The 56186-nt window shown below is 71.7% G+C and carries 55 protein-coding genes (1 of these 55 cut by a window edge); 21 read left to right on the top strand and 34 right to left on the bottom strand.

Translation table 11 applies throughout. The annotated features are described in order from the left end of the window. Both J3P44_RS20885 and J3P44_RS20880 read right to left on the bottom strand, forming a co-directional pair. Positions 1-1600 carry the 5' portion of a glycerol-3-phosphate dehydrogenase/oxidase gene (locus tag J3P44_RS20885; RefSeq protein ID WP_255892399.1) on the bottom strand. Its footprint begins 125 nt before the window's first position, so only the first 1600 of its 1725 coding nucleotides appear in the window; its start codon is at positions 1598-1600; the stop codon falls past the left edge of the window. A 45-nt stretch (positions 1601-1645) separates the two neighbouring features. Then, positions 1646-2755 carry a GuaB3 family IMP dehydrogenase-related protein gene (locus tag J3P44_RS20880; protein WP_255892398.1) on the bottom strand — a complete coding sequence of 370 codons (1110 nt, stop codon included), beginning with the start codon at positions 2753-2755 and terminating at the stop codon, positions 1646-1648. A 228-nt stretch (positions 2756-2983) separates the two neighbouring features. Between J3P44_RS20880 and J3P44_RS20875 the strand changes: the two genes are divergently transcribed. Beyond that, positions 2984-4717: a CHAP domain-containing protein gene (locus J3P44_RS20875; RefSeq protein WP_255892397.1), complete on the top strand. Its 1734-nt coding sequence runs from the start codon at positions 2984-2986 to the stop codon at positions 4715-4717. Between the two features lie 24 nt (positions 4718-4741). On the opposite strand, the gene guaB is transcribed toward J3P44_RS20875, so the two are convergent. Then, positions 4742-6244: an IMP dehydrogenase gene (guaB, locus tag J3P44_RS20870; protein WP_255892396.1), complete on the bottom strand. Its 1503-nt coding sequence runs from the start codon at positions 6242-6244 to the stop codon at positions 4742-4744. 4 nt (positions 6245-6248) lie between these two features. Next, the gene (locus J3P44_RS20865; RefSeq protein WP_255892395.1) at positions 6249-7124 is read right to left on the bottom strand and encodes a glycosyltransferase; all 876 of its coding nucleotides are present in this window, start codon (positions 7122-7124) and stop codon (positions 6249-6251) included. A 72-nt stretch (positions 7125-7196) separates the two neighbouring features. Between J3P44_RS20865 and J3P44_RS20860 the strand changes: the two genes are divergently transcribed. The 3 genes from J3P44_RS20860 (at position 7197) to J3P44_RS20850 (ending at position 10696) form a co-directional block, all read left to right on the top strand. Continuing rightward, positions 7197-8744 (top strand): hypothetical protein, encoded by a 1548-nt coding sequence (locus J3P44_RS20860; protein ID WP_255892394.1) that lies wholly within the window; start codon positions 7197-7199, stop codon positions 8742-8744. A 72-nt stretch (positions 8745-8816) separates the two neighbouring features. Next, positions 8817-9338, top strand: coding sequence for a SigE family RNA polymerase sigma factor (locus J3P44_RS20855; RefSeq protein ID WP_255892393.1), 522 nt, complete (start codon positions 8817-8819; stop codon positions 9336-9338). Continuing rightward, the gene (locus J3P44_RS20850) at positions 9332-10696 is read left to right on the top strand and encodes a hypothetical protein (RefSeq protein ID WP_255892392.1); all 1365 of its coding nucleotides are present in this window, start codon (positions 9332-9334) and stop codon (positions 10694-10696) included. The genes J3P44_RS20855 and J3P44_RS20850 overlap by 7 nt, the downstream gene beginning before the upstream one ends. On the opposite strand, the gene J3P44_RS20845 is transcribed toward J3P44_RS20850, so the two are convergent. The 3 genes from J3P44_RS20845 to groES form a co-directional block, all read right to left on the bottom strand. Further along, positions 10686-11564 (bottom strand): GNAT family N-acetyltransferase, encoded by an 879-nt coding sequence (locus tag J3P44_RS20845; protein ID WP_255892391.1) that lies wholly within the window; start codon positions 11562-11564, stop codon positions 10686-10688. The two genes, J3P44_RS20850 and J3P44_RS20845, sit on opposite strands and share 11 nt — an antisense overlap. A 164-nt stretch (positions 11565-11728) precedes the next feature. Continuing rightward, on the bottom strand, positions 11729-13348 hold the full coding sequence (gene groL / locus J3P44_RS20840) for a chaperonin GroEL (protein ID WP_255892390.1): 1620 nt from the start codon (positions 13346-13348) through the stop codon (positions 11729-11731). 97 nt (positions 13349-13445) lie between these two features. Continuing rightward, positions 13446-13739, bottom strand: a complete 294-nt coding sequence (gene groES, locus J3P44_RS20835; RefSeq protein WP_255892389.1) for a co-chaperone GroES — start codon at positions 13737-13739, stop codon at positions 13446-13448. A gap of 218 nt (positions 13740-13957) precedes the next feature. Between groES and J3P44_RS20830 the strand changes: the two genes are divergently transcribed. Then, the gene (locus J3P44_RS20830; RefSeq protein WP_255892388.1) at positions 13958-15148 is read left to right on the top strand and encodes a class I SAM-dependent methyltransferase; all 1191 of its coding nucleotides are present in this window, start codon (positions 13958-13960) and stop codon (positions 15146-15148) included. 48 nt (positions 15149-15196) lie between these two features. Here J3P44_RS20830 and J3P44_RS20825 read toward each other — a convergent pair whose 3' ends face one another. From J3P44_RS20825 to J3P44_RS20815, 3 genes are all read right to left on the bottom strand, one after another. Next, positions 15197-15586, bottom strand: a complete 390-nt coding sequence (locus J3P44_RS20825; protein ID WP_255892387.1) for a hypothetical protein — start codon at positions 15584-15586, stop codon at positions 15197-15199. A gap of 353 nt (positions 15587-15939) precedes the next feature. Beyond that, positions 15940-17784, bottom strand: a complete 1845-nt coding sequence (locus tag J3P44_RS20820; RefSeq protein WP_255892386.1) for a glycoside hydrolase family 3 protein — start codon at positions 17782-17784, stop codon at positions 15940-15942. A gap of 102 nt (positions 17785-17886) precedes the next feature. Next, positions 17887-18345 carry a GNAT family N-acetyltransferase gene (locus J3P44_RS20815; protein WP_255892385.1) on the bottom strand — a complete coding sequence of 153 codons (459 nt, stop codon included), beginning with the start codon at positions 18343-18345 and terminating at the stop codon, positions 17887-17889. Between the two features lie 253 nt (positions 18346-18598). On the opposite strand from J3P44_RS20815, the gene J3P44_RS20810 reads away from it, so the two are divergent. Continuing rightward, positions 18599-19249 carry a helix-turn-helix domain-containing protein gene (locus tag J3P44_RS20810; protein ID WP_255892384.1) on the top strand — a complete coding sequence of 217 codons (651 nt, stop codon included), beginning with the start codon at positions 18599-18601 and terminating at the stop codon, positions 19247-19249. Here the strand turns inward: J3P44_RS20810 and J3P44_RS20805 are convergent. After that, the gene (locus J3P44_RS20805) at positions 19239-19868 is read right to left on the bottom strand and encodes an MBL fold metallo-hydrolase (RefSeq protein WP_255892383.1); all 630 of its coding nucleotides are present in this window, start codon (positions 19866-19868) and stop codon (positions 19239-19241) included. The genes J3P44_RS20810 and J3P44_RS20805 overlap by 11 nt on opposite strands. A 175-nt stretch (positions 19869-20043) precedes the next feature. Here J3P44_RS20805 and J3P44_RS20800 point away from each other — a divergent pair, with 175 nt between their 5' ends. Continuing rightward, complete coding sequence (locus tag J3P44_RS20800; RefSeq protein ID WP_255892382.1) at positions 20044-20595, top strand: SigE family RNA polymerase sigma factor; 552 nt, start codon at positions 20044-20046, stop codon at positions 20593-20595. Further along, complete coding sequence (locus tag J3P44_RS20795) at positions 20592-21818, top strand: hypothetical protein (RefSeq protein WP_255892381.1); 1227 nt, start codon at positions 20592-20594, stop codon at positions 21816-21818. Before J3P44_RS20800 ends, J3P44_RS20795 begins: the two co-directional genes overlap by 4 nt. A gap of 28 nt (positions 21819-21846) precedes the next feature. Here J3P44_RS20795 and J3P44_RS20790 read toward each other — a convergent pair whose 3' ends face one another. Further along, on the bottom strand, positions 21847-22476 hold the full coding sequence (locus tag J3P44_RS20790) for a hypothetical protein (protein ID WP_255892380.1): 630 nt from the start codon (positions 22474-22476) through the stop codon (positions 21847-21849). A gap of 75 nt (positions 22477-22551) precedes the next feature. Between J3P44_RS20790 and J3P44_RS20785 the strand changes: the two genes are divergently transcribed. Together J3P44_RS20785 and J3P44_RS20780 are read left to right on the top strand one after the other, a co-directional pair. Next, on the top strand, positions 22552-22977 hold the full coding sequence (locus tag J3P44_RS20785) for a hypothetical protein (protein WP_255892378.1): 426 nt from the start codon (positions 22552-22554) through the stop codon (positions 22975-22977). A 4-nt stretch (positions 22978-22981) separates the two neighbouring features. Next, positions 22982-24412, top strand: coding sequence for a hypothetical protein (locus J3P44_RS20780; RefSeq protein WP_255892376.1), 1431 nt, complete (start codon positions 22982-22984; stop codon positions 24410-24412). 44 nt (positions 24413-24456) lie between these two features. Here J3P44_RS20780 and tsaD read toward each other — a convergent pair whose 3' ends face one another. The 9 genes from tsaD to glmS are packed head-to-tail and all read right to left on the bottom strand — an operon-like array spanning position 24457 to position 33367. Beyond that, the gene (gene tsaD, locus J3P44_RS20775; RefSeq protein ID WP_255892375.1) at positions 24457-25503 is read right to left on the bottom strand and encodes a tRNA (adenosine(37)-N6)-threonylcarbamoyltransferase complex transferase subunit TsaD; all 1047 of its coding nucleotides are present in this window, start codon (positions 25501-25503) and stop codon (positions 24457-24459) included. Further along, a complete protein-coding gene (locus tag J3P44_RS20770; protein ID WP_255892374.1) occupies positions 25496-25951 on the bottom strand; it encodes a GNAT family N-acetyltransferase in 456 nt (151 codons plus the stop codon). The genes tsaD and J3P44_RS20770 overlap by 8 nt, the downstream gene beginning before the upstream one ends. Continuing rightward, positions 25948-26625 carry a tRNA (adenosine(37)-N6)-threonylcarbamoyltransferase complex dimerization subunit type 1 TsaB gene (tsaB, locus tag J3P44_RS20765; protein WP_255892373.1) on the bottom strand — a complete coding sequence of 226 codons (678 nt, stop codon included), beginning with the start codon at positions 26623-26625 and terminating at the stop codon, positions 25948-25950. The genes J3P44_RS20770 and tsaB overlap by 4 nt, the downstream gene beginning before the upstream one ends. Before the next feature lie 10 nt (positions 26626-26635). Beyond that, entirely contained in the window at positions 26636-27523 is an 888-nt protein-coding gene (tsaE, locus tag J3P44_RS20760; RefSeq protein ID WP_255892372.1) for a tRNA (adenosine(37)-N6)-threonylcarbamoyltransferase complex ATPase subunit type 1 TsaE, read from the bottom strand. Next, entirely contained in the window at positions 27520-28584 is a 1065-nt protein-coding gene (locus J3P44_RS20755; RefSeq protein WP_255892371.1) for an alpha/beta fold hydrolase, read from the bottom strand. Before J3P44_RS20755 ends, tsaE begins: the two co-directional genes overlap by 4 nt. Next, positions 28581-29759 (bottom strand): alanine racemase, encoded by a 1179-nt coding sequence (gene alr, locus J3P44_RS20750; protein ID WP_255892370.1) that lies wholly within the window; start codon positions 29757-29759, stop codon positions 28581-28583. Before alr ends, J3P44_RS20755 begins: the two co-directional genes overlap by 4 nt. A gap of 8 nt (positions 29760-29767) precedes the next feature. Beyond that, on the bottom strand, positions 29768-31159 hold the full coding sequence (locus J3P44_RS20745; RefSeq protein WP_255892369.1) for an NAD(P)H-hydrate dehydratase: 1392 nt from the start codon (positions 31157-31159) through the stop codon (positions 29768-29770). 6 nt (positions 31160-31165) lie between these two features. Then, positions 31166-31519 carry a holo-ACP synthase gene (locus J3P44_RS20740; RefSeq protein ID WP_255892368.1) on the bottom strand — a complete coding sequence of 118 codons (354 nt, stop codon included), beginning with the start codon at positions 31517-31519 and terminating at the stop codon, positions 31166-31168. A 3-nt stretch (positions 31520-31522) separates the two neighbouring features. Then, positions 31523-33367, bottom strand: coding sequence for a glutamine--fructose-6-phosphate transaminase (isomerizing) (gene glmS, locus J3P44_RS20735; protein WP_255892367.1), 1845 nt, complete (start codon positions 33365-33367; stop codon positions 31523-31525). A gap of 65 nt (positions 33368-33432) precedes the next feature. Between glmS and coaA the strand changes: the two genes are divergently transcribed. Further along, positions 33433-34434, top strand: coding sequence for a type I pantothenate kinase (gene coaA / locus J3P44_RS20730; RefSeq protein WP_255892366.1), 1002 nt, complete (start codon positions 33433-33435; stop codon positions 34432-34434). A gap of 18 nt (positions 34435-34452) precedes the next feature. Here coaA and J3P44_RS20725 read toward each other — a convergent pair whose 3' ends face one another. After that, entirely contained in the window at positions 34453-35037 is a 585-nt protein-coding gene (locus tag J3P44_RS20725) for an NAD(P)-dependent oxidoreductase (protein ID WP_255892365.1), read from the bottom strand. 88 nt (positions 35038-35125) lie between these two features. On the opposite strand from J3P44_RS20725, the gene J3P44_RS20720 reads away from it, so the two are divergent. Then, positions 35126-35515: a winged helix-turn-helix transcriptional regulator gene (locus J3P44_RS20720; RefSeq protein WP_255892364.1), complete on the top strand. Its 390-nt coding sequence runs from the start codon at positions 35126-35128 to the stop codon at positions 35513-35515. 4 nt (positions 35516-35519) lie between these two features. On the opposite strand, the gene J3P44_RS20715 is transcribed toward J3P44_RS20720, so the two are convergent. The 4 genes from J3P44_RS20715 to rplM form a co-directional block, all read right to left on the bottom strand. Next, positions 35520-36197 carry a GNAT family N-acetyltransferase gene (locus tag J3P44_RS20715; RefSeq protein WP_255892363.1) on the bottom strand — a complete coding sequence of 226 codons (678 nt, stop codon included), beginning with the start codon at positions 36195-36197 and terminating at the stop codon, positions 35520-35522. 366 nt (positions 36198-36563) lie between these two features. Continuing rightward, positions 36564-37910 (bottom strand): phosphoglucosamine mutase, encoded by a 1347-nt coding sequence (gene glmM / locus J3P44_RS20710; protein WP_255892362.1) that lies wholly within the window; start codon positions 37908-37910, stop codon positions 36564-36566. Between the two features lie 19 nt (positions 37911-37929). Then, complete coding sequence (gene rpsI / locus J3P44_RS20705; protein ID WP_255892361.1) at positions 37930-38448, bottom strand: 30S ribosomal protein S9; 519 nt, start codon at positions 38446-38448, stop codon at positions 37930-37932. A gap of 14 nt (positions 38449-38462) precedes the next feature. Then, positions 38463-38906, bottom strand: a complete 444-nt coding sequence (gene rplM, locus J3P44_RS20700) for a 50S ribosomal protein L13 (RefSeq protein ID WP_255892360.1) — start codon at positions 38904-38906, stop codon at positions 38463-38465. A 357-nt stretch (positions 38907-39263) separates the two neighbouring features. Here rplM and J3P44_RS20695 point away from each other — a divergent pair, with 357 nt between their 5' ends. Both J3P44_RS20695 and J3P44_RS20690 read left to right on the top strand, forming a co-directional pair. Continuing rightward, positions 39264-40568, top strand: a complete 1305-nt coding sequence (locus tag J3P44_RS20695; RefSeq protein ID WP_255892359.1) for a citrate synthase — start codon at positions 39264-39266, stop codon at positions 40566-40568. Positions 40569-40751: 183 nt separating this feature from the next. Continuing rightward, positions 40752-42014, top strand: a complete 1263-nt coding sequence (locus tag J3P44_RS20690) for a S1C family serine protease (protein WP_255892358.1) — start codon at positions 40752-40754, stop codon at positions 42012-42014. A 24-nt stretch (positions 42015-42038) separates the two neighbouring features. On the opposite strand, the gene J3P44_RS20685 is transcribed toward J3P44_RS20690, so the two are convergent. Further along, entirely contained in the window at positions 42039-42542 is a 504-nt protein-coding gene (locus J3P44_RS20685; RefSeq protein ID WP_255892357.1) for a nucleoside deaminase, read from the bottom strand. Positions 42543-42623: 81 nt separating this feature from the next. On the opposite strand from J3P44_RS20685, the gene J3P44_RS20680 reads away from it, so the two are divergent. Then, positions 42624-43532, top strand: a complete 909-nt coding sequence (locus J3P44_RS20680; protein WP_255892356.1) for a hypothetical protein — start codon at positions 42624-42626, stop codon at positions 43530-43532. Here J3P44_RS20680 and J3P44_RS20675 read toward each other — a convergent pair. Together J3P44_RS20675 and J3P44_RS20670 are read right to left on the bottom strand one after the other, a co-directional pair. Continuing rightward, positions 43529-44575 carry a GNAT family N-acetyltransferase gene (locus tag J3P44_RS20675; RefSeq protein WP_255892355.1) on the bottom strand — a complete coding sequence of 349 codons (1047 nt, stop codon included), beginning with the start codon at positions 44573-44575 and terminating at the stop codon, positions 43529-43531. The two genes, J3P44_RS20680 and J3P44_RS20675, sit on opposite strands and share 4 nt — an antisense overlap. Then, complete coding sequence (locus J3P44_RS20670) at positions 44572-46251, bottom strand: ABC-F family ATP-binding cassette domain-containing protein (protein WP_255892354.1); 1680 nt, start codon at positions 46249-46251, stop codon at positions 44572-44574. Before J3P44_RS20670 ends, J3P44_RS20675 begins: the two co-directional genes overlap by 4 nt. A 63-nt stretch (positions 46252-46314) precedes the next feature. Here J3P44_RS20670 and J3P44_RS20665 point away from each other — a divergent pair, with 63 nt between their 5' ends. Beyond that, the gene (locus J3P44_RS20665) at positions 46315-46587 is read left to right on the top strand and encodes a DapH/DapD/GlmU-related protein (protein WP_305122728.1); all 273 of its coding nucleotides are present in this window, start codon (positions 46315-46317) and stop codon (positions 46585-46587) included. A 147-nt stretch (positions 46588-46734) separates the two neighbouring features. On the opposite strand, the gene J3P44_RS20660 is transcribed toward J3P44_RS20665, so the two are convergent. Then, complete coding sequence (locus J3P44_RS20660; protein WP_255892353.1) at positions 46735-47391, bottom strand: hypothetical protein; 657 nt, start codon at positions 47389-47391, stop codon at positions 46735-46737. Between the two features lie 235 nt (positions 47392-47626). On the opposite strand from J3P44_RS20660, the gene J3P44_RS20655 reads away from it, so the two are divergent. Together J3P44_RS20655 and J3P44_RS20650 are read left to right on the top strand one after the other, a co-directional pair. Next, positions 47627-48184, top strand: coding sequence for an HNH endonuclease signature motif containing protein (locus tag J3P44_RS20655; RefSeq protein ID WP_255892352.1), 558 nt, complete (start codon positions 47627-47629; stop codon positions 48182-48184). Positions 48185-48290: 106 nt separating this feature from the next. Next, positions 48291-49550, top strand: coding sequence for an Nramp family divalent metal transporter (locus J3P44_RS20650; protein ID WP_255892351.1), 1260 nt, complete (start codon positions 48291-48293; stop codon positions 49548-49550). 32 nt (positions 49551-49582) lie between these two features. On the opposite strand, the gene J3P44_RS20645 is transcribed toward J3P44_RS20650, so the two are convergent. Both J3P44_RS20645 and mgrA read right to left on the bottom strand, forming a co-directional pair. Then, positions 49583-50962 carry an FAD-dependent oxidoreductase gene (locus J3P44_RS20645; RefSeq protein ID WP_255892350.1) on the bottom strand — a complete coding sequence of 460 codons (1380 nt, stop codon included), beginning with the start codon at positions 50960-50962 and terminating at the stop codon, positions 49583-49585. Beyond that, positions 50959-52011 carry an L-glyceraldehyde 3-phosphate reductase gene (gene mgrA, locus J3P44_RS20640; RefSeq protein ID WP_255892349.1) on the bottom strand — a complete coding sequence of 351 codons (1053 nt, stop codon included), beginning with the start codon at positions 52009-52011 and terminating at the stop codon, positions 50959-50961. The genes J3P44_RS20645 and mgrA overlap by 4 nt, the downstream gene beginning before the upstream one ends. Positions 52012-52110: 99 nt before the next feature. Here mgrA and J3P44_RS20635 point away from each other — a divergent pair, with 99 nt between their 5' ends. Together J3P44_RS20635 and J3P44_RS20630 are read left to right on the top strand one after the other, a co-directional pair. After that, positions 52111-53355 (top strand): cytochrome P450, encoded by a 1245-nt coding sequence (locus J3P44_RS20635; protein WP_255892348.1) that lies wholly within the window; start codon positions 52111-52113, stop codon positions 53353-53355. Between the two features lie 31 nt (positions 53356-53386). After that, positions 53387-54115 (top strand): sortase domain-containing protein, encoded by a 729-nt coding sequence (locus J3P44_RS20630; protein WP_255892347.1) that lies wholly within the window; start codon positions 53387-53389, stop codon positions 54113-54115. A 22-nt stretch (positions 54116-54137) separates the two neighbouring features. Here J3P44_RS20630 and J3P44_RS20625 read toward each other — a convergent pair whose 3' ends face one another. Beyond that, on the bottom strand, positions 54138-54734 hold the full coding sequence (locus tag J3P44_RS20625) for a class I SAM-dependent methyltransferase (protein WP_255892346.1): 597 nt from the start codon (positions 54732-54734) through the stop codon (positions 54138-54140). Next, positions 54727-55563: a tRNA pseudouridine(38-40) synthase TruA gene (truA, locus tag J3P44_RS20620; protein WP_255892345.1), complete on the bottom strand. Its 837-nt coding sequence runs from the start codon at positions 55561-55563 to the stop codon at positions 54727-54729. The genes J3P44_RS20625 and truA overlap by 8 nt, the downstream gene beginning before the upstream one ends. 80 nt (positions 55564-55643) lie before the next feature. On the opposite strand from truA, the gene J3P44_RS20615 reads away from it, so the two are divergent. Beyond that, entirely contained in the window at positions 55644-56126 is a 483-nt protein-coding gene (locus tag J3P44_RS20615; RefSeq protein ID WP_255892344.1) for a hypothetical protein, read from the top strand. Positions 56127-56186 lie beyond the last annotated feature (60 nt).

The following is a 56186-nucleotide window of genomic DNA, read 5'->3' as shown; positions in this document are numbered from 1 at the left end:
CGTCCCAGCCCAGCGCCTCGGCCATCAGCTCCGCGGCCGGGCGGGCGGCGACGATGCCGCGGTCGAAGGTCTCGATCGACACGCGCGTGCGCCGCGCCAGCACGTCGTCGAGGTGGCGGGCGCCCTCGTGCGTGACGGCGTAGAGCACCTCGGCGCGCAGGTAGTGCTCCGCCCCGGGAAGGGGCTCCCCCAGGTCCGGACGCCGGTGGATCAGGGCGAGGACCTCCTCGACGAGACCGCCGTAGCGCCCCAGCAGGTGGTCGATCACGCCGATGTCGAGACCGGACGACCGGCTGAGGGCGACCCGCTGGTTGGTGCGCGCCTCGAAGCCCCAGGCGCCCATCAGCGGCACCTGGTCGGTGATCGAGGCGGGGGTCGCGTCGAAGTCGCGGATGGCGTGGTCGACCGCGTCCTTCGCCATGACCCGGTACGTCGTCAGCTTGCCGCCGGCGACCAGCACGAGGCCCGGCACCGGGTTGGTGACCGTGTGCTCGCGGGAGAGCTTGGTGGTCTCCCCCATCTCGCCCTCCTTGCGCATCGGCTTGAGCAGCGGCCGGAGCCCGGCGTACACGCCGACCACGTCGCGCTGGTCGAGCGGGTCCTTGAGCAGCCTGTTGACGTGGCCGAGGACGTACTCGATGTCGGTCCGGCTGGCCGCGGGGTGGGCCAGGTCGAGGTCCCAGGCAGTGTCGGTGGTCCCGATGATCCAGAAGTGGCCCCACGGGATGACGAACAACACCGACTTCTCGGTCTTGGTGATGAAGCCGCACGCGGACCGGATGCGGTCCCTCGGCACCACGAGGTGGATGCCCTTGCTGGCGTCGACGTCGAGCTGCGCCTCGCCGCCGATCAGGTCCTGGACCTGGTCGGTCCACACGCCGGCGGCGTTGATCACCACCCGGGCGCGGATCTCGAGGTCACGCTGGCCCTCGAGGTCGCGAGCGCTGACGCCCACGACCCTCCCGCCCTCGGCGTCCCCCTCCCGCAGGAAGCCGGTGACCTTCGTCCGGGTGGCGATGTGAGCACCGTTGTTGGCGGCGGTGCGGGCGATGGTCATCACCAGCCGCGCGTCGTCGACCTGGCAGTCGTAGTAGCGGATGGCGCCGTGCAGCTTGTCGGTCCTGATGTCGGGGGCCATGCGGGCCAGCTGCTTGCGGAAGACGTGCTTGTGCCGGGGCACGCCCATGTCGTACTTCCCGGCCATCGCCATGGCGTCGTAGAGCGCGACGCCGGCCCCGACGTAGGGCCTCTCCCACGCGTGCTCGAGCGGGTAGAGGAACGGCACCGGGCGCACGAGGTGCGGCGCCAGCCGGGTCAGCAGCAGGCCACGCTCCTCCAGCGCCTCCTTGACGAGGGCGAAGTCGAACATCTCCAGGTAGCGGAGGCCGCCGTGGACGAGCTTGGACGAGCGCGAGGACGTACCCGAGGCGATGTCACGCTGCTCGACCAGGCCGACCTTCAGCCCGCGCGTCACGGCATCGAGCGCCGCGCCCACCCCGACGATCCCGCCGCCGACGACCAGGACGTCGAGCTCTCCGGACCCGAGGTGCTGGAGCGCGTCGGCGCGCTGGTCGGCATCGAGGGCCTTGGCGAGCGTCATGCCGACAGTCTCTCAGCCCCGCCCAGTCCGGCGCCGGGTCCGGCGTCAGTGCTGGACGACGACCTCGATGCGCTGGAACTCCTTGAGCTCGGTGTAGCCCGTGGTCGCCATGGCCCGGCGCAGGGCGCCGAGCAGGTTCATCGTGCCGTCGGCGACGCGGGAGGGGCCGAACATGATCTCCTCCAGCGACCCCACCGGCTCGAACTCCACGCGCTCGCCGCGCGGCAGCTCGGCGTGGGTCGCCTCGCTCCCCCAGTGGAAGCCGCGCCCGGGAGCCTCGCTCGCCCGCGCGAGGGGGGAGCCGATCATCACCGCGTCGGCTCCGCAGGCGATCGCCTTGGCGATGTCGCCCGAGCTGCCGATGGACCCGTCGGCGATGACGTGGACGTAGCGACCGCCGGACTCGTCCAGGTAGTCGCGGCGTGCCGCCGCCACGTCTGCCACGGCACTGGCCATCGGGACGGCGACACCGAGGACGGTGCGGGTGGTGTGCGCGGCGCCCCCGCCGAAGCCGACCAGGACGCCGGCCGCGCCGGTCCGCATCAGGTGCAGCGCGGCCTGGTAGGTCGCGCAGCCGCCGACGATGACCGGGACGTCGAGCTCGTAGATGAACTCCTTGAGGTTCAGCGGCTCCGACTGGCTGCTGACGTGCTCGGCACTGACTGTGGTGCCGCGGATGACGAACATGTCGACGCCGGCGTCGACGACCGCCTTGACGTGCTCCTTGGTGCGCTGCGGCGAGAGCGATCCGGCGACCGTGACGCCGGCGGCGCGCACCTCCTTGAGGCGGGCCGTGATCAGCTCGGGCTTGATCGGCTCGGCGTAGATCTCCTGCATCCGCCGGGTCGCGTCGGCGCCCTGGAGGCCCGCGACCTCCTCGAGCAGGCCGGAGGGGTCGTCGTACCGGGTCCAGAGGCCCTCGAGGTTGAGCACCCCGAGCCCGCCCATCTGGCCGAGCGCGATCGCCGTCGAGGGCGACATGACCGAGTCCATCGGCGCGGCGAGGACGGGGATCTCGAAGCGGTAGGCGTCGATCTGCCAGGCCGTGCTGACCTCCTCGGGGTCGCGGGTGCGCCGCGAGGGCACGATCGCGATGTCGTCGAAGGAGTAGGCGCGGCGACCGCGCTTGGCACGGCCGATCTCGATCTCGGTCATGCAGGGGAGCCTATCCGCCGGGCTGGACCACTCCTGCGGGCCGTTCCACGGAACGTGGCTACGGCGTTGCCTCCACGACCGAGAGACGTTGACCCGGATCCTCGCACCGTGGCAGTGACTGACCCCATACACCCCTGAGGGGGTCAGGCGCGACGACTGGTCCACATGTTTCCCACAGTTTCCGGCATTCCGCCACGAGCCCTGCTGTCGATTCCTACCGTGGTCAGCGTGGGGAACAAGCAAGGGCGGCGCGCGGTCGCCGCGGGTCTGGCGAGCGCCTGTGTGGCGGCCGCCCTGCTCGTCGCGTCCGGACCGGCTGCGCATGCCTCGGACGACTACCCGTGGGCGTGGCAGGGCCAGTGCCCGATCATCCCGCAGGCGCCGATCGAGCCGCCGCCCCCGCCCCCGCTCCCGACACCCACGCCGACTCCCACCCCGACCCCCGACAAGCCCGGCGAGACCCCCGACCCGGTGGTGCCGACCCCGCCACCTCCCCCGCCGCCTCCCCCGCCAGTCCTCGACCCGGTCACCGGCCACATGTACGACCCGCGCGGCCCGAAGCCGACGTGCGAGCGACGCGTGTGGTCGATCAACGGGTCCATCGGCGATGCCTGGGGCTTCGTCCTCCGCAACTGCACGAGCTTCGTGGCCTGGCGGATGCAGGAGCGCAACCGGCTGGCGGGCTTCTCCAACCACTTCCGAGGACACCACTGGGGTGACGCGCGGAACTGGGACGACGTGGCTCGGACCCTGGGCTACCGCGTGGACACGATCCCCGCGATCGGCGCCGTGGCCCAGTCGGACGCGGGCCGCGTCGGCCATGTCGCCTGGGTGACCGACGTCGGCCCGGGCACCGTGACGATCGAGGAGTACAACCATGCCACCCCCGGTGGCTACGGGATCCGCACCGTCCCCGTGGGCGAGTTCCGCTACCTCCACCTCGATGACGTCGCCCCCTCCCCCTTGATCGGCTCGAGCCGCCCGGTCGTCTCCGTCTCCGACGGGCTCGGCGAGTCGTGGACCGCCCGGGTCGACGCAGCAGGCACCCTGCGCGTGGCTCGTCCGGGACGACCAGCCCGCCTCGTGGGCGTGCCCGGTGCCTTCTCCCCGCTCGCAGCCCCCGCGATCGTCCTCGACCCGCGCGGCGAGGCGTGGGTGGCAGCGACCACGACCGACGGTCGCGTGCTCGCCGGCACCACGCGCCGAGCCGGGTTCGCGCTCCACGCCGTCGGCACTGCGGCACCGACCTCCAGTCCTGCCCTGGCGCTCACCCGCACCCGGCGTCCGCTGCTGGCCACCATCTCCCCCGCCGGCGACCTGTCCACCCGCCGACTCACCCGGGAGCGCCGCTGGAGCCGTCCTCTGCGCGTCGGCCGGCCAGGGTCGTGGGCCACGCACACCGCCCCGGTCCTCGGCCACGACGGCGCAGGACGCACCTGGCTGGTGGCCGTCACGTCCGGCGGCGCCACGTACGCCCAGAGCGTGGAGCGCGGGCGACTCGTCCGGCTGCCCGGCCCGGCCGGCTCGATCACCTCCACCCCCGCGCTGACGCGCGCCGGCGACGGCACCACCTACCTCCACCAGGTCGCCGCCACCGGGCAGCTGACCGTCCGCGGGCTCGCGGGACCGGACTGGAGGCGGATCGGCACCGTCGCGGGCAGCTGGTCGCCCTACGCCTCGCCCGCGGTCGCGGAGATCGCCGGTGAGCTGCACGTGGCGGGAGCCCTGTCGAACGGCGCGGTGCTCGTCCGGTCAGCCGTGCCGGGCAGGCGCTCCCGGCTGCCCGTCCGCGTCCTGTCCAGCGGCGATCCCACCCGGTCTCCCGGGTTGGTGACGCGGAGCAACGCGGGGATCTTCGTCGTGGCGGACAGCCGGCAGGCGGCGCGCGCCCGGCTGCTCACCCGGCCGGCCTCGGCCCTGGTCGGCGACTCCGCTCCCACCCGCGCCGGCTTCACGCCCTGACGCGTCGAGCAGCACCCGGGCCGGTCAGGCTCCGGAGTAGTTGGGCGCCTCGACGGTCATCTGCACGCCGTGCGGGTGGCTCTCCTTGAGCGAGGCTGAGGTGATCCGGACGAACCGGCCCTTGTCCTGCAGCTCGGGGATGGTGCGCGCGCCGACGTAGAACATCGACTGGTTGAGCCCGCCGACGAGCTGGTGGGCGACCGCGGACAGCGGCCCGCGGTAGGCGACCTGGCCCTCGATGCCCTCGGGCACGATCTTGTCGTCGCTGGCGACCTCGGCCTGGAAGTAGCGGTCCTTGGAGTAGGACTTCTTGCCGCGGCTGCTCATCGCCGCGAGCGAGCCCATGCCGCGGTAGGACTTGAACTGCTTGCCGTTGACGAAGACGACCTCGCCCGGAGACTCCTCGCAGCCGGCCAGCATCGAGCCCACCATCACCGAGTCCGCGCCGGCGACGAGCGCCTTGGCGATCTCGCCGGAGTGCTTCATGCCCCCGTCGGCGATCAGCGGGACGCCCGCCGGCTTGGTGGCCAGCGACGCCTCGTGGACCGCGGTCACCTGCGGCACGCCCACACCGGTGACGACGCGGGTGGTGCAGATCGAACCCGGTCCGACCCCGACCTTGACGGCGTCGGCACCGGCGTCCACGAAGGCCTGGGCGCCATCGCGCGTGGCGACGTTGCCGCCGATGACCTGCACGTGCCGGGTCGCGGGGTCGGTCTTGAGCCGGCGCACCATGTCGAGCAGCAGGTGGACGTGTCCGTGGGCGGTGTCGGCGACCAGCACGTCGACCCCGGCCTCGACGAGCGTGGTCGCGCGCTCCCAGGCGTCGCCGAAGTAGCCGATCGCCGCGCCCACGAGCAGGCGCCCGTCGGCGTCGTACGACGCGTGGGGGAACTGCTCGCCCTTGACGAAGTCCTTGACCGTGATCAGTCCACCGAGGCGACCGTCCGCGTCGACGAGCGGCAGCCGCTCGCGCTTGTGGGCGCGCAGGAGGGAGGTGGCCTCCTCGCGGGAGATGCCGATCGGACCGGTGATCAGGCCCTCGCTGGTCATCACCTCCGTGACCTTGGTGGTCGCCCACTCCGCCACCGGGGTGAAGCGCAGGTCGCGGTTGGTGATGATGCCGAGGAGCCGGTCGTCGAGGTCGACGACGGGCAGGCCCGAGACGCGGTACTCGCCGCAGATCCGGTCGAGCTCCTCCAGCGTCGCGTCGGGACCGATGGTGACGGGGTTGGAGATGATCCCGGTCTGGGTCCGCTTCACCAGGTCGACCTGGCGCGCCTGGTCCTCGATCGAGAGGTTGCGGTGCAGGACGCCCATGCCGCCCTCGCGGGCCATCGCGATCGCCATGCGCGACTCGGTGACGGTGTCCATCGCGGCGCTGATCAGCGGCACCCTGACGGAGATCTCGCGCGTCAGGCGCGTGGTGGTGTCGATGTCGCTCGGCGCGAGGTCGGACTCGCCCGGCAGCAGCAGCACGTCGTCGTAGGTGAGGCCCAGGGCAGCGAACTTCTCGGGGATCTCCACGGACTCATTCTACGGCCGGGTCGCGGCCGCCCTCGGCCGAGGTACCCGACCACTTCCTGCCCAGGTAGGCCAGGTCGCCCGCGACGTCGTTTCGGAACGAGGTGTACCTCTTGTTGAACGGCGTGCGCGCGTGCAGGACGACGAACGCCGGATCCTGCACGAAGACCAGCGTGCCGCTCGCCATCGAGAAGAAGTCCCGGTGCTCGACCATCCTGATCCGCTCGTCGTAGGGGACCTTGAGCAGTGACTCGGTGCGGCCGACGTAGACGGGCGGCCCCATGAGAACCACCGGGAGCCCGTCGATCTCGGAACCGAACGGACGCAGGGGCGGCCGGTGCTGCAGGAACAGCGAATCGGGTCCGTATCCGATGATGTACAAGCGGGGCAGCTCGATCTGGGTCGCGCACACGGCGTCGACCTCCGGGTGCGCCTCGAGGAACTCGACCGCGGACCTCACCCTCGAGTCCCTGGTGAAGACGACGTCGTCGTCGCTCACCCAGGCGTACGGCGTCCGGACGCGAGCGAGTGCCGCGTTCCTCCCGTGCGGCACGCCCGAGTTGAAGGGCAGGTCGATGACCTCGGTACGCCCGTCGGGCGCCTGCATGGGACGTGCGGAGTCGTCCGCAAGGATGACGTGACCGGCGAAGACGCGTCGCGCCGACCTGACGAGTCGACGGGCGGTCGCCGGGCGCTCGAAGGTCTTGGCGCAGAGCGTCAGCCGCTCCGCCAGCCATTCCGGGTCGTCCGGCGCCTCGACCCGCGCCCGGGCCAGGGCGGCACTGCCGGAGTGCAGGGACCACACCGATGCCCGGTGGGCGAGGCGGAGGGGTGCCCCCAGCGGGTGGTCGAGGGCCCGCTTCACGTTCGCCGCGGTGATCACCCGCCCAGTGTGCACGCAACCGGTCCAGCCTGACTCACAAAGTCGTTGCGGGTGCTCTGGGACAGTGTCGCCATGGGGGGAGACTCGACACGGCTGGGACGCATGGTGTGGATCGCCGCTGCGGCCGCCTTCGTGGCCCGGTTCCCCGGCCTGTTGTGGCCACTGCGACCCGACGAGGCGGGCTTCCTGCTGGTCGCCCGCGAGTGGCATCCCGAGCCCGACTCGGTCTACGGCCACTACTGGGTGGACCGTCCCCCGCCGATCATCGGGCTGCTGCGGGCCACCGACGCGATCGGTGGTCCGTACGCCCACCGCCTCGTGGGTGCACTTGCCTGCGCCGTGCTCGTGCTGGCGGCGGCCGGGGCGACCCGCGAGCTGTCTCGACGGGCCGGGATCCTGGACCCGCTGGCCGTCCGGCGGCTGGCCGGCTGGGTCGCGGTGGGGACCGCCGCGCTGGTGACCAACGCCCAGATCGAGCCGGTGGCAGCCAAGGCCGAGCTGTTCGGCATCCCGCTCGTGCTCGGCTCCTGCTGGCTCTCGCTGCGGGCGGTACGCCGGGTGTCGGCGCCCGACGCGTTCGTGGCCGGCCTGCTGGCGATGCTCGCGGTGGGCCTCAAGCAGAGCATCGTCGGCGGCCTGGTGTTCGGCGGGGTCCTGCTCGTGGGCTCCGTTGTCGCCCGCCAGCTGCCCGCCCGTGCGGCGCTGCGCTGCGCGGCCGCGGCCGTGGCGGGCGCCGCCGTGCCGGTGCTCGTCGTGGTCGGCTGGGCGCTCGCGGTCGGCGTACGGCTGCAGACGCTGTGGTACACCTCCGTCTCCTTCCGCTTCGACGCCGGCCGCGTCATCGCGGCGCAGAGCGGCGAGGGGGTGAACAACCGGATCTGGGTGCTCCTCCTCGTCTTCATAGGCGTCGGGATGCTGGTCCTGCTCGGCTGCTTCCTGGTCCGGCTGCCGGCCCTGGTGCGTCACGACGCGGTGCCGGCGATCGCGATCCTGGCCGTGCTGGTCGTCGACCTGGTCGGGGTCGCGGTCAGCGGCAGCTACTGGCGGCCCTACCTCTTCGTGCCCATCCCTGGCCTCGTCCTCGCCCTGGCCGCCCTCCTCGCGCACGACCACCTACGCCTCTCCCGGCGCCGGTGGACCCCGGCCGCGATGGCATTCGTGGTGGGCTCGAGCGTCCTCTCACTCGTCGCCTGGACCGTCGGCTGGAGCGTCGGCCTGGTGCCGGTGGAGGTGCGCACCGGGGCGGCCATCGCGGCTGCCGCGCGGCCCGGCGACAAGGTGCTCGTCTACGGCGGCCGGGCCGACGTCCAGTGGGCCAGTCAGGCGGAGTCCCCCTACCCCCACCTCTGGTCGCTGCCCATGCGCACCCTCGACCCGGGCCTGAGCGACCTGCGCTCGGTCCTCACCGGCAGCAACCCGCCGCAGTGGTTCGTCGAGGCGACCCAGCTCGACGCCTGGAGCGAGCTCGGGACACGGCCGATCGAACGCTCCCTGATCCACAAGTACCAGTTCGTGCGCACGGCGTGCGACCGCTACCGGATCTACCACCTCAACACGGTCGAGCGCATCGACGTCGAGGTCGACTGCTCCACCCCGTGGCGATTCATCTGGGGCGACTGATGCGAAGAAGTGCTCGGCACCAGGCAACCTCGAGGGCGTCTCACCCCGTTTGGCCACACATGGAGCAGAACAATGCGTGACGAGGCGGCGTACGTCGAGTTCGCGCAGTCGTCGCGAGACCGCCTGCGACGTACGGCGTACCTGCTGTGCGGCGACTGGGACCAGGCCTCGGACTTCGTGCAGGAGGGCTTGATCCGGGTGTACGTCCGGTGGCCCCGGCTGGTGCGCAACGGTGGTGAGCTCGCCTACGCCCGCAAGGCCGTGGTGAGTGCCTACCTCGACCACGCCCGTCGCCGGTCCAGCACCGAACGTCCCGCGGAGGCCGACCCCACGCTGGCCTCGAGCGAGGACGTGGCGGTGACCGTGGCCACCCGCGAGGCGCTGATGGCCGCACTCGCCGGGCTGGCGCCCCGGCAACGGGCCTGCGTGGTGCTGCGGTACTTCGAGGACCTCTCGGTCGCCGACACCGCGGCGCTGCTGCGCTGCACGGAGGGCACCGTGAAGAGCCAGACGTCGCGCGCCCTGTTCTCGCTCCGGTCCACGCTGGAGGAATCGCCGTCCGGCGAGCCGGCCGAAGGAGCTGTCTCATGGTGAACGAGCTGCGCGAGCTGATGCGCGAGGCGAGCGGGCACCCGCCGCAGGACAGGAGCGACATACGCGCCCTCGTGGGGTCGGGACGCCGCCGGCTGCGGGTGCGCCGCGCCACCCAGGTGGGTGCGAGTGCCCTGGCCGCCGGAGCCATCGGCCTCGGGTCGATGTGGTGGCTGAACCCGACCCCACCCGACCTCACCGCAGCGGGGGTGCCCCGCGCCGAGGGCCCGGTGATCGACCTCGGAGACGCCCGGCCCGCGGTCGAGGGGCAGCACTATCGCGAGCTGACGTCGTACACCAACGAGGACCTCAACGCCGACAACGGCCAGTACTTCGACGGCGTCACCGACGACGGCCTCATCCTCTTCCGCGACGGTCCGCGGTCGAACCAGCTCTACCCCCGCTTCGCCCTCTTGGACCCGGCCACGGGCGAGAAGGAGTGGCTGCCGCGGCTGGACACGGAGCAGAGCCAGATGTGGGCGGCGGAGCTGAGCCGCGAGCGCCTGGTGCTGCTGAGCCCGGACGCGACCGGGGCGGGAGGTGGGCCGGAGTCGGCCCTCGCGGCCCACGTGTTCGACCGCTCGACGGACTCCTGGAGCACCCTGCAGTGGCCGGGTCTCCCCGACACCGACGGCCCGTGGGGCGCCCGTGTCGGACCGGACGGGCGCCTCTACACCAAGGTGCCTGCGACCAGGACCCAGGTGCCGGAAGGGGGTTGGCCGATGGGACCTGACGGTGAGGCCGACGACTCGGGAGCCAGCGGCGAGAGCTTCGACCTGTGGTCGGTGTCCCTGAACGACCCGTCGGACGTGCGCGACGAAGGGCTACGGGTCGGGTCGTTCGGATTCGACGGCGACCGGCTCGTCTGGACCGACAGCTCCAACGGCGCGGCCGGCATGGTGCACGTGCGCGACCTGGACGACGGCGAGGAGACCTCGTTCGACCCCCGGCTCGGAGACCGGTGCAACCTGCTCGGCTTCGACGTCGCGGGCGGAAGGATCGCGATGACCCAGTACTGCGGCACCTACGAGGGCGGGGTGCGCGACGACCGGATCCAGGTGATGACCACCGAGGGCGAGGAGGTCATCACGGTCCAGGACAGCGGCGTGGACGCGGGAGACCTGGTCGCCGGGGGCGACTTCCTGACGATGACGGCGTACGACCGCGCGACGGGCGGCTCCTACGTCTACGACTTCGACGAGGGCCGGTTGCTGCGGCTCAGCGACGGGCACTCTCCGTGGGCGGTGGGACAGGGCCCCACGCCCGGCGACCAGTTCCTGTGGAACGAGCCGTCCGGCACGAAGGTCCCCATGTTCGGCCGCAGCGGGGCGACGGTGCACTTGGGTGAGCTCATCCGCTGACCCTGGCAAGGCGGCGCACGGGAATCCTCACAGTGAGGTCGTCTGCGCCCATCCGGATCCTCCCGCGCAGTCCGGTGCCGAGCACCAGCGGCAGCACCGCCTGGTTGTCCGCCGCGGTGCGCACGACGATCTCGTCCGCGTCGCTGGTCCGGGCGACCCGGGCCGCCTCGAGGAGCAGGCGGGACCCGATGCCGCGCCGGCGCCACACGGGATCCACTGCAAGGTCGAGGTCCCAGGCGCCGTCGACGCCGACCGACCAGGTCACCGAGCCGACCCGGGTCCCGGCGACGAACGCCGTGACGGCCGTGTCGGTCACCTCGAAGGCGGGCGAGGTGCCGGTCCCCAGGCGACCACCGGGCTCGGGCACAGGGCTGTGCGTGGCCGCGGCGAGGACGTCGCCCACCAGCTCGGCGAGAGCCGCACCCCGAGCGTGCTCGGCCGCAGTGAACGGCGCCTGACGGCGCAGCTGCACCGATACGTCACCGATCTCGAGGTCCATGCCGTTCAGCACGGGCTCCAGCGCAGACCCCGCCGGATCGGCCTCGGCGTCGAAGAGCCGCGCGACCACCTCCGGGAACCCCGCCGGCTGGGCGAGGATGCTGCGCGCCGCCAGGACGTAGCGGGTGGGCTGGTCACCCAGGGCAGCCTCGGTGCAGGGCAGCACGCTCACCCGGGTGCCGCCCGAGCGCTCGACGAGATCGGCGAGATCAGCGAGCTTCCAGTCCTCCGGGGTGCGCAGCACGAGCTCGTCGGTCACTCGGTCGACGCCGGGGAAGACCTGCAGGCCCAGGATGTTCACTCCCGCCGCGCCGCAGCTCCCCGCCAGCTCGGCCAGGGCACCGGGCCGGTCCGCCAGGGTGGTCCGCACTCTCCACAACATTCGCATCCCCCTCCACGTGGATCCCGGATCGTTGGTCACAGGGTGCCGTGGCGATGTTTCGTGGGTGCTGTGTACGGGGTTTCGTGCGCGTCACGAAATGCCGCACGGCCCGCCCCGCCGTGAGGCGGAGCGGGCCGTGCGAGACGGGTCGATCAGTGGCCGTGGCCGTGCCCGTGGCCGGCCGCGGCCGGCTCCTCGTCCTCGGGCTTCTCGACGATCAGGGTCTCGGTGGTGAGCAGCATCGCGGCGATGGAGGTCGCGTTGACGAGCGCCGAGCGGGTGACCTTGACCGGGTCGAGGACACCCTGGGCGACCAGGTCGCCGTACTCCTCGGTCGCGGCGTTGTAGCCGTTGCCGACGCCGAGCTCGCGGACCTTGGCGGTCACGACGTAGCCGTTCTGGCCACCGTTCTCAGCGATCCAGCGCAGCGGCTCGTCGGCGGCCTTGCGGACCACGCGCACGCCGGCAGCCTCGTCGCCGGTGAGGCCGAGGTTGTCGTCGAGCACCGAGACGGCGTGGATGAGCGCGGAGCCACCGCCGGGGACGATGCCCTCCTCGATCGCGGCGCGCGTCGCGGAGACGGCGTCCTCGATGCGGTGCTTCTTCTCCTTCAGCTCCACCTCGGTGGCGGCGCCGACCTTGATCACGCAGACACCGCCGGCGAGCTTGGCGAGGCGCTCCTGGAGCTTCTCGCGGTCCCAGTCGGAGTCGGTGTTCTCGATCTCGGCCTTGATCTGGTTGACGCGGCCCTCGACAGCGGTGCTGTCGCCGCCACCGTCGACGATCGTGGTGTTGTCCTTGGTGATCACCACGCGACGCGCCTGGCCGAGCACCTCGAGGCCCACCTGGTCGAGCTTGAGGCCGACCTCGGGGGCGACGACCTGGGCACCGGTCAGGGTCGCGATGTCCTGCATCATCGCCTTGCGGCGGTCACCGAACGCGGGGCTCTTGACGGCCGCGACGTTGAAGGTGCCGCGGATCTTGTTGACGACCAGCGTCGAGAGCGCCTCGCCGTCGACGTCCTCGGCGAGGATGAAGAGCGGCTTGCCGGTCCCGATCACCTTCTCCAGCACCGGGAGCAGGTCCTGGATCGAGGAGATCTTGCCCTGGTGGAGCAGGATGTAGGGGTCGTCCAGGACGGCCTCCATCGACTCCGGGTCGGTGACGAAGTAGGCCGAGATGTAGCCCTTGTCGAACTGCATGCCCTCGGTGAACTCGAGCTCGGTGCCCATGGTGTTGGACTCCTCGACCGTGATCACGCCGTCCTTGCCGACCTTGTCGAAGGCCTCGGCGAGCAGGTCGCCGATGTGGCTGTCACGGCTGGAGATCGTGGCGACCGAGGCCATGTCCTCGCGCGTCTCGACCTCACGGGCGGCCTCGCGCAGCGCGTCGCCGACGGCCTCGGCCGCGGCGTCCATGCCGCGCTTGAGGCCCATCGGGTTGGCGCCGGCCGCGACGGCACGCAGGCCCTCGTGGACCATCGCCTGGGCGAGCACGGTGGCGGTGGTGGTGCCGTCACCGGCGATGTCGTTGGTCTTGGTGGCCACCTCCTTCGTGAGCTGGGCACCGAGGTTCTCGAACGGGTCGTCGAGCTCGATCTCACGCGCGACGGTCACCCCGTCGTTGGTGATCGTGGGCGCGCCCCACTTCTTGTCGAGGACGACGTAGCGGCCCTTGGGGCCGAGCGTCACCTTGACGGCGTTGGCGAGGGCGTCGACGCCGCGCTCGAGTGCGCGGCGGGCGTTCTCGTCGAACTCCAGGATCTTGGGCATCTGTGTGCTCCTAGGAACGGGTGAAAGGGGTTCGCCCGGACGTCATGGCGAGCGGTCGCAGCAGCGACCGGGCTCCCAGGACGTCCGGGCGAAGGGATCAGGAAACTACGGCGAGGATGTCGCGCGCCGAGAGGATGAGGTACTCCTCGCCGGCGTACTTGACCTCGGTGCCGCCGTACTTGCTGTAGATGACCTTGTCACCCACCGCGACGTCGAGCGGAACACGGTTGCCGTTGTCGTCGACACGACCGGGACCGATCGCCACGACCTCGCCCTCCTGGGGCTTCTCCTTGGCCGTGTCCGGGATGACCAGCCCGGAGGCGGTGGTCTGCTCGGCTTCGAGCGTCTGGACGACGATGCGGTCCTCGAGGGGCTTGATGTTGACCGACACTTCGGATCAACCTCCACTTTCTCTAACGCGTGACTTTGCGGAGCAGGTCGCTCCCAGGACGTGGGCCCACGATCCGGGCCGGCACGCCGTCGCGGGGGTCGTGCCGAGGCTCGTGAGCATTGGCATTCTCAGGGTGAGAGTGCCAGAACAGACGCTAGCACTCTCCCCAATCGAGTGCTAGCCGGGTGGTCTCCCGGCGGGCCTGACAGGATGCCCACGTGGAGATCGAGACGCTGGACTGGCTGCAGACCCCCGAGGGCGAGCACCTGCTGGTCCACGCGTCCCAGGCCTGGACCGACCACCCGGGCGACCCGGTGCGCGTGGCGAGCGTCGTACGCCGCCTCGAGCCCGACCCCGAGAAGTCCGCGGCCGCGACCACGCAGGCGCTCCTGCGGGCGAAGGCCGTCGCCAAGTTCGGCGATGCGGCGCCGCGGATGTTCTTCACCCCCGATGCGCTGGAGCAGGCCACCCGCAGCCGCGTGGCCGACCATCGTGCCGCGCGACTGGCAGCGGCGATCCCCGGCGGCAGCGTCGTCGACCTCGGCTGCGGCATCGGCGGGGACCTCCTCGCCTTCGCCCGAGCCGGACTCGTGGCAGCAGGGATCGACCAGGACCCGGTGCGAGTGGCGATGGCGGAGGCCAACCTGGCAGCGCTGGGCCTCGCCGGCGCGGTGATGGCGGGAGATGCGACCACCCTCGACCCGAGCGGCTTCGACGCCGCCTTCGCCGACCCCGCCCGCCGCGGCGGCCGGGGGCGGGTCTTCGACGTGGAGGGATGGACCCCGCCATGGACGTGGGTGCTCGACCTGCTGACGCGGCGGTCACTGGTCAAGGTCGCTCCGGGCATCGGTCACGACCTGGTGCCCGCGGGGGTCGAGGCGGAGTGGGTCAGCGACGGCGGCGAGGTGAAGGAGGCCGTGCTGTGGTCACCACGCCTCGCGACCACCTCCCGCCGCGCGACCGTCATCGGCGAGCGCGGCCTCGCGACGCTGACCGACGACGATGCTCCGTCGCTCGGCGAGGGTGGCGTGGACGTGCGAGACGTCGGGGCATACCTCTACGAGCCCGACGGCGCGGTCATCCGCGCCGGCCTGGTGACCGCCGTGGCCGCCGGCGTGCAGGGCGGACTCGTGGATCCGCACATCGCGTACGTCACCAGCGACGCGTCCTTCCGTACGCCATTCGCCCGCGGCTACCGGGTGCTCGAGCACCTCCCCTACCGGGAGAAGCAGCTCAAGGCCGCCCTGCACGAGCGCGGGATCGGCCGGCTGACGATCAAGAAGCGGGGCGTGCAGGTGGTGCCCGAGGAGCTGCGCAAGCGGCTCGCGCTGCGCGGCACCGAGGAGGCGACCCTCGTGCTGACGCGCGTCGCCGGGCAGGGTGCGGCCCTGCTGGTCGAGCCCTTCTAGCGCTTCTTGCAACCCTCGCGTGAACGAGCTGCTATCCGCATCCTGCTCCTAGCACTTCGGGCAGTTCGCCTCGACTGCGCAGTCACGCGGCGGCGTGGGAACCTCGACCACGACCGTCCTCGTGCCGGCGGCGGACGTGATCTCGACGGTGACGTCCAGCTTGTTGCTCGAGTTGGTGCCGGTGAACCGCAAGACCTGGGTCGAGCACCCGCCCAGCGGCGTCGGCAAGGTGGGCGTCGTGGCGGGGTAGCACGCGTTGGGTCCCGGAGTGAGGGCCGTTGAGTTCGCCTTCGCGACACCCAGGATTCGGAACGTCCCGGAGTCGCTGCCCGAACAGTTGCTGTCGCTCACGCAGAACTGCAGGTAGTAGGTGAAGTCGTTGCCCTTGCCAGGGCACTTGCAGGCGTCGTCGCCGAACGTCACCACTGGCTCGCACACCGGGCTGACGGCAAATGCTGGTGCCGTGGTAGCGATTGCCACCACGGGCGTGGACCAGGCGATGCCCCGAGTCACGGTTCGACGTGTGATGCGAGTCCCCACGGACTCCTGGCTGCGCGGACGCGCACCTTGCTTGACCATGTTTGGTACCCCGGTTTCGAATGGTTGCGCCTGATTGCTGTTCCCACGACCAGCGGCGTGCGTGATGGCACAAGGGTGGCCCCTCTATAAGGCCATTCGGGCGGGTGAGCCAAGGAGCAGGGATACGTGTGGGAAGCCTTGACAGAACCTTCGTGTATCACGACGGATAAGGCGTCAACCTGTCCAGACGAGCTGCGCAAGCGGCTCGCGCTCTAGCCGTGAGCGCAGCCGGCGCGTGCCACGCCGGCGACCTTGACCGGCAGCCGACCGGGGGCGGTGGTCTCGCCGAGGAGCACCTCGACCAGCACGTCCATCGCTGCCGGGGTGTCGCCGTAGGTCGCGATGCGGGTGGGCGCGCTCACCCGGCCGAGCACCCACGGACTGTCGGTGGCAACGGCGACGGCCCCGTCGACGGATGCGTCATGGAAGCCGCTGAAGCCGACGGGCGTGCCGACGGCGACCCGCGCGTCCTCTCGTGCGGTCCAGGCGGCGAGCCGGCGTACGCGTCCCGCCTCGGCCTTCTTCCACGCGCGGAGGCGCTTCCTGAAGGCCCGCTTGCGCTCCTTCGGCCGGCGCTCGGGCTCGGACACCGCGTCGGACAGTCTGGCCGGGGGCGAACGGCGCAGGAGGACCGTGAGCCCCGCCCGTCCCGCAGCCGCGACGAAACCGTTGACCGCGGCCGAGTCGCCGTAGGCGTGCACGGCGTCCCCCACCAGTCGACCCGAGCACGCGCCGTCGGTGACGGTGACGGCGGCCGCCGAGAGCCGTCGAGAGGCGCCGCGGGCGGATCCGACCGGTGCTCCCCTTCCGCCGGACAGGTGGGCCAAGAGGGCGATCTGCCGGGCGGCGGCCTGTTCGAGGCGCCGACGGGAGAGCACGCCCGTCCTCACCGCGCGGACGAGTGCTGTGCGGGCCACGGCGGGCGTCGGCGGCATCAGCAGGACGTCGGAGCCGGCGCGGAGCGCCTGGACGGCCGTGCGCCCGGGGTCGCGGCCGCGGGTGACCCCCGTCATCGCGAGCGAGTCGGTCACTACCAGCCCTCCGAAGCCGAGCTCGCCACGGAGCAGGTCGGTCACGACCGCTCGAGAGAGGGACGACGGCACGCGGGGGTCGACGGCCCGCACGTCGAGATGGCCGACCATCACCGATGGCAGGCCGGCCTCGACTGCGCTGCGGAACGGGACCAGGTCGGACGCGTCGAGCTCGTCGCGGGACTTGGTCTGCACCGGCAGGGTCAGGTGGCTGTCCGCGGGCACCGACCCGTGGCCCGGGAAGTGCTTGATCACCGGTAGCACCCCGGACTCGGCGAACCCGGTGGCGGCGGCGATGACCTGTTCGGCCACGACCTGGGGGGACGACGACGCGGACCGCGACCCGATCGTGGGGTCCCCCGGCCCGGAGGTGACGTCTGCGTCGGGGGCGAAGTCGACGTTGAAGCCGAGCCCCCGCAGCTCGGCACCGCTGGCCGCGTACGCCTGCTGGGTGAGTGCGACGTCGTCGGCCGCCCCGGCGCTCATGAAGGTCGGGAAACGCGTCGCGGCGCTGCGCATCCGTTCGACGACGCCGCCCTCTTGATCCACCCCCAGGAAGAGCGGCCACGCCCGGCGCACCCTCCGGGTCAGCGCGGTGTTGACGGCCTTGATCTGGGCGGCAGAGACGACGTTGGACTCGAACGCGATGACACCGCCGAGATGGAGGTCACGCACCAGCTCGACCGGCGCCGACGTACCCCGCCACTCGGCGACGATGACCTGCCCGGCCAGGTCGGGCAGACGCATCCGGCGGACGATCTTCGCGGCCCGGTCCAGCGCGGCTCGATCCGGCCCCCATCCTTCGACGAGCCCGAGCTTCTCCGACGGCGTGGGCGGCACGGTGGGGGCACCGCTGGTCGCGGCTCCGCGCTCCGCCGGCTTCTCGGCCCTCGGTTGGTCACCTGTCTCGCATGCGCTGAGCGAGGCGATCAGCGCAAGGGTCGCCGCCAGGGCCACACCGCGGGCACGGCGGCCGGGCGGCGGGCCCGACTCCGTGCGGTTCCGCGTCGTCAGCCTCGCGAGCATCCCGACATCGTGACACGGCCGGCCGCTGTCGACCCACCTCGGCCGGGTGCCAGGCGACCGCGCCTGCTGTCACTCATCCCCGTCACCCCATCCTCTGTCACCTCATCGGCCATGACGGTCCGGGCTGTGCCACGGCCAGTCAGCGGACAGCCAGTCGGCGACGGCCTGCGCGAGCGGCCGGTCGAGCTCCGCCACGTCCGCGCGTACCCACGACTGCACCTGGACGTCGTGGTCGGGCGACTTCGTCGGGTAGACGTACACGCACCCGATCACCTCCCCGCCCGCCGGGTCGAGCACGGTGAACGTGAATCCCGTGCGTGCCTCGAAGTCAGCGGCGTGGCGCGTCAGGTCAGCCAGGTTCTCCTCGAGCGACATCCCCTCCGGCGGAGGCCAGCTCCCGTCCGGGAATCCGGGGGTCGACCGGATGTGGTCGATGCTCGAGGTCCACGCCCCGAGGTCGGACTCGTTGTGCTGCGGGCCGAGCGGCTCGAGCCGGAATCGCTCCGCCTCCAGGGTCCGGGGCGGAACGAAGTCATCGGGCACGAAGGGGTCTGTGCTCATCCACGGACAGTACCCGCGTCCTTCCTCCCACCCACCGCCCTTGGTGCTGAGTCCCTGAGGGACTCAGCGCGAAGATCCGCACGCGGAAGCCCACCTTCCTGGGGCCTTGCCCTTGAGTCTCTGAGCGACTCAAGGGCAAGGGGGCGGAGCGGGCGGTCCGTCGCCGCAACCCCGTGCCTGTGGACAACTCCGGCCGATTGTCGGTGCGCCCCACTGAGATCGAGGGACGACACCGACGACGCAGAGGGACGCGATGGATACCGAGCTGGACTGGGCGCAGATGAGTGAGTGGACCGACGCGGAGGTGCAGTGCTACCTCATGGGTCCGTTCGACGGGGAGGTGCCCGGACTCGTACGCCGAGTCAGACGGATCCTCGACGTCTCGCAGCGGGGCCTGGCAGCGCTCCTCGAGGTGTCGCAGTCGGTCGTCGCCCGGTGGGAGACCGGGCGGACCAGCCCCCGCGTCTCAGTGCTCCAGCAGATGCTGCGGCTCGCTGGTCTGCACGTCAGCGTCCATGACGGCGAGACGGGCGAGGAGGTGGCGCCGATGCGGGACGACGGCGCGCGGGACCGCGGCGGTCGCCGATGCCCCGCGCACGTCGATCTCACCGTCACGGGCTGGTGGTACCCGCGCGGCGCGGAGTCGACGGCCGCCTTCCTGATGTGGCGACAACGATCGAGGGAGCGACGGGACCCGGCGATCCACTTCCACACCTCCCCCTTCCTCCGCAGGCTCCATCGCCTGCTCAGCGGCACCCCCGACGACCACCCGTCGATCATCCAGCTCACGGCCGAGGCCGTGCACCTCGACGAGGTCAGGGAGGAGAGGCGCGAGCGGATCTGGGCGGCCTCACCATGGCTACGCCCCCCGCAGCCGCGCACGCACTGTCCACTCAGCGCGTGAGCGCCGCGCGCTCCGCCCCGATCGTCGTGTCGGGGCCGTGCCCGGTGTGCACGACCGTCTCGTCCGGCAGCTCGAGGAGACGAGTGCGGATCGACCGGGCGATCACGTCGGCGTCGCTGTACGACCGACCCGTCGCCCCGGGACCGCCCTCGAAAAGGGTGTCGCCGGTGAAGACGCACCCCAGGTCGTGGACGTAGAGGCACACCGCCCCGGGCGCGTGGCCTGGGGTGTGGATCACCGTGACCGCGGCGCCGCCGATCGTGAGCACCTGACCGTCAGAGAGGTCGACGTCCCAGAGCTCGGCCCCCTCCTCGTCGCCACCGTGGGTCAGCTCCCACAACGGACGGTCGTCGGGGTGCAGCAGGATCGGGGCGCCCACCCGGCGGCGGAGCTCCGGTGCCACACGTACGTGGTCGTCGTGGGCGTGCGTGCAGACGATCGCCTTCACCGCCCGGCCGGCGACGACCTCGAGGATCGCGTCGACGTCGTGGGGCGCGTCGACGACCAGGCACTGCTCGTCGTCGCCGATCACCCAGACGTTGTTGTCGACCTCGAACGTCTCCCCGTCGAGGGTGAACGTCCCTCGGACCACGGCATGGTCGACCCGGACCTGCTGCATCGAGAACTCCTGACCTCGGTTGCGCCGAGCCTGACAACGCCGACCACATGGATGCAACCCCGGGCGACCTGTTCGCGTCCTCACCAACGAGGAGCCGACACACCGCAGACAAGACGAACGGGGGTGGAGAGTGATCACGACACTCGTCGAGGAACCAGGACCGAGAAGGCACGAGATGGGTACGACGCGTGACCGCGGCAGCGGCCGGGGCAGCGACAAGGACGCCGACTTCTCGGCGTACATGGCGGCGCGCCAGCCTGCTCTCTACCGGACCGCCTACCTCCTCGCCGGCGACCACGCGGGCGCGGAGGACCTCCTCCAGAACGCCTTCGCCAAGCTCTACCTCTCCTGGGACAGGATCCGCGACCGCCAGGCCCTCGACGGCTACGTCCGCCGGATCATGGTCAACGAGCACAACTCGCTGTGGCGCCGTGCGTGGAAGCGCCGCGAGCACCCCACCGACTCGATGCCCGAGACCGGCTCTCCCGACACGTACGACGACGGGATGGGCGGCGTGCTCTGGTCCTTCGTCCAGACGCTTCCGCCCAAGCAGCGCTCGGTGGTCGTGCTGCGCTACTACGAACAGCTGAGCGAGGCCGAGACCGCTGATGTGCTCGGGATCTCCGTCGGGACGGTCAAGTCGCAGACCAGCCGTGCCCTCGCAGGGCTGCGCGCCCGCGCCCCGCAGTCACTCAACCCCCACGAGTCCGGAGACGACGCACGATGAACAGCACTCCCCTCGAGGACCAGGTGCACGACGCCCTGCACCGCCAGGTCGACCCCATGCAGCACTCGCCCCTCACCGTCACCGACGTCCGGCAGCGGGCTCGGCTGATCCAGCGCCGCCGCACGATCGCGGCCGGTGCCGCGGTCGCTGCCGCCCTCGCCGTCGCGGTCCCCGTGGGACTGGCCATGGACGGGCCCGCCCGGCGCAGCGACGTCCCACCCGCCACGCAGACACCGACCATCACCGGCCCCGTGCGGATCGACCCGCGCAGCGCCTCGGTCGGCGACCCGCCACACGTGACGCTCGTCGACGCGACCACGCGGACGCTCGTGGCGGGAGGCGAGGAGTACGTCCTCCCCGAGTCCTACGACCAGATCACGCGCTACCGCGACGGCTGGATCGCCGTGTTCGACGACCAGCGTGCGCCGACCCTCCACATCCTCGACAGTCGTTTCGACGTGGTCGAATATGTCCTCAACGCGAGCGCCCTGACCGTCACCGACGACGGCTCCCGGGTGGCGTACACCAACCACGACGGCTACCGCTGGGTCGTCGTCGACAACGAGGTCACGGGCGAGCAGGCGGAGCGGACGACCGCACTGCCGAACGGCTCGGTCGAGGCTCGGGTGCGGACGGTCGGCTTCCTGCCGGACGACGGACTGGTCGCCGCCCAGACCGACCCGGCCGACGGGACAGAGACGACCTTCATCGTCACTCCGGAGGGCACTACGAAGCCGCTGCCAGGCCTGATCGAGGCGGTCAGCGCATCACCCGCGACAGGGATGGTCGCCGGCCTGACCAGCGTCGACATGGAGAGCGCCCAGTCCTGCTCGGCGTTGGTCGACGGCCGGGACAGCAATGGCGATGCGGCCTGGGAGACCTGCGACCACCAGCTGGGTGCCTTCAGCCCCGACGGCCAGCACCTGGTCGGCCTGGCCGAGTACTTCGACGGCCCCGGTTCCCCCAGCCTGTCGATCCTCGACGCCACGACCGGCGAGCCGGTCATCGACTTCGAGCTCACCGCGGCTCCCCAGCGTGTGGTGGCGATCGCCCCCGAGGTGGTGTGGGAGGACGACCAGACCCTCCTCGCGACCTACATCGACGGCACCGAGCAGTACGTCGTGCGCCTCGGGCTCGACGGGACCGTGGAGCGGGTGGCCGGGCCGGTCACGAACGACGACTCCACGCTGTCCCTGCGCCTGACGCCCGGCCGGATCGACTGACCGGCAGTCGACTGCCGTCTGTGGAGCGCTAGTTGAAGGTCGGCTTGAAGGAGGCCAGGATCGAGGCCGTGACCTCCTCGCGCTCCTCCGCCGTGAGGGGCGGTACGTCGACCCCCACCTCTTCGTTGTAGAAGCCGATGTGGATGGTCCACGAGCCGTCGAGGAAGAGCAGGCCGTAGGTGTGGTTCTCCTCGAGCGGCTCGCTGGTGTCGAGGAAGTGGAAGGCGTTGTACTTCCCTCCCACCACGACGTCGTCCACCCGCTCGAGGACGTTGCCGTCGCGTTCCTCCACGATCTTCTCCTGCTGCTTGGCGAAGGCGTCGAGGGACGGCTTGTCGGTGTAGCCGGGGAGGAAGCTCAGGTGGACCTGGTCGTTGCGATAGCCCTGGAGCACGCCGTAGTCGGAGACGAGGCGCATCCCCTTCAGCCCACGGATCGTGGCGCCCTCGGTCCTGATCAGGGGCCCGTCCGCGGGCTCGACGACCGGCGCGGCGGGCGGCAGCCGTACGGACGGGGACGGCGTGGTGGGAGAGGACGTCTCGCCACCGGAGTCCCCGGCACCAGAGTCGTCCGGGCCCGACCCGCACCCGGAGACGAGCAGGAGAAGGGCCGCACCGGCGACGGCGCATCGCCGACGGCATGACACCCGAGAAGTCATGGTCCGAGCCTAGCCACACGCATCGATGCCACGTGATGCAGATCCCGTGCCCGGAGTGGTTTTGAGTCTGCGTCCATGGGTAAGGGACTGACCATGCTGCCGTTGGAAGACCGCGAACTGCTCAACCAGACCATGGTGGGCCTCAACATCGACCCGGAGACGATCGCGTCGTTGATGGCCTCCTTCGACCACGTCGCCGAGGGCCTGGAGTCCGACCCGATCACTCCCGTGAGCCCCACGCAGTTCGGCGAGTCCTACACCGGTGGCTACCGCCTCGGCACCAACGCGGAGATGGCCCACAGGGCCGTGGGTGACGAGCTGAAGAAGATGGTGGCCGGCCTGCGCGGGATGGGCACCTCGGTCGAGGCCTTCAGCAAGGACATGGAGACCACCACGGAGCAGACCCGCGCCACGATGAACCTCATCCAGGCGTCCACCGACTGTGTGGCAGCGCCCGACTTCAACTCCAACCAGTGCACCCTGCCGACCGAGGAGGACTGAGACCGTGACCAAGGGACCCAACCGACTCGTGCTGGACCAGTACCTCGACACCGCCAGCGAGGGGGCGCTCAAGGGCGCCGGCTTCGACTGGAAGCGGAAGGCGAAGGACCTGGAGCGGCTGAGCACCGCGCTCAAGTCGGCCGCCCAGCAGGCCGAGCTGCGCATCGGCGAGCAGACGCTCACCGGCCCGGCGCTCCGGGCCGGCATGGAGGAGTCCGCCGAGTCGCTCGCGCTCAAGTCGGAGCAGCTGCGCGCCGCCGGCGAGGCCCTCACCCAGGTCGGCCGGCAGCTGTCCGACGCGCGCGACCAGCGCGACGCCCTGGCCGACCTCGGCGAGAAGCCTGCGGTCTACCAGGCTCCTGCCGGCACGCCGGGTGTCGAGCTGACGCCGGAGGAGATCCAGGCCCAGGCCGACGCCTCGCAGGCCCGCGCGAACGAGCGCAGCGCCTGGCAGAGCGAGTACGACCAGCAGGAGGCGAAGTCCCGAGCCCTGACCAGGGAGATGGACGCGGCCTTCCTGGGAGCGATTCCGCCGATGAAGGAGATCCATGGCGAGAAGGACCCGACCGAGCCTCCGCCAAACGTGCCCTCCGGTCCCAACGGCCCCTACCTCCCCGGCACCCAGGCGCCGCCGGTCACCGGCGGCGGCGGCGGTGGCGGCAACACCGGGGGCGGCCTCATCGGTGGCGGCCTCGTCGACGACGGAAACGACGGCGACGGCGGCGGCAAGCACAAGCCCCCTCCGCCCGTCATCACGCCGATCGTCATCGAGTGCAACCTGACGCCGACGCCCACCACCACGACGCCCACCACCACGACGCCCACCACCACGACGCACGTCCAGACCGTGGGCCCGACGTCCACGGTGACCGGTTCGTCGCAGGACGGCATCACCTACCAGCCCAGCGGTGCGCAGGTGCCTGCTCCGACCGGCGCCTCTGCCGGCTCCCCCGGCGCCACGGCTGCCGCGTTCGGCGCGGCCGGTGGCGCGGCCGGCATGGCCGCTGGTGCCGTACGCCCGGGCGCGGCCCCGAGCGCCGCCGGCTCGGCCCCGGTGCGGGCCATCGGCTCGACGGGACGTGCCGGAAGCCCCGGAGCACTGTCGCGGTCAGCGGCCGCCGGTTCCTCGGCTGGGCGCGGCGCCGCGACGACCGGCAGCGCGGCGTCCCGGGCCGCGGGATCGGCAGCACGCGGCACAGCCGCCGGCAGCACCGCGGGTCGTGGCGCGGCCGGCAGCCGGGGCGCGGGAGGCTCCACCTCCGGCTCCCGGGCGGGCGGTCGCGGTGCGAGCGGCGCCCGGAGCGCTGCTGTCGGTTCCGCCGGCGGTCGGTCCGGGCGCAAGGGCGAGCGCGAGCGGACCAGTGATCGTGACAGCCTGGTCTACGACCAGGACTGGCTCGGCGACGACGACGTCGCGCCCAGCGTCCTCGACTGAAGCCAGCGTCCTCGACTGAGGCCAGCCTGCTCGAGGCCGAGGTCTCAGGCCACGACGGTGGTGATCGGCTGCGAGGAGTCGGCCGGCAGGTCCAGGAGCGAGGGCGTACGTCCGCGCGCGACCAGCTCCGCACCCAGTGCGGCGACCATGGCGCCGTTGTCGGTGCACAGGCCCGGACGCGGGACCCGTACCCGGATGTTCCTCGCCGCTGCACGCTCCTCGGCCATCGCCCGCAGCCGGCTGTTGGCGGCCACGCCTCCCCCGATCAGGATGTCCTCGATGCCGCGGCTGGTGGCGGCGTCGATGGCCTTGCGGGTCAGCACGTCGCACACGGCCTCCTGGAAGGAGGCGGCCACGTCGGCGACGTCGATGGTGATGCCGTCGCGCTGCTGGGTCTCCACCCACCGCGCCACCGCGGTCTTGAGCCCGGAGAAGGAGAAGTCGAAGCGGTGCCGTTCGAGGTCGCGGCGGCTGGTGAGCCCACGCGGGAAGTCGATGGCGACGCTGTTGCCGCTGCGTGCGGCCCTGTCGATGTGGGGACCACCCGGGAAGGGCAGCCCGAGGAGCCGGGCGACCTTGTCGAAGGCCTCCCCCGCGGCGTCGTCGATGGTGGCGCCCATCGGCTCGACGCCGACCGTCACGTCGGTGACCTCGAGCAGGCTCGAGTGGCCACCGGACACCAGCATGGCCAGGCACGGCTCCGGCAACGGCCCGTGCTCGAGCTGGTCGACGGCGACGTGCGCGGCCAGGTGGTTGACGCCGTAGATCGGCTTGCCGAGCCCGAGAGCGAGGGCCTTGGCGCTGGCGACGCCCACCAGCAGGGCGCCGGCGAGCCCGGGACCGCTGGTGACGGCGACGGCATCGATGTCGCTCAGCGCGATCCCCGCCGTCTCTGCGGCCCGCTCGATCGTCGGGACCATCGCCTCCAGGTGCGCACGGCTGGCCACCTCGGGCACCACACCGCCGAACCGGGCGTGCTCCTCGACGCTGCTCGCGACGGTGTCGGCCAGCAGCGTGTGGCCGCGCACGATGCCGACGCCGGTCTCGTCGCACGAGGTCTCGATGCCCAGGACCAGGGGCTCGTCAGTCATGCGACGTCGCCGTCTCCGTCCGGGCGGCACCGGGCAGCCAGCGACACATCACCAGCGCCTCGGAGCCGTCGCGGTAGTAGTGGGGGCGGACGTCGATCACGCTGAACTGGCGGGCGACGTAGAAGCCGAGGGCGGCGGAGTTGGAGACACTCACCTCGAGCAGCATCCGCGAGGCGTCGTCGGTGTCGACGAGGAGCTCGTCGAGCAGCCGTGAGGCGAGGCCGGCACGGCGGGCCTCGGGGCGTACGGCGATGCGCAGCAGGTCGACGATGTCGCCGGCCGTCATCGTCACGGCGTAGCCGGTGAGGTCGTCGGCGACCACGAAGCGGCGTCCGGGACCCTCGATCTCCTGCCGGAGCTGCGCCTCGCTCCACGCGTCGAGGCCGAAGAGCTCCTGCTCGAGCGCGGTGAGGGCCGGAAGGTCGGCCAGGACAGCGGGACGGATCACGGCAAGGTTCCTGAGGAGTCGAGGGACGAGACGTCGCGAAGGGCAGGCTTCCTGGGCGCACCGGCGACCGCGTCGGGACGCCGGAGGTAGAGGGGTTCGGGGTCGAGCAAGTCTATGAGCTCGTCGGCGACACCGGTGGCCAGCCAGGCGGCGCTCGGGCGGGCCGGGGCGATCGCGTGGGGGAAGTGGTCGGGGTAGAGCGACGGGCCGGCTCCGGCGACAGGCGCGGCGGTGGCGACCTCCGCCGGCCGGGTCACGACCGGTCCCTCCAGGCGCCGCGCGTCCGGGTCGTAGGAGGCGAGGTAGACCTCCTTGCGCCGAGCGTCCGTGGCCACCAGGAAGCTGCCCGAGGCGGCGCCCGTGCCGACCACCTCCAGGGCGATCGCGTCGAGGGAGCACACGCCGTACACCGGGATCTCCAGCACGAAGCCCAGGGTCCGCGCGGTGACGATCCCCACGCGCAGGCCGGTGAACGGACCCGGGCCCACGCCGACCGCGATCGCGGTGAGGTCCTGCCGGACGATGCCCGCGTCGTCCATGGCCCGCGCGATCAGCGGCGCGAGGTGCTCGCCGTGCTTCATCGGCTGCTCCGAGGAGAGCTCCACCACCACCCGCTCGCCGTCGTGGAGCGCGACGGTGACCAGCGGGGTCGCGGTGTCGAAGGCAAGCAGCACGCCGACGAGGTTACTGTCCGACGACCCAGCGAAGGCAAACGCGGCGAGGATCGAGCTCCTCCTCGGGACTCTGGCCCACGACGCGCTCGATGACCACCTCGAGACGGGAGTCGGCCAGGCCCTCCGCGAGCCCGGCGCCCCACTCCACGACGGTGATGGCGGAGTCCAGGGAGGTGTCCAGGTCGAGGTCGTCGAGCTCGTCGAGGCCACCCAGCCGGTAGGCGTCCACGTGCACCAGGTCGGGCCCGCCGACCAGGGAGGGGTGTACGCGGGCGATCACGAACGTCGGCGACGTGACGTCGCCGCGCACCTGGAGGCCGAGCCCCAGACCCTGGGTGAAGGTGGTCTTGCCGGCACCGAGCTCGCCCGTGAGCACGACGAGGTCGCCGGCCACCAGGCTCCGGCCGACGCGCTCGCCCAGCTCTCGCATCCTCTCGGCCTCCGGCACGTCGAAGCTGGTGCCGAGCCACAGTGCCATCTCGACGTAGGGGCTGCGACGACCGGTCACCACGAAGTCGTGCCGCTCCCAGAAGGCCACCGTCCCGGGCAGCTCCTCACGCGCGACGACCCGCACGGCCTGGCGGCCCGCAGCCAGGTCGACGGCCGCCTCGACCAGGGCGGTCGCCACGCCGTTGCCCTGGGCGGCGGGCACCACGCCGAACCGCCGGAGCACCAACCCGTCCGGGGCAACGTCGAGGATGACGCACCCGACGGGTACGCCGTCCAGGGTCGCGAGCAGGCCGCCGCGGACACCGAGCAGCCGGGCCACCGAGTCGAGGTCCTCGTTGAGAGCGTCGGCGGGCGGGTCCAGGACGGGGCGGGCACCGAACGCCTCCTGCACCACGGCCAGCACGTCGGCGGCCGCCTCCGGTCCGACCCGGCGTACGACGACGCTCACCGCGGGACCTGCCCTTGAGCCAGCGAGAGCAGGTCGTCGAGCTCTGCGGTGACGTCCTTGTGCCGTTCGAGCAGCACCATGTGGCCGGCGCCCTCGCACTCCAGCAGGCTGGAGCCGGGGATCCGGCTGTGCAGCTTGCGGCTGTGCGCGACCGAGGTGATCTTGTCCTCGGTGCCGCAGATGATCGCGGTGGGGACGCGTCCCAGCGGCTCGAGGTGGTCGAAGTGGTCGAGCGTCGCGAACGCCGGGTAGAAGTCGGCCACCACGGCGAAGGGGGTGGAGTTGAGCATCGAGTAGACGAACTCGACATGGTCGGCGGGCACGTCGTCGCCGAAGGCGTAGCGGTCGGTCATCACGTCGGCCGCCGCGTGTCCCCACACCCGTGCGCGGTCCACCACCCGGTGGCCCAGGTTGAGGGTGCGCACGGCCCGGCCGACGAACCGGCCGCTGATGCCGAGCGGCACCATCGGGAACAGGATCCGGCCCGGGTCGAGGCCGCCGGCCGTGGTCGAGATGAGGGCGGCGCCCACCACCTTGTCGCCGAACAGCTCCGGGTAGTGCTCCGCGAGGGAGACGACGCTCATGCCCCCCATCGAGTGGCCCACGACCACGCACGGGCCGGGCGAGGTGTCCTCGATGACGCGACGCAGGTCGTGGCCGAGCTGCTCGATGGTGCAGTGGTCCTCGTCGGAGCGCGCCGAGCGGCCGTGGCTGCGCTGGTCGTAGAAGACCGTACGCACCTGCCCGCGGTAGGCGGCGCGCTGGTAGTGCCAGCAGTCGAGGTTGAGCGAGTAGCCGTGCACGAAGACGACGGTGAGGTCGTCGTCGGTGGCCGGGGCACCCCCGAAGTCGGTGGGCTCGTCGATCTCGACGTGCAGGTCCACCGCGTCGTCGGCCACCACGACCAGCGGTGTGCTGTGCAGCTCGCCGAACGCGACGCGCTCCCCCGCCGCCCGGTTGCCGATGACGCGGTTCTGGCGCGCGATGCCGACCGCGCCGGCCGCGGCTGCCAGTCCGGCTGCGCCGACGACGGTGCCGAAGATCCGGCCCTTGATGCTCAAGTGGGGGTTCCTTCCAGGTCTGCCCCGTTGATGTCCGCGTCCACTCGCTCGGAGTCGACGTGGCGTCGCGCCAGCCGGCCCCCCAGCCGGGTCACGATCTCGTAGCTGATGGTGCCGACCGCCTCTGCCCAGTCCTGCGCGGTGGGCTCGCCGAGGTCGCCGGGACCGAAGAGGACCACGTCGGTGCCCGGCCGCGGGAGCTCACCGTGGAGGCCGACCACGAACTGGTCCATGCACACCCGCCCGAGGATCGGTCGCAGCGAGTCCTCGACCCAGACCGACGCGGTGTTGCCGGCAGCGCGCAGGATGCCCTCGGCGTATCCCACGGGTACGACGCCCACCGTGGTGTCGCGGTCGGCGAGCCAGGTGTGGCCGTAGGAGACGCCGTCGCCGGCCGAGATCGCCTTGCTCATGAGCAGGCGAGCGCGCACCGTCATCGCCGGGCGCAGTCCCAGCCGCGGGCTGACCCCGGGTGCCGGGTCCAGCCCGTAGGACGCGATGCCGCAACGGACGAGGTCGAAGTGGGACGACGGGCGCAGGATCGCCGCCGCGGAGTTGGCGAGGTGGGTGACGTCGGGGTCGAGCCCCGCCGCCTCGGCCAGGCGCAGGGCCTCCCGGAAGTCCGCCTCCTGGGCGTCGTTGGCCGGGTGGGTGGGCTCGTCGCTGGCCGCGAAGTGCGACCATATGCCGGTCACCCGCACCCGGCCCGCCGCCTCGTGGGCCGCAGCCGCCGCGAACAGCTCCTGCCACTCGGCGCGCGGGGCTCCGCCCCGCGAGAGCCCGGTGTCGAGCTTGAGCTGGACCCGGGCGTCGCCCACTGCCGCGACCTCGTCGAGCTCCGCCACCGTGTAGGCCGTCAGCTCGACACCCGCTGCCACGGCGGCGGCGAAGTCGTCACCCGGCGCGCTGAGCCAGCACAGCAGCGGACCCTGGTCCCCCGCCGCCCGCAGGGCCAGCGCCTCGTCGATCGTGGCCACGCCCAGCCAGTCGGCGCCCCCCTCGCGGGCCGCCTCGGCGGCCTCCACCATGCCGTGGCCGTAGCCGTCGGCCTTGACCACCGTCATCATCTGCACCGGGCCGTCCACCGACACGAGGTCCTTGAGGATCCGCACGTTGTGCCGGATGGCAGCGACGTCGACCACGATCTCGGCGCGATGCGGCACGGGATCGGTCATGGAATGGATCATCCCAAACCTGTGAGGGTCTCGCGCACCAGCCGCGGGATCTGGACCGCGACCCGGCTCGCGGTCAGCGGGCCGCCGCCCGCGGCCTCGGTGGCAGCGGCGCCGTGGATCCAGGACCCGACCGACGCGGCGTCGTACGGCTCCAGGCCGGCCGCGAGGAGCGCGCCGACCAGTCCGGCGAGGACGTCCCCGGCGCCGGCGGTCGCCAGCCACGGGACGCCGGTGGTCGTCACCCGCACCCGGCCGTGCGGGTCGGCGACGAGCGTGTGGTGGCCCTTGAGCAGGACCACGCAGTTCCAGCGGCGGGCGGCGTCGCGGGCGAAGGCCAGTGGGCCGGCCTCCACCTCGGCGCGCTCGACCCCGAGCATCGCGGCGAGCTCGCCCGCGTGCGGCGTGAGGACGCAGCCCGGCACCGGTCCGGTCACGTGGCGCAGGGCGTCGGCGTCCACGACGACGGGTACGTCGTCCGCGCGGGCGGCCGTGAGCATCCCGCCCGCGTCGTCGCCGCCACCCGGCCCGACCACCCACGCCTGCACCCGTCCAGCACCCACGACCTCGGGGTGCGCGGCCCGGACCCGGTCCGCGATGGCCTCGGGACCGACGTAGCGGACCATGCCGGCCAGGCCGCACGCCGCTCCCGCGACAGCCAGCAGCGCGGCGCCGGGATAGGTGCCCGAGCCGGCGCGGACGCCCACCACTCCACGGGTGTACTTGTGCGCGACGTGCCCGGGCCGCGGCAGCAGCGCTCGTACGTCGTCGGGCTGGAGCGCCTCGACCGCGGGTGCCCCGAGGTCCAGTCCGAGGTCGACGAGGTGGAGCGCGCCACTGGCGGTCGAGGCCGGGTCGACGAGGTGGGCGACCTTGTGGGTGCCGAACGTGACGGTGAGGTCCGCGACCACGTGGGGTCCGTCGACGCGACCGGTGTCCACGTCGACCCCCGACGGGACGTCGACCGCGACCACCGGGACGCCCGGGAAGTGCTCCAGCGCCGCGACGGCGTCGGGACGAAGCCCGGGACGGCCGCCGATGCCCACGATGCCGTCCACCACCAGGTCGGGGGCCGGGTCGACGTCGCCGACGTCACGGCTGGCTCGCCCGCCCGCGGCGCGGAGCGCAGACAGCCCCGCCTCGTGGACACGGTCCGCGAGCAGCACGGCCTCGACCCGCGCTCCCCGACCGGCCAGCCGCGCGCCGGCCCAGAGCGCGTCGCCTCCGTTGTCGCCCGGGCCCACGAGCAGCACCACGCGCCGGCCGTAGGCCCCGCCGAGGAGGTCGACCACGGCAGCGGCCAGGCCGGCCGCGGCCTGCTGCATCAGCGCACCGTCGGGCAGGGCCGACATCGCGGCCTGCTCCGCACGGCGTACGTCGTCGACGGTGTGGGCGCGCAGCACGTCAGCTCAGCTCTCCAGCACCACGACCGCCGACGCGATACCGGCGTCGTGCGACAGCGAGACGTGGACGTGGGCGACGCCGATGGCCTCGGCCTGGGCGGCGACGGTGCCGCGGATCTCGAAACGGGGCCGTCCGGTCTCCTCCGAGACGATCTCGGCGTCGTGCCAGGCCATCCCGACCGGGGCGCCCAGCGCCTTGGCGATGGCCTCCTTGGCCGCGAACCGTGCGGCCAGCGACGCAGGGGGCCGGCTCGCCTCGGCGTCGGTGAACAACCGCCCGCGCAGCCCGGGCGTACGTTCGAGGGACTGCACGAAGCGATCGATGTCGACCACGTCGATGCCGACGCCGATGATCGGCACTGTCTATTCCACCGTGACGGACTTGGCGAGGTTGCGCGGCTGGTCCACGTCGTGGCCCAGCTGGGTGGCGAGCTCGCACGCGAAGAGCTGCAGCGGCACCACCGCGACGAGCGGCTGGAGCAGCACCGGCACCTGCGGCAGTGTGAACAGCACGTCGGCGTAGGGCTCGATCGCGGTGTCGCCCTCCTCGGCCAGGCACAGGGTGCGGGCGCCGCGGGCGCGCACCTCCTGGATGCCGCTGATCATCTTGTCGTGCAGCTGGTCGCGGCCGCGGGGAGGCACGACACACAGGATCGGCAGGCCCTCCTCGACCAGTGCGATGGGGCCGTGCTTGAGCTCGCCGGCGGCGAAGCCCTCGGCGTGGAGGTACGCGATCTCCTTGAGCTTGAGCGCGCCCTCGAGGGCGACGGGGTAGCCCGCGTGCCGCCCCAGGAACAGGACCGAGCGGCTGCCGACGTGGTCCCGCGCGAGGGCGTACACCTCCTCGGACTTGGAGAGCACGGTCTCGATGTGGGCCGGCATCTGCTCGAGCTGGTCCATGACCTGGGAGATCTCGTCGCCGTAGCGGGTGCCCTTGATCTGGGCGAGGTAGAGGGCCAGGAGGTAGCAGGCGACGAGCTGCGTCAGGAAGCCCTTCGTCGAGGCGACACCGATCTCCGGCCCGGCGTGGGTGTAGATGACGCCGTCGGACTCGCGCGGGATGGTCGAGCCGTTGGTGTTGCAGATCGCCAGCACCTTGGACCGCTGCACGCGGGCGTGGCGGATCGCCTGCAGGGTGTCGGCGGTCTCGCCCGACTGGCTGATCGCGACGACAAGGGTGTCGCTGGTGAGGATCGGGTCGCGGTAGCGGAACTCGCTGGCGAGCTCGACCTCGACCGGGATCCGGCACCAGTGCTCGATGGCGTACTTGGCGACCATGCCGGCGTAGAACGACGTGCCCGCCGCGATGATGATGATCTTGTCGACATCGCGCAGGTCCTGGTCGGACAGGCGCATCTCGTCGAGCTGCAGCTGGCCGTCGGCGCCGCGGCGCCCGAGCAGCGAGTCGGCGACGGCGCGCGGCTGCTCGAAGATCTCCTTGCGCATGAACCAGTCGTGCCCGTCCTTCTCCGCCGCGGAGAGGTCCCAGTCGACGTGGTAGCGGCGACCCTCGGCGGGCGTGCCGTCGAAGCCGGAGACGCTGACGCCCTCGCGTGTGATGGTGACGACCTGGTCCTGGTCGAGCTCCAGCGCCTCGCGGGTGTGCTCGATGAAGGCGGCGACGTCCGAGCCCAGGAAGTTCTCGCCCTCGCCGATGCCGACCACGAGCGGGCTGTTGCGGCGGGCCGCGACCACGCGGTCGGGGTCCTGCGCGTCGACCGCGACGAGCGTGAAGGCGCCCCGCAGCTCGCGACAGACGTTCTGCATCGCGACGGTCAGGTCGATGCCGGTCTCGAGCTGCTCCTCGAGCAGGTGCGCCGCGACCTCGGTGTCGGTGTCGGAGGCCATCTCGACGCCCTCGGACTCCAGGCGCGAGCGGAGCTCGGCGAAGTTCTCGATGATGCCGTTGTGCACCAGGGCCACCCGGCTCGCGCGGCCGAGGTGGGGGTGGGCGTTGCGGTCGCTCGGCGCCCCGTGGGTCGCCCACCGGGTGTGGCCGATCCCGGTCGTCACCTGCGGCAACGGGGACTCGGCGATCGCCTTCTCGAGGTTGGCGAGCTTGCCGGCGCGCTTGTCGGAGACGATCGTCCCGGCGTCGATCAGCGCGATGCCGGCGGAGTCGTAGCCCCTGTACTCCAGTCGCCGGAGGCCCTCGATGACCACGCCCTCGGCCGGCCTGGATCCCACATATCCGACGATTCCGCACATGGCCCGGGAGTCTATCGGCAGGCCGCTGCACCCCCGCCCCCCGCCGCGGTGCCACAATCGCACCCATGTCCGAGGTCCCGGCGTCGCCGAGCGGCACCACCGGGAGCCCCAACGGGAGCGCCTCCGGCGGGGAGGTCTCCCCCTACGTCGAGCTCGAGCGTGCTGCGTGGGCGGAGCTGGCCGGCACGGCGGAGACCGTCCTCACGCCCGACGAGGTGGTGCGGTTGCGCGGCCTGGGCGATGCACTCGACCTGCGCGAGATCGAGCAGGTCTACCTGCCGCTCTCGCGCCTGCTCAGCCTCTACGTCGCGGCGAACTCCCGCCTCCACCGCGAGCAGGAGGAGTTCCTGCACCGCGTCACCCCGCCGCGTACGCCGTTCGTGATCGGCCTTGCCGGCTCGGTCGCTGTCGGCAAGTCGACCACCGCCCGGGTCCTCCAGCAGATGCTCGCGCACTGGCCCGAGCACCCGCACGTGGAGCTCGTGACCACCGACGGCTTCCTGCTGCCCAACGCGGAGCTGGAGCGCCGCGGGATCCTGCACCGCAAGGGGTTCCCGGAGTCCTACGACCGCAAGGCGCTGCTGAAGTTCGTCATCGACATCAAGTCCGGCCGCGACGAGGTCGAGGCGCCGATCTACTCCCACCTCGTCTACGACGTCCTTCCGGACGAGAAGGTGGTCGTCAAGCGCCCCGACATCGTCATCATCGAGGGCCTCAACGTGCTCCAGCCGGCGCGGGTGCGCGACGACGGCCGCACCGGACTGGCGGTCAGCGACTTCTTCGACTTCTCCGTCTACGTCGACGCCGCGCTGACGGACATCAAGCGCTGGTACGTCGACCGGTTCCTGCGCCTGCGCGAGACCGCCTTCCGCGACCCGGCGTCCTACTTCCGCAAGTACGCCGCGCTGTCCCACGACGAGGCGGTCGACCAGGCCACCCGGATCTGGGACTCGATCAACGAGCCCAACCTGGTGCAGAACGTCGCACCGACCCGGTCGCGGGCCAACCTCGTGCTGCGCAAGGACGCGGACCACTCGGTCCGCTACGTCCGGCTGCGCAAGCTCTGAGGCCGGCCCGCGGGCGCCTCAGACCGAGGCGGCGGTGAACCGCTGGCGGCGGTGCTCGGGCTGCTCGATCTCGTCGACCAGCGCGACGGCGTAGTCCTCGGCACTGATGAAGTCGCCGGCCGGGGTGTCGAGGGCCTTGGCGTATGAGCCGGTGCGCTCACCCGGTGCGATGACGGGCGAGGGGCTGAGGAACGTCCAGTCCACGCTGTCCGGGGCACCGCGGAACAGGTCGAGGGCGGCTGCGCCGGACGATGCCTCGGGGTGGTACTCCGGCGGGAAGCCGTCGGTGTCGAGCAGGCGGGTGCCGTCGGGCGTGAGCAGCGAGCCGGCGCCGCCGACGAACAGGACGCGGGCGTCCCCGGCGTTGTCGATCAGGGTCGACACGGCGTCGAGCCACGGCTCGTGCGGGTCGCCGGTGCGGCTCGGGCCGGTGGCCGAGACCAGCACGTCGTGGTTGGCCGCGGCGTCACGTACGACAGCCGCGTCGGCCAGGTCGCCGCCGGTGGACCGGCTGAAGGTGGTGACCTCGTGGCCGCGAGCAGTGGCTTCGGAGGCGATGCGGGAGCCGACCATGCCAGTGGCGCCGAACAGGGCGATCTTCATGTGGAGTGCCTTTCGAGTGGGGAGTGGGGCGTGCGGCGCCGACAGTAACCACTGGTAACTGATGACTTCAACGTGCTATAAGTACCCTGTGGTAACCATCAACTCCGCTCCCGGCCGCGGCGACGCCTTCGACCCCGAGTGCCCGACCCGGGTCGTGCTCGACCGCATCGGCGACAAGTGGACCGTGCTGGTCATCGGCTCCCTGGTCGACGGCCCACTCCGGTTCAGCGCGTTGCGCGCGCGGATCGGCGGCGTGGCACCCAAGGTCCTGACCCAGACGTTGCGCGCGATGGAGCGCGACGGCCTGCTCACCCGCACCGTGCACGCCCAGGTGCCGCCGCGTGTCGACTACGAGCTCACGCCGCTCGGCACGTCGCTCACGGGGCCGATCGCCACGCTGACCGAGTGGGCCGAGACCCACCTCGTTCGGATCCTCACCGCCCGCGACGACTACGACACGCAAGCAGAGGCGCGCTGACCGCTCACAGGCTCTTCTGCAGCTCCAGCAGCGTCTCGATCGTGCGGTAGCCCAGGGCCTCGTTGACGGCGTTCATGTGCGTGTTCACCTCGGCGTTCGACGTGTCGAGGGAGACCAGGTCTGGGTACGTCCGGATGGCGAGGTCGTGGGTGGCGAGCTTGAGCGCGAGACCCAGGCGGTGGCCGCGGTGCGCCGGGTCCACGATCGTGATGCCGACCTGGCCGTACGTCTGGTCGGTGTCGTCCACCCGGACGTCCGACACACCCGCGACCTCCCCGTCTGGGGCGATCGCCATCGCGGTGTGGACATGCCGGCCGATGGCGACCAGGCGCTGCTCCGCGGCCCGGATGCGCTCGGCGGGCCACTCCGACGTCTCCAGGTCGAGCTCACCGAGCGGCACCTCCGACATCAGCATCCCCAGCAGCCGGCCGAAGGAGTCCAGGTGCTCCTCGGGGCAGACCGTGTCGAAGGTGATGATCCGGTAGCCGTCGGCCGCGTCGGCTTCGGCGGCGAGCGCCTCGCGACGTGCGACGTAGTCGGTGAGGGTCAGCTCCTTGATGGCCTCCCGGCTGGCGACGCCGTAGCCCATCGCGGTCGCGAACGCCTCGGCACCCCCGGATCCACCCGGTGGGAGGTAGGCCTCGCTCTGGATCGTCGTACGGCCGTCACCGGCGGCGACCACTCCAGCTCGTTGACGAGCGCCCTGCCGATCCCCTCCCGCGTACGTCCGGGTCGCGTGTACGCGAAGGCCATCGCCGTGTGGAGGTTCTCCTTGAGCGGGCGCGTCAGGAGCCCCGCGCCGACCATCTCGCGGCCGTCGATGGCACCGAGCAGGGTGACGGCGCGCTCGGAGTTGTCGGCAGGCAGCGCGACGCGGCTCTGCTCCCACATCGGCCAGGGCTTGCCCGGACGCTCGGCGGTCGCGGCGTTGCCGACCTCCCACCAGGCGCGCAGGGCAGCCTCGTTGCGCGGGTCGATCTGCTCGATGTCCACGGCCACGGCGTGACCGTAGCCTCACGGTCTCCCGCGCGCCATCGAGATAACCGGGCTAGAGCGCCAGCTGTCGCTCGACCACGTCGGCGAGGCGGGAGGCGACGCCCTGGGCCTCGTCCTGCGTCGGCGCCTCGACCATCACCCGCACGATCGGCTCGGTGCCGGAGGGGCGCAGCAGGATCCGGCCGCGCTCGCCGAGCGCGGCCTCCTCCTCGGCCACTGCCGCCGCGAGCACGGCGTCCTCGTCCGTGCGCGACTTGTCGACGCCCGAGACGTTGATCAGGACCTGCGGCAGCCGGGTCATCACTGACGCGAGCTCGGCCAGGGACTTGCCGGTGGTCGCCATCCGCTCCATCACGTGCAGCGTGGTGAGGATGCCGTCGCCCGTCGTGGCGTGGTCGCTGAGGATGACGTGGCCGGACTGCTCACCGCCGAGGGAGTAGCCGGAGACCTTCATCGCCTCCAGGACGTAGCGGTCGCCGACCTTCGTCTGGCGTACGCCGACGTCGTGGGCGCGCATGGCCTGGACGAAGCCGAGGTTGCTCATCACCGTCGCCACCACGGTGTCCTTGGCCAGGCGTCCCTGCTCGAGCAGCGAGAGGGAGAGGATGGCCAGGATCTGGTCGCCGTCCACGATGTTGCCGTCGGCGTCGACGGCCAGGCAGCGGTCGGCGTCGCCGTCGAGGGCGAAGCCGGCGTGGGCGCCGTGCTCGACCACCGCGGCCTGGAGGGACCCCATGTGGGTCGACCCGCAGTCGTCGTTGATGTTGAGGCCGTCGGGGTCGGCGTGGATCGCGATGACCGTCGCGCCCGCGTCCTCGAGGGCTCGCGGACCAGCGGCGTGGGCGGCGCCCTCGGCACAGTCGAGGACGACCTTGAGCCCCACCAACGGGTGCGTGATCGTGCTCTCGAGGTGGGCGGCGTACTCCTGCACGGCGGAGTCGTAGACGCGCACCCGGCCGACGTCACCACCCGTCGGGCGGTCCCACGGCTCGCCCATGCGGCGCTCGATGGCGATCTCGATCGCATCGTCGAGCTTGTGGCCGCCCCGGGCGAGGAACTTGATGCCGTTGTCGGGCATCGGGTTGTGCGAGGCGGAGAGCATCACGCCGAGGTCGGCGTCGAGCCGCTCGGTCATGTAGGCCACACCGGGGGTGGGCAGGACGCCCAGCAGCAGCACGTCGACGCCTGCAGACGCGAGGCCGGCGACGACGGCGGCCTCGAGGAACTGGCCGGAGATGCGGGTGTCCCGGCCCACCACGGCGAGGGGACGGTGCCCCTCGAACTCGCCGCGGTCGGCCAGGACGTGTGCGGCACAGACGGAGAGGTCCAGGGCCAGCTCCGCCGTCAACGAGGCGTTCGCCAGGCCCCGGACCCCGTCCGTGCCGAAGAGTCGCGTCATGGGACGAGACCCTGGGAGATCAGCGCTTCGAGAACTGCGAAGCCTTGCGGGCCTTCTTGAGGCCCGCCTTCTTGCGCTCGACGACGCGGGCGTCGCGGGTCAGCAGACCGGCCTTCTTGAGGGCCGGGCGGTTGGCCTCGACGTCGACAGCGTTGAGCGAGCGGGCCACGCCGAGGCGCAGGGCGCCGGCCTGACCGGCGGTGCCGCCACCGTGGACGCGGGCGATCACGTCGAAGCGGCCCATGAGCTGCAGCTCGGCGAACGGCTCGTTGGCGATCTGCTGGTGCAGCTTGTTGGGGAAGTAGTTCTCCAGCGTGCGGCCGTTGATCCTCCACTCGCCGGTGCCCGGGACGATGCGGACGCGGGCGACGGCCTCCTTGCGGCGGCCGGTGGCGGCGGCGGGCGCGATGGTCGCCGGACGGGCCGGGGTGTCGGCCGAGGCGTCGCTCTCGGAGGTGTAGGTGACGCCGTCGGCGCCGGCCTCGAAGGTCTCCTCGACGTCGACGTCGACCTCGGGCGTGGCAGTGTTCTCAGTCATCTGTGAGTCCTCAGTCACTGGGAGATCTGCGTGATCTCGAACGGGGTGGCCTGCTGGGCCACGTGCGGGTGGTCGGGGCCGGCGTAGACCTTGAGCTTCTTCAGCATCTGGCGACCGAGCTTGTTCTTGGGGAGCATGCCCCACACGGCCTTCTCGATGGCCTTGCGAGCGTCCTTCTCGAGGAGCTCACCGAACGGGGTCGCCGAGAGGCCGCCCGGGTAGCCGGAGTGGCGGTAGGCCATCTTGGTGGTCTTCTTGGTCCCCGACAGCGACACCTGGGAGGCGTTGACGATGATCACGAAGTCGCCCATGTCCATGTGAGGAGCGAAGGTCGGCTTGTGCTTGCCGCGGAGGAGGTTGGCGGTCTGGACGGCGAGCCGGCCCAGGACCACGTCGGTGGCGTCGATGACGAGCCACTCGCGCTGGATGTCAGCGGGCTTGGGGCTGTACGTGCGCACGGCGGTATCCCGTTCGTTCGTTGGTCCCAACCCTCGGTCGAGGGATGGTGAGGTGGAGCCACGACTTCTGACGAACACGGCCCGGATCGCTCCCTCCTCAGGAGGGATGACGTCCGGATCTGCACCCACCCTGGTTCTCCGTGGGGAGAGGGCGGACGCGGCAGGAGTCGCGACCAGCAAGAGTACGGCGCTGCGAGCGTGGGGGTCAAAACGACGCCGCGCGCGCTCGGCGACCGGGCCGCCGGACGCTGACCCGGGCGCCGACCCGGGTCGTGGACACCGGTTCGCGCTCACATGACACCCGCGGCTAAGTTGGGGCGACAACAGACGTACAAAGACGTATGAACAGGAGCCGACGTGACCGACGTAGCGGCCAAGGATTCCCTCACCGTCCGTGACAACCGGACCGGCGAGGAGTACGACATCGCGATCACCGACAACACGATCGCGGCCAAGGACCTGGGACAGATCCGCCTCACCGACGACGATCCCGGTCTGGCCACCTACGACCCCGGCTTCGTCAACACCGCCTCGTGCCGATCGGCGGTCACGTTCATCGACGGCGACAAGGGCATCCTCGAATACCGGGGCTACCCGATCGAGCAGCTGGCCGAGAAGTCCAACTTCCTCGAGGTGGCCTACCTCCTCATCCACGGCTCGCTGCCCACGAAGGAGCAGTACGACACCTGGGTGCACGAGATCACCTACCACACGTTCGTGCACGAGAACGTCAAGGGATTCATGCACGGGTTCCGCTACGACGCCCACCCGATGGGCATGCTGATGGCCTCCGTCGGCGCGCTGTCGACGTTCTACCCCGACGCCCGCAACATCAGCGACGCCGACAACCGCCACATGCAGATCGTGCGGATGATCGCGAAGATGCCGACCCTCGGCGCGTGGTCGTTCCGCCACGCCCAGGGCAAGCCGTTCGTCTATCCCGACAACGACCTCGGCTACACCGCCAACTTCCTCTCCATGCTCTTCAAGATGAGCGAGCAGAAGTTCGAGGCCGACGAGCGCCTGGTCAAGGCCCTCGACGTGCTCTTCATCCTGCACGCCGACCACGAGCAGAACTGCTCCACCAACGCCGTGCGCTCCGTCGGCTCCTCACAGGTCGACCCCTACTCGGCCGTCGCGGCCGGCGTCGGCGCCCTCTACGGCCCGCTGCACGGCGGCGCCAACGAGGCGGTGCTGCGGATGCTCAAGCGCATCGGCAGCAAGGACAACATCCCCGCCTTCATCGAGGGCGTGAAGGACGGCAACGAGCGCCTGATGGGCTTCGGCCACCGGGTCTACAAGAACTTCGACCCGCGCGCCACGATCATCAAGAAGGCCTGCGACGACGTCTTCGAGGTCACCGGGGTCAACCCGCTCCTCGAGATCGCCAAGGAGCTGGAGAAGATCGCGCTCGAGGACGAGTACTTCGTCAAGCGCAAGCTCTACCCCAACGTCGACTTCTACTCCGGCCTCATCTACGAGGCCTTCCAGTTCCCGCCGGAGATGTTCACCGTGCTGTTCGCCATCGGTCGCACCCCCGGCTGGCTCGCGCAGTGGTCCGAGCTGGTGCAGGACAAGGACCAGAAGATCGCCCGTCCCAAGCAGATCTACACCGGCGACCGCGAGCTGACGTTCACGGCGGCCTCCGAGCGCTGGGCCTGAACGCCGCAAGGGGCACGCGGCGAAGCCGCGTGCCCCTCGGCGGTGTGAGCGGCGCAGCACGGCGCAGCCGGGCCAGCCGGGCCCGAACCCCGGCCGGGGGCGTTCTCGCTCTCCCGAGAAGGTCTCGGGACCTTCCCAGCCGGTTCTCAGCATGACCACAGATGCCGTGGGCACTGTGGAGGCATGAGCTCCACGACCCCCACCGGCTTCCCGGACGACCCCTCGCGCCACCCCGACGACCACGGTCACAGCGGCCCGCTGGGCGGCGGCACGTACGGCGGGGCGTACGGCCCCCGACAGCCTGCGCCAGGGCAGGGTCCGGGACCGGACGCCGGCCCCCGTCGCCGTCGTACGGGCCTGGCCGCGGCCGTCGTGGCCACGTCCCTGCTGGTCGGTGGCGGCGCCGGGCTCGGGGGCGCCGCCGTGTGGGACGCCACCCACGACGAGCCCGTGAGCTCGGCGCGCGCCGGCAGCCCCAGCACCGCGACGGTGTCCGACGAGACCCAGGCGCCCGCCGCCGAGGGCTCCGTGGAGTCCGTGGCGCAGAAGGTGCTCCCGAGCGTGGTGAAGATCGACGTCGCCGGGCAGGGAGGCTCGGCGTCGGGCTCCGGGATCATCCTGACCGCCGACGGCACCATCTTGACCAACAACCACGTCGTCGAGATGGCCGAGAACGGTGGCACGCTGACAGTCTCCTTCGACGACGGCTCGACCGCGGACGCCGAGATCCTGGGCACCGACCCGCTCACCGACACCGCGGTCATCAAGGCCTCCGGGGGCTCCGACCTCACGCCCGCCACGATCGGCAAGTCGGCCAACCTGGGGGTCGGGGAGGGCGTCGTCGCGATCGGCTCGCCGTACGGCCTGGACGCCACCGTCACCAGCGGCATCGTCAGCGCGCTCGACCGACCCGTCAACGTGGGCTCCGACGACGAGGGCAACTCCACGACGTACCCCGCGATCCAGACCGACGCTGCGATCAACCCCGGCAACTCCGGTGGCCCACTGGTCGACATGACCGGGGCGGTCGTCGGCATCAACTCCTCGATCCGCACCGCAGCCTCCGAGTCACCGTTCGGCCAGTCGGGCCCGTCGGGGTCGATCGGCCTCGGCTTCGCCATCCCCATCGACGAGGTCATGCCGATCGTGGACCAGATGGCCGCGGGCGAGACCCCGACCCACGCCCGCCTCGGGATCCGCGTCTCCGACGACGAGGCCGGCGCGAGGATCGTCCAGGTGACGGAGGGCTCGACCGCCGCCGAGGCGGGCATCGAGCCCGGGGACGTGATCACCGAGGTCGACGGCCACCGCATCACCGGTGGGGACTCCCTCGTCGCGACCATCCGGTCCTACCGGCCCGGCGACGAGGTGACGGTCACCTGGCAGCGCGGCGGGGAGTCGCAGGAGGCCGAGGTCACCCTCGACAGCGACGCCACGAGCGGCTGATCCGCCGAGACCGGTCGGGGCGGGTCACGTCACGGCATCGCGCTCGGCGCACTGCCGGTGAAGCTCACGCAGCGCGTTGGCCAGCTCCGGAGCCGGTCCCCCCACCGGCACCCCAGGCGCGACGGCGTTGATGGGCAACGGCACGACCGGTCCGAGTGCCATGCCCCAGCCCCGCCGCCACTCGACGAGCTGGGCGGTCGAGGCGGCGTACACGATGCGACCGAGCCCCACCCACGCGTGCCCGGCCGAGCACATCGGACAGTGCTCCCCCGAGGTGTAGACGGTGCACTCGGGCCGCACCTCTGGCGCCACGTGCGCCGCCGCCCAGCGGGCCAACTCGAGCTCTGGGTGCCTTGTCTGGTCCCCGCCCGCAGTGCGGTTGCGGTCCTCGTGGAGCACGACACCGTCGGGATCGACCAGCACCGACCCGAAGGGCTCGTCGCCGTCGGCCAGGGCCTCGCGCGCGAGCTCGACACAGCGGCGGAGGTGGGTGAGGTCGTGGGCGGTCAGGTCCGTCGTCTCGTCCATCCGCCAACCCTAGGGCGACCGGACCCGGAGCCCTGTGGATGACGGCAGCGGGAAGGCCGTCGATCCTGCTTGGCTCCCTCCATGACCCACACCGACGACCCGAGGCTCCCCGGCCTCACCAGTGCCGACACCCGGTGGCTCGTGGCCGAGGCCCAGCGCGTCCTGACCGACCTCGGCCACTCATCGAGCCTCGTGGACGGCATCGCCCTCACCCTCGACGACGGACGGACGATGGGGTTGGACAACCTCGCTCGCACCGTGAGCCGAATGCCGCGCAGGCGATGGACGCGCGCCGTACGCGACCAGCTCGCCACCCTCGTCGCCGTGCGGGCCGACCGACCACCGGCGACCGCCGACCTGCGGGTGAAGCTGTGGCCCAGCGAGCGCGCCCACGAGCTCCTCACCTACGACGCGCTCGAGCCGCTGCCCGGAGTCGTCGCCGTCCTCGCGGCTCAGGGGGAGGGCGTCAGCCACGAGTTCGGCAACCTCGACCTCGTCGGCGATCGGGACGAGGCCTACGAGGCCGCGCTCACGAATGTCGCAGCTCTCCCTCGTCCGAGGCACACGCGGCGCCGCATCGACCCGCACACGCGAAACTCGTGGGTCGAGTTCCTCGACAGCAGCGACGCCTATGGTGCCGCCCGCGTGGTGGTGCTTCCAGAGGTGCTGCGCACGGTCCTGAGGACAGGCTTCCCGAGCCACGGCGTGCTCGTCTCCGTGCCGACCAAGTTCGAGCTCTGGGTGCATGTCCCGGTCGACGAGGACGTCGTCATGACCGCGCTCAGGATGTCGTGGCTGGCCTTCCGGACCTGGGCCGAGGAGCCCTATCCCGTCTGCCCCGACGTCTTCCTCGTCTCACCCGACATGCACGCGGTGCGACTGGTGAGGCCCGATCCCGAGGGTTGCGACCTGGACGAGGGTGCCATGCTCAGGCTCCTGCGTTCCCTGAAGGACGGCCCGGCGGAAGATCGGGCGCGCAAGGCGAGCTAGACGAGCTTCTTCTGGAAGTCCCCGAGCCGCGCGATCGGCACGAAGCCCATCGCCTCGTTGACGCCGATCATGTGGGCGTTGACCTCGGCGTTGTAGGTCGTCAGCCGGACGATGTCGGGGCGTTCGCGCTGGAGCAGCCGCAGGTTGGCCACCTTCACCGCGATCCCCAGCCGGTGGCCGCGGTGGGCGCGGTCGACGAGCGTGCCCCACTGGTAGGCGCGCCCGGGCTCGTGGATCGTGGTCGCCAGGTCGGAGTAGGCGACGACCGTGCCCTCACCGTCGAGTGCGACGGTGTTGTACTTGGTGCGGCCCTGCCGCTCGACCGTCGCCTCGCTGTCCCGGACGGCCTCGACGCTGACCGCCCCCGGCTCGAGCTCGAGCTCGCCGGTCGGCGCCTCGGTGGCCAGGCTGGACGTGATCTCGGCCCAGCCGTGCACCAGCTCGTCCGGCACCGGCCCCGCCCACGAGCGCATCGTGTACGCCGGATGGGCTCGCGCCGCGTCGTCGGCGAGCCGCTGCAGCAGCGCCTCGTCGACGGGGAGCCGCAGCTCGCGCTGCACCTCCGAGAGGGCGAGCTCGAAGCCCGACGCCCGGGCGAAGCCGGGGCCGGATCCCCAGTCGCCGCTCGACCCGGCGTCGTAGGCCCAGGGCGTGAGCGCTGTGAGGATCCGCCTGCCGCGCTCGCGGGCGACCGCCTCGAGTCGATCGAGGATGGCGGAGCCGATCCCGCGCCGGCGGCGGTCCGGCAGCACGTGGACGGAGATCTCGGCCAGCTCGGTGTTGTCGAGCAGGGGCGCGCGCATCCAGCCGGCGCCGACGACCTCACCGTCGACCAGGGCGCACCACCCGCCCAGCCAGGCCTGCGAGCCGCCGGTCTGCATGATCGCGCGCACCTCCTCGAGCTGCCAGGCCGTCGCGGCACCGCCCAGCTCGAAGGTCTCGGCCACCAGGTAGACGTGGTGCCACGCGTCCAGCGCGGCGTCGTCATAGGGGTCGAGCTCGAGGATCTCGAGATCCATGTCCACGTCACGTGTGGTGCTCATCGCGCGCGGGTCACCCGGCCCTCGTCCCAGACCGGCCCGGGAGACTCGTACACCTCACCGTCGGCGCCGTAGACCAGGTACCGGTCGAAGCCACGGGCGAACCACCGGTCGTGGGTCACGGCGAGCACCGTGCCCTCGAAGGCCTCCAGCCCGGCCTCCAGCGCCTCGGCAGACTGCACGTCGAGGTTGTCGGTGGGCTCGTCGAGGAGGAGGAGCGTCGCGCCGGAGAGCTCGAGCAGCAGGATCTGGAAGCGCGCCTGCTGCCCGCCACTGAGTGACTCGAACCTCTGCTCCCCCGCGTGCGCGAGCTCGTAGCGGTCGAGCACGCGGCTCGCCGCCTCGCGTCCCATCCCGTCGCGGTGGTCGTCGCCCCGGTGCAGGACCTCCAGCAGCGTGCGGCCGACCAGCTCGGGGTGCTCGTGCGTCTGCACGAACCATCCCGGTCGCACGCGCGCGCCGAGCTTGGCGCTTCCGGTGTGCGGGACCGGGGCAGGAGGTACGCCGACCGGCTGGTGCTCGATGTCGGGGTCGCTGCCGCCCCCGGCGAGGAGCCGCAGGAAGTGCGACTTGCCGGAGCCGTTGGAGCCGAGCACGGCCACCCGTTCGCCGTACCAGACCTCGAGGTCGAAGGGACGCATGAGGTTGGTCAGCTCGAGGTCGGTGCAGACCACGGCGCGCTTGCCGGTGCGACCGCCCGTGAGGCGCATCTTGACCTGCTGCTCCCGCGGCTGCTCGGTCGGCGGCCCCGCGTCCTCGAACTTCTTCAGCCGGGTCTGGGCGGCCTGGTAGCGGCTGGCCATGTCGGAGTTGTAGGCCGCCTTCTGCTTGTACATCAGCATCTGGGCGCGCAGCTTGGCGTGCTCCTCGTCCCACCGGCGCCGCAGCTCCTCGAACCGTTCGAACCGCTGCGTACGGGCCTCGTGGTAGGACGCGAAGTCGCCCGGATGCGTCCACACGCGGTTGCCGGCGCTGCCGAGCTCGACCGTCACGATGCGGGTGGCGGTGTTGTTGAGCAGCTCGCGGTCGTGGCTGATGAACAGGATCGTCTTGGCCGACTCGCGGATCCGTTGCTCGAGCCAGATCTTGCCGGGCACGTCGAGGTAGTTGTCCGGCTCGTCGAGCAGCAGCACCTGCTCGGGGCCCTGCAGCAGGTACTCCAGCACCAGCCGCTTCTGCTCACCGCCCGAGAGGGTGGTGAGCGCGCGGTACTTGGCCCGGTCGTAGGGCAGCCCCATGGCGGCGGTGGTGACCTTGTCCCAGACGACCTCCAGGTCGTAGCCGCCCGCGTCGCCGTAGTGGGACAGCGCCTCGGCGTACGCCATCTGCACGGGCTCGCTGTCGTCGTCCATGAGGCGCACCTCCTGCGCGGCGACCTCGTGCGCCCACGTCCGGACCCCCTCCGGGGCGACCGACAGCAGGAGGTCCGCGACAGTCTCGTCGGCACCCCCGTGGCCGACGAACTGTCGCATCACCCCCAGCCCACCGGAGCGGGTCACCACCCCGGCGTGGGGCTTGAGGTCACCGGTGACGATGCGCAGGAGCGTCGTCTTGCCCGCCCCGTTGGCACCGACGAGCGCGACCTTCTGTCCGTCGCCGACCCGGAAGCTGACGTCGTCGAGCAGCACCCGCCCGTCCGGCAGCTCGTAGCGCACTCCTGCGACGTCGACGTGTCCCACAAGGAAGCAGTCTCCCCTGCCCGGCGAGCCCCGTCACCCGATTTCGTCCCACCTAGGCTGGCGATGACCGACGACAGGACCATGCGGGAGCGGATGCTCGCCGGCTACCAGACGTCGTTCGGTGCCCGCTCCTTCGCCAACTTCGGCCTCGTGGTCCTCGACGTCGCGACGGTGATCATCGGCGACAACGTGTGGCTCGGCGGCGGCGTCATCGTCTGCCCTGGCGTCACGATCGGCGCCGACACGGTGGTCGGGGCCGGCTCGGTCGTCACGAAGGACCTGCCGTCCGGAGTCGTGGCCGTCGGCTCCCCGGCGCGGGTGCTGCGCGAGCTCTGAGGCGTACGCCTGGGCTGGCCGCTGTTCGCTGGTCGAGGTGCGAGCGCCCGCTGTCGGTGGTTGAGGTGCGAGCGGAGCGAGCCCTCGAAACCACGCGCGGAGCGCGGGAATCTTGATGTTTCCTGGACTCACGGGCGGGGTCGAGTGTCAGTGGGTTTCTCTACACTCGAACACATGATCGAGACGCTGGCGGGGTCCGGGATCGAGGTCGATGACGACCTCAGCCCCGCCGGTCTGCTCGCCTCGATCCGCTCGGCCCGCGCGACCGAGGACGCCGCTGCCGCCCGCCAGCTCGACCTCGTCGCCAGGTGGGCGGACCTGCACCCGCCCGAGTCGATCCACCACGTGGCGTCCTTCACCGTGCCGGGTTGCGAGCACGAGGAACCCATCGCCGGTGAGGGCTGCCCGGCGGTGGCGGAGTTCTGCGTCGCCGAGCTCGGCACCGTCCTGGGGATGTCCTCGGTGTCGGCGAAGCGGCTGATCGGGCACGCCCTCGAGCTGCGGCACCGCCTGCCCCGGTTGTGGACCCTGGTGCAGTCGGGTCGGGTCGCGCCGTGGCGGGCCCGGATGGTGGCCGAGGCCACGATCCACGCCACCCCGTCCCTGACTCCTGAGGCGGCCGGGTGGGTCGACGCTCAGGTCGCGGCCGTGGCCGGGCGCATCGGGCCCGCCCAGCTGGACCGGCTCGTCGCGGAGGCCATCAAGCAGTACGAGCTGCAGTCGCTCGACCCCACCGCTGATCCCGAGGACGGCTACCTGTCGGTGGATCCGCGCCACGTCACCGTGCACGACGAGGACGTCCACTTCGCCGGCACTGTAAGGATCGAGGCGGAGGTCGACCTGGCCGACGGCCCTCGATGTCGGACGGGCCGTCGCCTACGGGGCCGAGCTGCGCAAGGCCCTCGGCTCGACGGAGTCCCTCGACGTACGCCGCGCCCAAGCCCTCGGCGACCTCGCCCGGACGCAGACCGCGCTCGACCTCCACATCCAAGGCCACACGCAAGGCCACGCCTCGACCGCCCGCGAGGACGGTCTGCCCGTGGCGCGGGAGGTGGTGCTGCACGCCCACTTCACCGCCACGTCGGTGGAGGGCGGACAGACGGTGTTCGGTCCGACCGGTCGGCTCGAGGAAGGCCAACGCCTCCTGCTGCTCGAGCAGGTCCGGGCCTGGTGCGGCGAGTCCCGCACGAAGGTCACCGTCAAGCCCGTCATCGACCTCAACGCTCACCTCGAAGCGTCCGGCTACGAGGTCCCGGACCGGATCCGCGAGCAGGTCATTCTCCGCGACACGACCTGCGTGTTCCCCTTCTGCACCCGCCCCGCCCGTGGCTGCGACGTCGACCACGTCATCGAGTACGACCACGACGCCGAGGCCGAGGGCCGACCCCAGCCCGGTCCCACCCTGACTCCCAACCTCGGTGCGTTGTGCCGGTTCCACCACCGCCTCAAGACCCACACCGCCTGGCACTACGACGTCATCGGGCCGGGTGAGTTCGTGTGGACCAGCCCCCACGGCCACCGCTACCGCCGCGACCCTTCCGGGACCACCCCGCTCGACCCGCCACCAGAACCAAGCCGGCGACCACGTCGACCATGACCCCGCCCCACACCCCGCCACCCCACGGATGGCGGGGGCAGCGGCATGCCTGGCCCCTCCACACCGGGGAGGACAACTGGTCTGGACCAGTTCTAGGGTGATGGTCATGGCATCCACCACCTCGACCGAGCTGTCATCCGTCCCCCGCTGGAAGGTCATCGGCCCCGGCCTCGTCGTGGCTGCGACCGGAGTCGGCGCGGCCGACCTGGTCGCGACCTTGATCGCCGGCCAGAAGTTCGGATACACGCTCCTGTGGTGCGTCGTCGTCGGCTGCCTCATGAAGATCGTCCTGGTCGAGGGTGCCGGGCGCTACTCGCTGGCCACCGGACGCACCATCTTCGAGGGCTGGCGCAGCCTCGGCGCCTGGACGACGTGGTACTTCGGGCCCTACATCGTCCTCTGGGGGTTCGTCTACGGCGCCGCCGCGATGGCCGGCACCGGACTCGCGCTCGACGGGCTGCTCGGCGGGCTCTCGGTCACCTGGTGGGGCATCCTCTCCGGCCTGATCGGCCTGGCGCTGGTCTGGACGGGCCGCTACAGCGTCTTCGAGAAGGTCCTCGCCGCTCTCGTCGGGATCATGTTCGTCACGATGGTCGGCGCCGCCGCGCTCACCCTGCCCAACCTCGGTGAGCTGGTCACGGGCCTGGCCCCGCGGATCCCGGACGGCGGCTTGGTCAACACCCTCGCCCTGGCGGGTGGCGTCGGCGGCACGATCACGCTGGCGGCGTACGGCTACTGGTTGCGCGAGAAGGGCTGGTCGTCGCCCACCTACATGCGGGTCATGCGCATCGACAACACCGTCGCCTACGTCGTCACCGGCCTCTTCGTGCTCGCCACCCTCATCGTCGGCGCGGAGCTGCTCTACTCCACCAGTGTCGCCATCGAGGAGGGCGACGCCGGTCTGCTCGACCTCTCGGTGGTGCTCCAGGACCGCTACGGCGAGTGGGCGGGCAAGCTGTTCCTGCTGGGCTTCTGGGCCGCGGCGATGTCCTCGCTCGTCGGCGTCTGGAACGGCGTCAGCCTGATGTTCGCCGACTTCATGACCATCATCCGTGGCGGCGACAGCTCGGACCCCGATGCCCGCGCGGGCGGCAAGTGGTACCGCCTCTACATCCTGTGGCTGACCTTCCCGCCCATGGTGATGATGTTCCTCGGCAAGCCGGTGTGGCTGATCCTCGCCTACGGCGTGCTGGGCGCGTTCTTCATGCCGTTCCTCGCCGTCACGCTGCTCTGGCTGCTCAACACCGACCGCACGCCCGTGGAGTGGCGCAACAAGCTGCACTCCAACGTGTTGATGGCGATCATCGCCCTGGCCTTCGTGGCGCTCTGTGTCAACGAGGTGCGCAAGGTGATCGACGGCGCCTGAGTGGGAGGGCCGGACAGTCGACTTCGCCTGCGTCAGAGCCGCTCGGCCACCCGGCGCGCAGCCACCTGCAGGACCTCCCACGCGGTGGCGAAGGGAGGGGCGTAGGCCAGGTCCATCCAGGCCAGGTCGTCCACGGTGCTGCCGGCCCACAGCACGGCCGCGGCCGCATCGATCCGCTTGCCTGCGCCGTGGCCCCCGACGACCTGCACGCCGAGCAGCCGACGCGTCGTCCGGTCGGCCATCACCCACAGCGCGATCGGCTCGGCCTCCGGCATGTAGCCGCTGGCGGTCGTGCCCTCCGTGACGAGCGCGACGGGGTCGTGGCCGGCCGCCGCGGCGTCCGTGCGCGACAGTCCGGTCCGGGCGATCTCGAGGTGGACCTCCCCGAACGAGAAGCGCGTGATCGCGGTGTCGACCATGCCGTCGAAGGCCAGCGTGCCTCCGGCGAGGTTGTCGCCGAGCGCACGGCCGTGCTTGGTGGCGTGCGTCCCGAGGGGGCGGAAGACCCACTGGTCGTCGATCCGCCGACGCACCTCGCAGCAGTCGCCGGCGGCCCACACGTGCTGCGCCACGCGTCCGTGCGGGTCGGGCCGCAGGGCGCCGTCCTCGGTCAGCTCCAGCCCGGAGCCCTTCAGGAAGTCGGTCGCGGGGCGTACGCCGATCGCGACCACGACGAGGTCGGCCTCTCGGCTGCCGCCGTCCCAGTGCACCCCGGTCACGCGGTCGCCGTCGAGGTCCAGCCCGGTCACCTCCGCGCCCAGCACCAGCTCGACGCCGGCATCGGCGAGCGCTGCGTTGACGCGCTCGGACATCTCGTCCTCGAGCATCGACATGCCCCGCCCGCGGGTCAGCACGGTGACCCGGAGGCCCCGGCGCAGCACCGCCTCCGCGACCTCGACGCCGACGTAGCCCGCGCCGACCACGACCACGCGCGCATCGGCGTCGGCCGCCGCCAAGCGGTCGAGCCACGCCGCGCCGTCGTCCAGCGTCTTGACCGCGCCGACGCCGTCGTACGTCGTCCCGTCGGGTCGGCGCGCCCAGTCCGGGACGATCGCCGGCGAGCCGGTGGCCACGACCAGCTCGTCGAAGCCGACCACCTCGCCCGAGCCGGTGGTGACCGTGTGTGCGACGAGGTCGGCCGCCACCACTTCCGTGCCCAGCCGCAGGTCGATGCCCGCCTGGCGGTGCTCCTCGGCCGTCCGCGCGACGAGGTCGTCGCCGCTGTCCACGTCGCCGGCCATCCAGTAGGGGACCCCGCACGAGGAGTACGACGTGTGGCTGCCCTGGTCGAGCACCGTCACCTCGAGCTCGCGCCCGGTGCGGCGCGCGGTGCGCAGCGCCTGGTGCGCGGCCGACATCCCTGCGGCGTCGGCGCCGACCACGACGACCCGGGTGGGGTTGCCCTCGCTCACTCCTCGGTCTGCTTCGCCCAGAGGTTGACGCGGGAGTCGGTCGCGTACCTGTCGATCTCGGCGAGCTCGTCATCGGTCAGCGGCGGCCCGGACAGGGCGTCGAGGTTGGTGTCGAGCTGCTCGACGCTGGACGCCCCGATGACGGCGCTGGTGACGCGGGGGTCGCGCAGCACCCACTGCAGGGCGAGCTGGGCGAGCTTCTGTCCGCGCTGCTCGGCGATGCCGTTGAGCGCGCGCACCCGGTCGAGGACGTCGCCGTCGAGCCCGGTCATCGTCGAGTCCTCGCGGGCTGCGCGGGAGTCGGCGGGCACGCCGTCGAGGTAGCGGTCGGTCAGCAGCCCCTGTGCGAGGGCCGAGAACACGATGCAGCCCATCCCCTGCTCCTCGAGCTCGTCGAGCAGGCTCTGCCCACCGTCACGGGGCGCCTCGATCCAGCGGTTGAGCATCGAGTAGGACGGCTGGTGGATGAGCAGGGGTGTGCCCAGGTCGCGTGCGATCGTCGCCGCCTCGTGGGTCTTCGCCGGCGAGTACGACGAGATGCCGGCGTAGAGCGCGCGCCCCGACCGCACGGCGGTGTCGAGCGCCATCATCGTCTCCTCGACGGGAGTCTCCGGGTCGAAGCGGTGGCTGTAGAAGATGTCGACGTAGTCGAGCCCCATCCGGGTCAGCGACTGATCGAGCGAGGCGAGGACGTACTTGCGGGAGCCGCCGCCCTGGCCATAGGGACCGGGCCACATGTCCCAGCCGGCCTTCGTCGAGATGACCAGCTCGTCGCGGTAGGGCGAGAAGTCCTCCGCGAGGTAGCGACCCATGTTCTCCTCCGCGCGGCCGTAGGGCGGGCCGTAGTTGTTGGCGAGGTCGAAGTGGGTGACGCCGCGGTCGAAGGCGCGGTGCAGGATCGCCCGCTGGGTCTCCTCGGGACGATCGGTGCCGAAGTTCTGCCAGAGGCCGAGCGAGAGGGCCGGGAGCCTGAGCCCGCTGCGCCCGGTGCGGCGGTAGGGCATCCCGGTGGAGTCGTCGTACCTGTCGTGGGCTGCTTCGTAGGCCATGGCCCCATCCTGCCCGGTCACCGCCCGGGGGTCCCCCCGGGACGCACCGGGGTGATACCCGATGGCGACCGCTGGGACCGGACCGTGAAGATAGCGGCCATGGTCCTCTCGTTGCGTGACACAGCACTGCGGGTGGCGGTCTCGTCGGCCCGACGGGTGCCCGGGCGCGTCCGCTTCCCCCTCCAGCGCGACGGTGTGCATCCGGTGCCCGCCCTGGAGGCCAGCAGGCAGCGGGGCGACGTGGTGCAGCTGATGCGGCTGTTCGGCACCCGCGTGTGGCTCGTCACGGGGTACGACGCCGCGCGGGCCGTGCTGGCCGACGGCGACGCCTTCGCCAACGACGTGCGCCACTACATCGGGCGCCAGGACCGCGCTCCGGCCGAGCGCATCGGTGGCCTGGGCATGACCGACTCGCCCGACCACGGGCGGCTGCGACGGGTGCTGACGCCCTACTTCACGCGACGGCGGCTCGTCGAGCTGCAGGCCGACATCGACCGGGTGGTCGCCGAGGCGCTCGACGACATGGCGGCCACCGGGCCCGTGGTGGACCTCGTCGCCAGGTTCGGCTTCGCCGTCCCGTTCGGGGTGATCTGCGACCTGCTCGGCATGCCGGGTGTGGACCGCGACGAGTTCCGGGCTCGCGGCGCGGCGCGGTTCGACCTCAACGACGGGACCGCCGGCATCTTCGACACTGCTGCCGGGACCCGGCAGTTCCTCATCGACCTCGTGGCGTCCGAGCGCCGCGAGCCCCACCTGCCCGAGGGCCTCCTCGCCCGGATGGTCGCCGAGCACGGCGCCGACTTCGACGACGTCGAGCTCGGCGGACTGGCCGACGGCGTCTTCCTCGGTGGCTACGAGACGAGCGCGAGCATGCTCTCCCTCGGCACCTGGGTCCTGCTGCAGCACCCGGACGCCTGGGAGATGCTGCGCCGCGGCGAGCCTGCGGAGGTCGACCGCGTGGTCGAGGAGCTGCTGCGCTTCGTGTGCCCCGTGCAGGTCGCCTTCCCACGCATCGCCCGCCGCGAGGTGCAGGTGGGGGACCGCACCGTCCGCGCCGGCGACGTGGTCGTGGTGTCGTTGACCGGTGTCGGGCGGGACCCCGCGCGACACGTCGACCCGGAACGCTTCGACCCGACCACGGCGGCGGCTGGCACGCTCGCCTTCGGGCACGGACTGCACCGGTGCGTCGGCGCCGAGCTGGCGCGGATGGAGCTGCGGACAGCCCTGGTCGCGCTGGCACGCCGCTTCCCCGACCTCGCGCTGGCGTGCGACCCGGCCGACCTCCGCTTCACCGAGCTCGCCATCGTCCACGGCGTGAAGTCGCTTCCCGTCCGGCTGGGTTGAGCCTTTCGGCGAGCCTCGTACCGTGGGTCGGGTGGCGAGCCGGCTCCTGATCCTCCTCGCCGCGACGGTGGTCGCGGTGGCCTCCGCCTGCTCCGCGCAGGAGACCGGCAGTCCCGGGCCCGCCGGGCGGCGTACGACGTCCGCGGCGACGCCGAGCGCCACCCCGACCCCCGAGGTCACTCCGGAGCCCACTTCTGGGGCCACTCCCACCCCCGAGGCCACAGCGGAGCCCGAGCCGGAGCGCCCCGAGCCGCGCCGCTCCTACATGAGCGTCCCGGCGCTGGGGCTGCGCGACTTCCCGGTCGTGCGCTACCGCGGCTCCCCCGACGACGCACCCGGAACCGCGTTGCAGAACGCCGGCGAGATGGCGTCGCCGCGCGGCCCCCGCGGCGGCGTCGGCCCCGGCGAGGTCGGCAACTTCATCGTCACCGGCCACCGCCTCACCGGCACCGCTCCCCTGCGCTACTCCCCCTCGTTGCGCGCCGGCGACCGGATGCGCGTGCGGAGCGGCGGCACGGTCTACGTATACGAGGTACGCCGCACGCGCTGGACGTCGTTCCGCCGGCCGGAGTCGCTGCGGGCCCAGCGGGCACCGGTCCCCGGCCGCCCGGGCGAGACCGCTACCCGGGCGATGATCACGCTCTCGACCTGCGCGACGCTCGAGGACCACGCCGTCGGCAACTACTGGGCCGACGAGTTCGACAACCCCGAGCACCGCATCGACAAGATCGGCGTGCTGGTCGCGACCCGACCCGCCTGACTCGTCCACGACGCCGTCGGGCTCAGCCGCGTCGCGTCTCCAGCACCCGGAAGCCCTTGCTGCTGGCCAGCCGCTGGGTGGGCCACCCCTGCTCGGTCAGCCACCGCTGCAGGGAGTCGGCGCCGAGGTTCTTGCCCACGACCATCACCATTCGACCCTCCGGCGCCAGGCGCGGGAGCCACGTGAGCAACAGCTCGTGCAGCGCCTCCTTGCCGATCCGGATCGGCGGGTTGGACCAGATCTCGTCGAAGACCTGGTTGCCGGGGACCTGCTCGGGCGTGCACGCGACGAAGCGGGAGTCGAGCCCGGCCGCGCGCGCGTTGTCGTTGGCCAGCAGCAGGGCCCGCTCGTTGACGTCGACGCCGGTGACGTTGGCCAGCGGCACCGCACGGGCGATGGCCAGGCCGATGACGCCGTAGCCGCAACCGAGGTCGAGGAACTGCCCCTGGACCGGTGGTTCGAGCTCGCGGAAGAGCACGGCCGTGGCGTGGTCGAGGTGGCCCCGGCTGAACACGCCCGACCCGGTGTCGAGCGTGAGCGGGTTGCCCCACAGCTCGACGGTGAAGCTTTCGCGCTCGAAGGGGACGCTCGGGTCCGCGGAGAAGTAGTGCTCAGGCATCGATCGCCTCTCGTCGGGCTCGGGCTCGCTCGGCCTGGGCACCGAGGTCCTCGTCGGCGGGATAGCCGACCTCCTCCAGCGTGAGGCCGTGGGCGTGCACGACGGTCACCCCGGAGTCGCGCTGGCGTCCGGTCAACACCTCAGCCGGCCAGGTGGCCGGCCGCCGTCCCTCGCCCACCGCGATCAGGCTGCCCACGAGGGCCCGTACCATGTTGTGGCAGAAGGCGTCGGCGCGGACCGACCCGACGACCAGGCCGGCCGTGTCGCGGCGCCAGGACAGGTCGAGCAGCGTCCGGACGGTGGTGGCGCCCTCGCGCTGCTTGCAGAACGCGGCGAAGTCCTGCAGCCCGACCAACGGGGTGGACGCCTGGTTCATCGCGTCGATGTCGAGCGGGCGACCCCAGGTGAGGACGTGGCCCCGCACGAGCGGGTCGGCCGGCGCCCGGGCGTCGGCGATCCGGTAGGCGTACCGGCGCCAGATCGCGGAGAAGCGGGCGTCGAAGCCCTCGGGGGCCTCGGACACCCGGCGTACGCGCAGGTCGGCCGGAAGAATCCCGTCGACGCGACGGGCCAGCGCCTCCAGGGGCGGATCGGTGGACCTGCCCGCGGCCGCCACCACCCGGTCGGGATCGACGTCGACGTGCACCACCTGGCCGCGCGCGTGCACGCCGGCGTCGGTCCGCCCGGCCACCGTCACCCGCAGCTGCGGCACCCGCAACGCCGTCGCCAGCGCCTCCTCGAGCGTCCCCTGCACGGTCCGGAGACCAGGCTGGACGGCCCACCCGGAGAACTCGGTGCCGTCGTAGGCACAGTCGATCCGCAGGCGCACGGGCCGATCCTAGGCCGCGTCGTCCGAACGCTCGACGCGGGCACGTGTGCAAAGAGGGCTAAGTTGCCTAGGCTTCTCGGGTGCGGAAGTGCTCGTCCCTGGTCGGTCGGCTCTTCGCCGTGGTCATCGCGGCGACGCTCGTCGTGACGCCCGGGGAGGCCCTCGCGGCTCCGTCGTCGCGCTATGCGGACATCGACAGCGACGGGGACGGGCTCCTCGACACCGTCGACGGCTGCCCCACGGTCGCCGCGACCACCCCGACCGGCTGTCCGTCGGCATCGCGGCGGGCCGAGCTGCGCTGGCTCGAGGGCAGGGACCGGCTCCAGGCGACCATCACGTCGCCCGTCGAGGCCTGCCGGTCGGGTGCCCGGATCAAGCTCTGGCGGGTCCGCCCCCACCGTGACATCAAGCTCCTCGCGGTCGACGCCTCCTCGCGAGGCCGCTACCGGTTCAGGGTCCCGCGCCGGGCCAGGTACTACGTGACGGTGTCGCCGTCGTACGTCCCGGGGCTGGCCGAGTGCGGCAAGGCGGTCTCGCGCACGGTGCGGGTGCCGGGCGACTAAGGGTATTCAACCAAGGGGTTGACAACAAAGGGTCCCCGGCCTAGCCTTATTCAACCAATC

Origin of the sequence: Nocardioides astragali (assembly GCF_024436375.1) — a bacterium.
GTDB classification, from domain to species: Bacteria; Actinomycetota; Actinomycetes; order Propionibacteriales; family Nocardioidaceae; genus Nocardioides; species Nocardioides astragali.
Note: the sequence above shows the minus strand (reverse complement) of the source record. Positions and strands in the feature narration are given on the sequence as shown.

Coding starts and splice junctions, on each gene's coding strand:
- J3P44_RS20690 (WP_255892358.1), top strand. CDS start 40,752: ATGAGCTCCACGACCCCCACCGGCTTCCCGGACGACCCCTCGCGCCAC.
- J3P44_RS20790 (WP_255892380.1), bottom strand. CDS start 22,476: ATGACTTCTCGGGTGTCATGCCGTCGGCGATGCGCCGTCGCCGGTGCG.
- J3P44_RS20665 (WP_305122728.1), top strand. CDS start 46,315: ATGACCGACGACAGGACCATGCGGGAGCGGATGCTCGCCGGCTACCAG.
- glmM (WP_255892362.1), bottom strand. CDS start 37,910: ATGACGCGACTCTTCGGCACGGACGGGGTCCGGGGCCTGGCGAACGCC.
- J3P44_RS20850 (WP_255892392.1), top strand. CDS start 9,332: ATGGTGAACGAGCTGCGCGAGCTGATGCGCGAGGCGAGCGGGCACCCG.
- J3P44_RS20650 (WP_255892351.1), top strand. CDS start 48,291: ATGGCATCCACCACCTCGACCGAGCTGTCATCCGTCCCCCGCTGGAAG.
- mgrA (WP_255892349.1), bottom strand. CDS start 52,011: ATGGCCTACGAAGCAGCCCACGACAGGTACGACGACTCCACCGGGATG.
- J3P44_RS20725 (WP_255892365.1), bottom strand. CDS start 35,037: ATGAAGATCGCCCTGTTCGGCGCCACTGGCATGGTCGGCTCCCGCATC.
- alr (WP_255892370.1), bottom strand. CDS start 29,759: ATGACCGATCCCGTGCCGCATCGCGCCGAGATCGTGGTCGACGTCGCT.
- J3P44_RS20800 (WP_255892382.1), top strand. CDS start 20,044: ATGGGTACGACGCGTGACCGCGGCAGCGGCCGGGGCAGCGACAAGGAC.
- coaA (WP_255892366.1), top strand. CDS start 33,433: ATGTCCGAGGTCCCGGCGTCGCCGAGCGGCACCACCGGGAGCCCCAAC.
- J3P44_RS20795 (WP_255892381.1), top strand. CDS start 20,592: ATGAACAGCACTCCCCTCGAGGACCAGGTGCACGACGCCCTGCACCGC.
- groL (WP_255892390.1), bottom strand. CDS start 13,348: ATGCCCAAGATCCTGGAGTTCGACGAGAACGCCCGCCGCGCACTCGAG.
- rpsI (WP_255892361.1), bottom strand. CDS start 38,448: ATGACTGAGAACACTGCCACGCCCGAGGTCGACGTCGACGTCGAGGAG.
- J3P44_RS20685 (WP_255892357.1), bottom strand. CDS start 42,542: ATGGACGAGACGACGGACCTGACCGCCCACGACCTCACCCACCTCCGC.
- J3P44_RS20810 (WP_255892384.1), top strand. CDS start 18,599: ATGGATACCGAGCTGGACTGGGCGCAGATGAGTGAGTGGACCGACGCG.
- J3P44_RS20880 (WP_255892398.1), bottom strand. CDS start 2,755: ATGACCGAGATCGAGATCGGCCGTGCCAAGCGCGGTCGCCGCGCCTAC.
- J3P44_RS20785 (WP_255892378.1), top strand. CDS start 22,552: ATGGGTAAGGGACTGACCATGCTGCCGTTGGAAGACCGCGAACTGCTC.
- J3P44_RS20860 (WP_255892394.1), top strand. CDS start 7,197: ATGGGGGGAGACTCGACACGGCTGGGACGCATGGTGTGGATCGCCGCT.
- tsaD (WP_255892375.1), bottom strand. CDS start 25,503: ATGACTGACGAGCCCCTGGTCCTGGGCATCGAGACCTCGTGCGACGAG.
- J3P44_RS20805 (WP_255892383.1), bottom strand. CDS start 19,868: ATGCAGCAGGTCCGGGTCGACCATGCCGTGGTCCGAGGGACGTTCACC.
- J3P44_RS20680 (WP_255892356.1), top strand. CDS start 42,624: ATGACCCACACCGACGACCCGAGGCTCCCCGGCCTCACCAGTGCCGAC.
- J3P44_RS20855 (WP_255892393.1), top strand. CDS start 8,817: ATGCGTGACGAGGCGGCGTACGTCGAGTTCGCGCAGTCGTCGCGAGAC.
- J3P44_RS20625 (WP_255892346.1), bottom strand. CDS start 54,734: ATGCCTGAGCACTACTTCTCCGCGGACCCGAGCGTCCCCTTCGAGCGC.
- glmS (WP_255892367.1), bottom strand. CDS start 33,367: ATGTGCGGAATCGTCGGATATGTGGGATCCAGGCCGGCCGAGGGCGTG.
- J3P44_RS20635 (WP_255892348.1), top strand. CDS start 52,111: ATGGTCCTCTCGTTGCGTGACACAGCACTGCGGGTGGCGGTCTCGTCG.
- J3P44_RS20815 (WP_255892385.1), bottom strand. CDS start 18,345: ATGAGCACAGACCCCTTCGTGCCCGATGACTTCGTTCCGCCCCGGACC.
- J3P44_RS20675 (WP_255892355.1), bottom strand. CDS start 44,575: ATGAGCACCACACGTGACGTGGACATGGATCTCGAGATCCTCGAGCTC.
- J3P44_RS20820 (WP_255892386.1), bottom strand. CDS start 17,784: ATGCTCGCGAGGCTGACGACGCGGAACCGCACGGAGTCGGGCCCGCCG.